The sequence below is a fragment of the Streptomyces sp. NPDC054975 genome (genome assembly GCF_053609105.1).
Window position 1 is genome coordinate 1 of the sequence record NZ_JBSGWV010000031.1, and the last position, 55,524, is coordinate 55,524.

The 55,524-nt window shown below is 71.2% G+C and carries 53 protein-coding genes, 5 tRNA genes, 1 other RNA gene and 1 pseudogene (1 of these 60 only partly in view); 23 read left to right on the forward strand and 37 right to left on the reverse strand.

Features of this window, described 5'->3' with window-relative positions; genetic code table 11:
• Together ACWF79_RS24080 and ACWF79_RS24085 are read left to right on the forward strand one after the other, a co-directional pair.
• Nucleotides 1-186: pseudogene (locus ACWF79_RS24080) on the forward strand (MFS transporter); the annotation flags it as partial.
• A gap of 42 nt (nucleotides 187-228) precedes the next feature.
• Nucleotides 229-996, forward strand: a complete 768-nt coding sequence (locus tag ACWF79_RS24085) for a TetR/AcrR family transcriptional regulator (protein WP_453730268.1) — start codon at nucleotides 229-231, stop codon at nucleotides 994-996.
• Nucleotides 997-1,083: 87 nt separating this feature from the next.
• On the opposite strand, the gene ACWF79_RS24090 is transcribed toward ACWF79_RS24085, so the two are convergent.
• The gene (locus ACWF79_RS24090; protein ID WP_453730211.1) at nucleotides 1,084-2,703 is read right to left on the reverse strand and encodes an MDR family MFS transporter; all 1,620 of its coding nucleotides are present in this window, start codon (nucleotides 2,701-2,703) and stop codon (nucleotides 1,084-1,086) included.
• Between the two features lie 108 nt (nucleotides 2,704-2,811).
• Nucleotides 2,812-3,255, reverse strand: coding sequence for a MarR family winged helix-turn-helix transcriptional regulator (locus ACWF79_RS24095; protein ID WP_453730212.1), 444 nt, complete (start codon nucleotides 3,253-3,255; stop codon nucleotides 2,812-2,814).
• A gap of 263 nt (nucleotides 3,256-3,518) precedes the next feature.
• Between ACWF79_RS24095 and ACWF79_RS24100 the strand changes: the two genes are divergently transcribed.
• The gene (locus ACWF79_RS24100) at nucleotides 3,519-3,749 is read left to right on the forward strand and encodes a hypothetical protein (protein WP_453730213.1); all 231 of its coding nucleotides are present in this window, start codon (nucleotides 3,519-3,521) and stop codon (nucleotides 3,747-3,749) included.
• 253 nt (nucleotides 3,750-4,002) lie between these two features.
• On the opposite strand, the gene ACWF79_RS24105 is transcribed toward ACWF79_RS24100, so the two are convergent.
• The 10 genes from ACWF79_RS24105 to ACWF79_RS24150 form a co-directional block, all read right to left on the reverse strand.
• Nucleotides 4,003-4,716 carry a class I SAM-dependent methyltransferase gene (locus tag ACWF79_RS24105; protein ID WP_453730214.1) on the reverse strand — a complete coding sequence of 238 codons (714 nt, stop codon included), beginning with the start codon at nucleotides 4,714-4,716 and terminating at the stop codon, nucleotides 4,003-4,005.
• An 81-nt stretch (nucleotides 4,717-4,797) separates the two neighbouring features.
• Nucleotides 4,798-5,556, reverse strand: coding sequence for a hypothetical protein (locus ACWF79_RS24110; RefSeq protein WP_453730215.1), 759 nt, complete (start codon nucleotides 5,554-5,556; stop codon nucleotides 4,798-4,800).
• A gap of 51 nt (nucleotides 5,557-5,607) precedes the next feature.
• Nucleotides 5,608-6,522, reverse strand: a complete 915-nt coding sequence (locus tag ACWF79_RS24115; protein WP_453730216.1) for an RNA polymerase sigma factor SigF — start codon at nucleotides 6,520-6,522, stop codon at nucleotides 5,608-5,610.
• 245 nt (nucleotides 6,523-6,767) lie between these two features.
• Nucleotides 6,768-7,694: an RNA polymerase sigma factor SigF gene (locus ACWF79_RS24120; protein ID WP_453730217.1), complete on the reverse strand. Its 927-nt coding sequence runs from the start codon at nucleotides 7,692-7,694 to the stop codon at nucleotides 6,768-6,770.
• A gap of 186 nt (nucleotides 7,695-7,880) precedes the next feature.
• Nucleotides 7,881-8,174, reverse strand: a complete 294-nt coding sequence (locus tag ACWF79_RS24125) for a Dabb family protein (protein WP_453730218.1) — start codon at nucleotides 8,172-8,174, stop codon at nucleotides 7,881-7,883.
• A gap of 23 nt (nucleotides 8,175-8,197) precedes the next feature.
• Nucleotides 8,198-8,362, reverse strand: coding sequence for a hypothetical protein (locus ACWF79_RS24130; RefSeq protein ID WP_355110869.1), 165 nt, complete (start codon nucleotides 8,360-8,362; stop codon nucleotides 8,198-8,200).
• A gap of 441 nt (nucleotides 8,363-8,803) precedes the next feature.
• Nucleotides 8,804-8,888, reverse strand: a tRNA-Ser gene (locus ACWF79_RS24135).
• A gap of 68 nt (nucleotides 8,889-8,956) precedes the next feature.
• Nucleotides 8,957-9,385 (reverse strand): tRNA adenosine(34) deaminase TadA, encoded by a 429-nt coding sequence (gene tadA, locus ACWF79_RS24140; protein WP_453730269.1) that lies wholly within the window; start codon nucleotides 9,383-9,385, stop codon nucleotides 8,957-8,959.
• 214 nt (nucleotides 9,386-9,599) lie between these two features.
• The gene (locus tag ACWF79_RS24145) at nucleotides 9,600-10,130 is read right to left on the reverse strand and encodes a tRNA adenosine deaminase-associated protein (protein WP_453730219.1); all 531 of its coding nucleotides are present in this window, start codon (nucleotides 10,128-10,130) and stop codon (nucleotides 9,600-9,602) included.
• Between the two features lie 215 nt (nucleotides 10,131-10,345).
• Entirely contained in the window at nucleotides 10,346-10,543 is a 198-nt protein-coding gene (locus ACWF79_RS24150; protein WP_453730220.1) for a hypothetical protein, read from the reverse strand.
• An 84-nt stretch (nucleotides 10,544-10,627) separates the two neighbouring features.
• Between ACWF79_RS24150 and upp the strand changes: the two genes are divergently transcribed.
• On the forward strand, nucleotides 10,628-11,263 hold the full coding sequence (gene upp / locus ACWF79_RS24155; RefSeq protein WP_361435637.1) for a uracil phosphoribosyltransferase: 636 nt from the start codon (nucleotides 10,628-10,630) through the stop codon (nucleotides 11,261-11,263).
• A 7-nt stretch (nucleotides 11,264-11,270) separates the two neighbouring features.
• Here upp and ACWF79_RS24160 read toward each other — a convergent pair whose 3' ends face one another.
• A complete protein-coding gene (locus tag ACWF79_RS24160; RefSeq protein WP_453730221.1) occupies nucleotides 11,271-11,900 on the reverse strand; it encodes a LytR C-terminal domain-containing protein in 630 nt (209 codons plus the stop codon).
• A 109-nt stretch (nucleotides 11,901-12,009) separates the two neighbouring features.
• Nucleotides 12,010-12,306, reverse strand: a complete 297-nt coding sequence (locus ACWF79_RS24165; protein WP_260230859.1) for a type II toxin-antitoxin system VapB family antitoxin — start codon at nucleotides 12,304-12,306, stop codon at nucleotides 12,010-12,012.
• Between the two features lie 98 nt (nucleotides 12,307-12,404).
• Between ACWF79_RS24165 and ACWF79_RS24170 the strand changes: the two genes are divergently transcribed.
• Entirely contained in the window at nucleotides 12,405-13,982 is a 1,578-nt protein-coding gene (locus ACWF79_RS24170) for a helicase HerA-like domain-containing protein (RefSeq protein WP_453730222.1), read from the forward strand.
• Between the two features lie 126 nt (nucleotides 13,983-14,108).
• On the opposite strand, the gene ACWF79_RS24175 is transcribed toward ACWF79_RS24170, so the two are convergent.
• The 5 genes from ACWF79_RS24175 to ACWF79_RS24195 all read right to left on the reverse strand — a co-directional run bounded on the left by ACWF79_RS24175 (nucleotide 14,109) and on the right by ACWF79_RS24195 (nucleotide 20,739).
• Nucleotides 14,109-15,671 (reverse strand): M28 family metallopeptidase, encoded by a 1,563-nt coding sequence (locus ACWF79_RS24175; RefSeq protein WP_453730223.1) that lies wholly within the window; start codon nucleotides 15,669-15,671, stop codon nucleotides 14,109-14,111.
• 116 nt (nucleotides 15,672-15,787) lie between these two features.
• A complete protein-coding gene (locus ACWF79_RS24180) occupies nucleotides 15,788-16,399 on the reverse strand; it encodes an HhH-GPD-type base excision DNA repair protein (protein ID WP_453730224.1) in 612 nt (203 codons plus the stop codon).
• A gap of 54 nt (nucleotides 16,400-16,453) precedes the next feature.
• Nucleotides 16,454-17,599: a hypothetical protein gene (locus ACWF79_RS24185; RefSeq protein WP_453730225.1), complete on the reverse strand. Its 1,146-nt coding sequence runs from the start codon at nucleotides 17,597-17,599 to the stop codon at nucleotides 16,454-16,456.
• A gap of 87 nt (nucleotides 17,600-17,686) precedes the next feature.
• Nucleotides 17,687-18,265 (reverse strand): RBBP9/YdeN family alpha/beta hydrolase, encoded by a 579-nt coding sequence (locus tag ACWF79_RS24190; RefSeq protein WP_453730226.1) that lies wholly within the window; start codon nucleotides 18,263-18,265, stop codon nucleotides 17,687-17,689.
• A gap of 203 nt (nucleotides 18,266-18,468) precedes the next feature.
• Nucleotides 18,469-20,739 (reverse strand): ATP-binding cassette domain-containing protein, encoded by a 2,271-nt coding sequence (locus ACWF79_RS24195; protein WP_453730227.1) that lies wholly within the window; start codon nucleotides 20,737-20,739, stop codon nucleotides 18,469-18,471.
• A 110-nt stretch (nucleotides 20,740-20,849) separates the two neighbouring features.
• Between ACWF79_RS24195 and ACWF79_RS24200 the strand changes: the two genes are divergently transcribed.
• Nucleotides 20,850-21,683 carry a TetR/AcrR family transcriptional regulator C-terminal domain-containing protein gene (locus ACWF79_RS24200; RefSeq protein ID WP_453730228.1) on the forward strand — a complete coding sequence of 278 codons (834 nt, stop codon included), beginning with the start codon at nucleotides 20,850-20,852 and terminating at the stop codon, nucleotides 21,681-21,683.
• Between the two features lie 96 nt (nucleotides 21,684-21,779).
• Here the strand turns inward: ACWF79_RS24200 and ACWF79_RS24205 are convergent, their stop codons facing one another.
• Nucleotides 21,780-22,424, reverse strand: coding sequence for a TetR/AcrR family transcriptional regulator (locus ACWF79_RS24205; protein WP_453730229.1), 645 nt, complete (start codon nucleotides 22,422-22,424; stop codon nucleotides 21,780-21,782).
• A 192-nt stretch (nucleotides 22,425-22,616) separates the two neighbouring features.
• Between ACWF79_RS24205 and ACWF79_RS24210 the strand changes: the two genes are divergently transcribed.
• From ACWF79_RS24210 to wrbA, 3 genes are all read left to right on the forward strand, one after another.
• Complete coding sequence (locus ACWF79_RS24210) at nucleotides 22,617-23,825, forward strand: NAD(P)/FAD-dependent oxidoreductase (RefSeq protein WP_453730230.1); 1,209 nt, start codon at nucleotides 22,617-22,619, stop codon at nucleotides 23,823-23,825.
• A gap of 528 nt (nucleotides 23,826-24,353) precedes the next feature.
• Nucleotides 24,354-25,241, forward strand: a complete 888-nt coding sequence (locus tag ACWF79_RS24215; protein WP_453730270.1) for an RNA polymerase sigma-70 factor — start codon at nucleotides 24,354-24,356, stop codon at nucleotides 25,239-25,241.
• A gap of 91 nt (nucleotides 25,242-25,332) precedes the next feature.
• On the forward strand, nucleotides 25,333-25,941 hold the full coding sequence (wrbA, locus tag ACWF79_RS24220; RefSeq protein WP_453730231.1) for an NAD(P)H:quinone oxidoreductase: 609 nt from the start codon (nucleotides 25,333-25,335) through the stop codon (nucleotides 25,939-25,941).
• Between the two features lie 90 nt (nucleotides 25,942-26,031).
• On the opposite strand, the gene ACWF79_RS24225 is transcribed toward wrbA, so the two are convergent.
• The 4 genes from ACWF79_RS24225 to ACWF79_RS24240 form a co-directional block, all read right to left on the reverse strand.
• Nucleotides 26,032-27,240: an RNA polymerase sigma factor gene (locus ACWF79_RS24225; protein ID WP_453730232.1), complete on the reverse strand. Its 1,209-nt coding sequence runs from the start codon at nucleotides 27,238-27,240 to the stop codon at nucleotides 26,032-26,034.
• A gap of 40 nt (nucleotides 27,241-27,280) precedes the next feature.
• A complete protein-coding gene (locus ACWF79_RS24230) occupies nucleotides 27,281-27,700 on the reverse strand; it encodes a YciI family protein (protein WP_453730233.1) in 420 nt (139 codons plus the stop codon).
• A 159-nt stretch (nucleotides 27,701-27,859) separates the two neighbouring features.
• Entirely contained in the window at nucleotides 27,860-29,074 is a 1,215-nt protein-coding gene (locus ACWF79_RS24235; RefSeq protein ID WP_453730234.1) for a winged helix DNA-binding domain-containing protein, read from the reverse strand.
• Nucleotides 29,075-29,491: 417 nt separating this feature from the next.
• Nucleotides 29,492-30,538: a DUF5937 family protein gene (locus ACWF79_RS24240; RefSeq protein WP_453730271.1), complete on the reverse strand. Its 1,047-nt coding sequence runs from the start codon at nucleotides 30,536-30,538 to the stop codon at nucleotides 29,492-29,494.
• 93 nt (nucleotides 30,539-30,631) lie between these two features.
• Between ACWF79_RS24240 and ACWF79_RS24245 the strand changes: the two genes are divergently transcribed.
• Entirely contained in the window at nucleotides 30,632-31,840 is a 1,209-nt protein-coding gene (locus ACWF79_RS24245; RefSeq protein WP_453730235.1) for an MFS transporter, read from the forward strand.
• 11 nt (nucleotides 31,841-31,851) lie between these two features.
• On the opposite strand, the gene ACWF79_RS24250 is transcribed toward ACWF79_RS24245, so the two are convergent.
• Genes ACWF79_RS24250 through ACWF79_RS24260 form a run of 3 tightly spaced genes read right to left on the reverse strand, consistent with a single transcriptional unit; the run spans nucleotide 31,852 to nucleotide 35,237 of the window.
• Nucleotides 31,852-34,134: an FtsX-like permease family protein gene (locus ACWF79_RS24250; RefSeq protein ID WP_453730236.1), complete on the reverse strand. Its 2,283-nt coding sequence runs from the start codon at nucleotides 34,132-34,134 to the stop codon at nucleotides 31,852-31,854.
• Nucleotides 34,131-34,790, reverse strand: a complete 660-nt coding sequence (locus ACWF79_RS24255) for an ABC transporter ATP-binding protein (RefSeq protein ID WP_453730237.1) — start codon at nucleotides 34,788-34,790, stop codon at nucleotides 34,131-34,133. Before ACWF79_RS24255 ends, ACWF79_RS24250 begins: the two co-directional genes overlap by 4 nt.
• Before the next feature lie 33 nt (nucleotides 34,791-34,823).
• On the reverse strand, nucleotides 34,824-35,237 hold the full coding sequence (locus ACWF79_RS24260; RefSeq protein ID WP_453730238.1) for a hypothetical protein: 414 nt from the start codon (nucleotides 35,235-35,237) through the stop codon (nucleotides 34,824-34,826).
• Between the two features lie 388 nt (nucleotides 35,238-35,625).
• Between ACWF79_RS24260 and ACWF79_RS24265 the strand changes: the two genes are divergently transcribed.
• Complete coding sequence (locus ACWF79_RS24265) at nucleotides 35,626-36,186, forward strand: hypothetical protein (protein WP_453730239.1); 561 nt, start codon at nucleotides 35,626-35,628, stop codon at nucleotides 36,184-36,186.
• Nucleotides 36,187-36,271: 85 nt separating this feature from the next.
• Here the strand turns inward: ACWF79_RS24265 and ACWF79_RS24270 are convergent.
• Nucleotides 36,272-36,359, reverse strand: a tRNA-Ser gene (locus tag ACWF79_RS24270).
• 97 nt (nucleotides 36,360-36,456) lie between these two features.
• On the opposite strand from ACWF79_RS24270, the gene ffs reads away from it, so the two are divergent.
• The 6 genes from ffs (at nucleotide 36,457) to ACWF79_RS24300 (ending at nucleotide 45,139) form a co-directional block, all read left to right on the forward strand.
• Nucleotides 36,457-36,555, forward strand: an RNA gene (ffs, locus tag ACWF79_RS24275) — signal recognition particle sRNA small type.
• A 56-nt stretch (nucleotides 36,556-36,611) separates the two neighbouring features.
• Complete coding sequence (locus tag ACWF79_RS24280) at nucleotides 36,612-38,756, forward strand: DNA polymerase III subunit gamma and tau (protein ID WP_453730240.1); 2,145 nt, start codon at nucleotides 36,612-36,614, stop codon at nucleotides 38,754-38,756.
• 61 nt (nucleotides 38,757-38,817) lie between these two features.
• A complete protein-coding gene (purD, locus tag ACWF79_RS24285; RefSeq protein ID WP_453730241.1) occupies nucleotides 38,818-40,068 on the forward strand; it encodes a phosphoribosylamine--glycine ligase in 1,251 nt (416 codons plus the stop codon).
• Between the two features lie 217 nt (nucleotides 40,069-40,285).
• Entirely contained in the window at nucleotides 40,286-42,298 is a 2,013-nt protein-coding gene (locus ACWF79_RS24290; protein WP_453730242.1) for a hypothetical protein, read from the forward strand.
• Nucleotides 42,299-42,678: 380 nt separating this feature from the next.
• Complete coding sequence (locus ACWF79_RS24295; protein ID WP_453730243.1) at nucleotides 42,679-44,139, forward strand: N,N-dimethylformamidase beta subunit family domain-containing protein; 1,461 nt, start codon at nucleotides 42,679-42,681, stop codon at nucleotides 44,137-44,139.
• Between the two features lie 88 nt (nucleotides 44,140-44,227).
• On the forward strand, nucleotides 44,228-45,139 hold the full coding sequence (locus ACWF79_RS24300) for a phosphoribosylaminoimidazolesuccinocarboxamide synthase (protein ID WP_453730244.1): 912 nt from the start codon (nucleotides 44,228-44,230) through the stop codon (nucleotides 45,137-45,139).
• Between the two features lie 49 nt (nucleotides 45,140-45,188).
• Here ACWF79_RS24300 and ACWF79_RS24305 read toward each other — a convergent pair.
• The 8 genes from ACWF79_RS24305 to ACWF79_RS24340 all read right to left on the reverse strand — a co-directional run bounded on the left by ACWF79_RS24305 (nucleotide 45,189) and on the right by ACWF79_RS24340 (nucleotide 49,732).
• A tRNA-Gly gene (locus ACWF79_RS24305) sits at nucleotides 45,189-45,264 on the reverse strand.
• A gap of 22 nt (nucleotides 45,265-45,286) precedes the next feature.
• Nucleotides 45,287-45,937, reverse strand: a complete 651-nt coding sequence (locus tag ACWF79_RS24310) for a response regulator (RefSeq protein WP_453730245.1) — start codon at nucleotides 45,935-45,937, stop codon at nucleotides 45,287-45,289.
• Nucleotides 45,934-47,166: a sensor histidine kinase gene (locus tag ACWF79_RS24315; protein WP_453730246.1), complete on the reverse strand. Its 1,233-nt coding sequence runs from the start codon at nucleotides 47,164-47,166 to the stop codon at nucleotides 45,934-45,936. Before ACWF79_RS24315 ends, ACWF79_RS24310 begins: the two co-directional genes overlap by 4 nt.
• A gap of 18 nt (nucleotides 47,167-47,184) precedes the next feature.
• Complete coding sequence (locus ACWF79_RS24320; protein WP_453730247.1) at nucleotides 47,185-47,949, reverse strand: ABC transporter permease; 765 nt, start codon at nucleotides 47,947-47,949, stop codon at nucleotides 47,185-47,187.
• Complete coding sequence (locus ACWF79_RS24325; protein WP_453730248.1) at nucleotides 47,946-48,896, reverse strand: ATP-binding cassette domain-containing protein; 951 nt, start codon at nucleotides 48,894-48,896, stop codon at nucleotides 47,946-47,948. The genes ACWF79_RS24320 and ACWF79_RS24325 overlap by 4 nt, the downstream gene beginning before the upstream one ends.
• 154 nt (nucleotides 48,897-49,050) lie before the next feature.
• Nucleotides 49,051-49,123 (reverse strand) — tRNA-Gly (locus tag ACWF79_RS24330).
• 80 nt (nucleotides 49,124-49,203) lie between these two features.
• Nucleotides 49,204-49,275: transfer RNA gene (locus ACWF79_RS24335), tRNA-Gly, on the reverse strand.
• A gap of 112 nt (nucleotides 49,276-49,387) precedes the next feature.
• Nucleotides 49,388-49,732, reverse strand: coding sequence for a histone-like nucleoid-structuring protein Lsr2 (locus tag ACWF79_RS24340; RefSeq protein WP_453730249.1), 345 nt, complete (start codon nucleotides 49,730-49,732; stop codon nucleotides 49,388-49,390).
• A gap of 333 nt (nucleotides 49,733-50,065) precedes the next feature.
• Here ACWF79_RS24340 and purS point away from each other — a divergent pair, with 333 nt between their 5' ends.
• The 5 genes from purS to ACWF79_RS24365 all read left to right on the forward strand — a co-directional run bounded on the left by purS (nucleotide 50,066) and on the right by ACWF79_RS24365 (nucleotide 54,722).
• Nucleotides 50,066-50,335: a phosphoribosylformylglycinamidine synthase subunit PurS gene (gene purS, locus ACWF79_RS24345; protein ID WP_260230829.1), complete on the forward strand. Its 270-nt coding sequence runs from the start codon at nucleotides 50,066-50,068 to the stop codon at nucleotides 50,333-50,335.
• Entirely contained in the window at nucleotides 50,332-51,012 is a 681-nt protein-coding gene (gene purQ / locus ACWF79_RS24350; RefSeq protein ID WP_453730250.1) for a phosphoribosylformylglycinamidine synthase subunit PurQ, read from the forward strand. The genes purS and purQ overlap by 4 nt, the downstream gene beginning before the upstream one ends.
• Nucleotides 51,012-53,261: a phosphoribosylformylglycinamidine synthase subunit PurL gene (purL, locus tag ACWF79_RS24355; protein WP_453730251.1), complete on the forward strand. Its 2,250-nt coding sequence runs from the start codon at nucleotides 51,012-51,014 to the stop codon at nucleotides 53,259-53,261. The genes purQ and purL overlap by 1 nt, the downstream gene beginning before the upstream one ends.
• Nucleotides 53,262-53,362: 101 nt before the next feature.
• Complete coding sequence (locus ACWF79_RS24360) at nucleotides 53,363-53,869, forward strand: ArsR/SmtB family transcription factor (RefSeq protein WP_453730252.1); 507 nt, start codon at nucleotides 53,363-53,365, stop codon at nucleotides 53,867-53,869.
• Nucleotides 53,870-53,894: 25 nt separating this feature from the next.
• A complete protein-coding gene (locus ACWF79_RS24365; RefSeq protein ID WP_453730253.1) occupies nucleotides 53,895-54,722 on the forward strand; it encodes a M23 family metallopeptidase in 828 nt (275 codons plus the stop codon).
• Here the strand turns inward: ACWF79_RS24365 and ACWF79_RS24370 are convergent.
• Entirely contained in the window at nucleotides 54,710-55,114 is a 405-nt protein-coding gene (locus ACWF79_RS24370) for a nuclear transport factor 2 family protein (protein ID WP_453730254.1), read from the reverse strand. The genes ACWF79_RS24365 and ACWF79_RS24370 overlap by 13 nt on opposite strands.
• Before the next feature lie 77 nt (nucleotides 55,115-55,191).
• Between ACWF79_RS24370 and ACWF79_RS24375 the strand changes: the two genes are divergently transcribed.
• Nucleotides 55,192-55,524 carry the 5' portion of a sterol carrier family protein gene (locus tag ACWF79_RS24375; protein ID WP_453730255.1) on the forward strand. Its footprint extends 456 nt past the window's final position, so the window shows 333 of its 789 coding nt (coding positions 1-333); its start codon is at nucleotides 55,192-55,194; the stop codon falls past the right edge of the window.

The window sequence follows — 55,524 nt, forward strand, 5'->3', positions numbered from 1 at the left end:
GCCGCCGGCAGCGACGCCGAACGCGCGGAGATCTCGGACGCCTTCGCGTCCGGGCTCCAGACCAGCCAGCTGGTCGGCGCCATCGCCGTCTTCGTCGGTGGTGTGGTGGCGGCGGCACTGCTCAAGCGGGCGGAGCGGTCGGAGAAGCGCGCTGCGGGGTCCGGGGAGAAGGCGGCGGCTGAATAGCATGGTGGCGGACCGCTGAACGTGAACACACGGAGGAACGCGATGGTCAAGGCCGCCGACCGGGCCAAGAACCCGGCGCGTTCCAGTGTGTGGCTGGAGCAGCGCACCCCGCGCAAGAACGGAGGCGGCCCGGCCGGCCTCGACCGCGAACGGATCGTGACGTCCTCGATCCGGATGCTGGACGAGGACGGCCTGGCAGGCCTCTCCATGCGCAAGCTGGCGGCCGAACTGGGCGTCACGGCGATGTCCCTGTACTGGTACGTGGACACCAAGGACGACATCCTCGAGTTCGCCATCGACACCGTCTACGGCGAGATCGACCTCGACGCGGTCGACGCGGCCGGGGCCTGGCAGAACAGGGTCCGCGTCCTCGCCCTGGACTACCGGCGCATGCTGGTGCGCCACCCGTGGATGTCACCGTGCGCGGGCCAGTACCTGAACATCGGCCCGCACGCGATCGCCGTCGGCTCCAAGATCCAGGAGGCCGTCCGGGACACGGGCCTGTCGCTGAACCGGCAGCCGAGCGCGATGTCGGCGATCTTCCAGTTCGTGTACGGGTACGGGACGATCGAGGCCCAGTTCGAGCGCCGGGCGGCCGAGGCCGGCATGTCGCAGGACGACTTCTACGGAGAGTCGATCAAGGCCTTCCGCGACGACCCGCAGTTCGTCGAGGCGCTCGAACCGATTGCGGAGATCCTCGACGAACGGGCCTCGCACGGCAGCGTCAGCGAGATCTGGGATCGCGACTTCGACTACGCCCTGGATGTGCTCGTCGCGGGCATCGAGGCGATGGTGGCGCGGGAGACGTAGCAATGACGGAGCGGCGGGCCGTCCCCTGCCCGCCGCTCCGTACCCACCCCGGCCGCGCCTCCGCTCGAAGCGCGGCCGGGAGTCTTTTCAGCTCTCCTTGGTGGTGCTGGTGCTGGTGCTGTTGCTGTTGCTGCCGGTGCTGTTGCTCTTCAGGGCGACCTCCTTGATGAAGAGCGTCACCACGAAGGCGAGCAGCGCGAACGGCGCCGAGTAGAGGAAGACGTCCGCGACACCGTGTCCGTACGCGCCCTCCATGACCGTACGGATCGGGGCCGGCAGCTTGTCCATGTCCGGGATCGAGCCGGAGCCCGCCCCGCCGCCCTGGCCCATCGCCGCAGCGGCCTTCCGACCGAGCGCGGCCATGCCGTCCTGGACGTAGTGCGTGACCCGGTTGCCGAGCACCGCGCCGAGCGCCGAGACACCGATCGCACCGCCGAGGGAGCGGAAGAAGGTGACGACGGAGGAGGCGACACCGAGGTCGGCGGGGGCCACCTGGTTCTGCGTGCAGAGCACCAGGTTCTGCATCATCATCCCGAGGCCGAGACCCATGACGGCCATGAAGAGCGCGATGTGCCAGTAGGCCGTGTCGTAGCGGATCGTGCCGAGGAGGCCGAGGCCACCGGTGGTCAGGGCACCGCCGCTGACCAGCCAGGCCTTCCACCGGCCGGTCTTGGTGATGATCATGCCGGAGACGGTCGAGGAGACGAACAGACCGGCGATCATCGGGATGGTGAGGACGCCGGACATCGTCGGCGACTCGTTCCGGGCCAGCTGGAAGAACTGGCTGAAGAAGACCGTCCCGGCGAACATCGCGACACCCACGAAGAGCGAGGCGAGCGAGGCGAGGGTGATGGTGCGGTTGCGGAAGAGACGGAGCGGGATGATCGGCTCGCTCGCCTTGCTCTCGATGAGGAGGAAGAGCGCGCCGAGGATGACGGAACCGCCGACCATGACGGCCGTCTGCCAGGACATCCAGTCGTACTTGTCACCCGCGAAGGTCACCCAGATGAGGAGGAGCGACACGGCAGCGCTGATCATGAACGCGCCCGCCCAGTCGACCTTGACCTTGCGCTTCACGACCGGGAGCTTCAGGGTCCGCTGGAGGACGATGAGCGCGAGCAGCGCGAACGGCACGCCGACGTAGAAGCACCAGCGCCAGCCGAGCCAGTCGGTGTCGGTGATGACGCCGCCGATCAGCGGGCCGCCCACGGTGGCGACGGCGAAGGTCGCGCCGAGGTAGCCGCTGTACCGGCCGCGCTCACGCGGGGCGATCATCGCGGCCAGGATGATCTGGGAGAGGGCGGTCAGACCGCCCACGCCGATGCCCTGGACGACACGGCAGGCGATGAGCATGCCGGTGTTCTGGGAGAGACCGGCGACGACCGAGCCTGCGACGTAGATGATCAGGGCTATCTGGACCAGCAGCTTCTTGGAGAAGAGGTCCGCGAGCTTGCCCCAGAGGGGGGTGGTCGCGGTCATCGAGAGAAGCGCGGCGGTGACGACCCAGGTGTACGCGGACTGGCCGCCGCCGAGGTCCTTGATGATCTCCGGCAGGGCGTTGGAGACGATCGTCGAGGACAGGATGGCGACGAACATGCCGAGCAGCAGTCCGGAGAGCGCCTCCATGATCTGACGGTGCGACATGGGCGCACCGTCGGTGGGGTGGCCGCCCGCCTGTTTCGACGGGGCGGGGGTGGTCGTGGCCATGAACGTCCTTTGCTTTACGCGGGGGTGCTTGGCGGGCGGTTCGTTTCGCGGGCGGTCTTTTACGCGGAGGTTGCGAGGCGGGTTGCGAGGCGGGGCCTGCGTGCGTCGCTACGCGTGGTGGGCCCGGCAGTCGCCGAAGGAGTCGCGGAGACGGGCCAGGAGGTTGGTGAGGAGTTCGACGTCGTCGTCGGACCAGTCCGCGAGGTTGCGGGTGAGCATCACCGTCAGCCTGCGGTCGAGTTCGTCCAGCTTCGCCCTGCCCTCGGCGGTGAGGTGCAGGATGCGGGAGCGCTTGTCGGCGGGGTCGGGAAGCCGTTCGACCCAGCCGCGCTCGACGGTGTGGGAGACGTGGCGGCTGCTGACGGACATGTCGACGGCCATGAGCTCGGACATCCGGCTCATCCGCATGTCCCCGTTCCGCTTGAGCAGGGCGAGGACGATGGCTGACCCGCTCGGGCAGTCGGCCGGGAGTGACCGGGCCATGCCGCGTTTGACCGCGCCGATGGCGCTGACCTGACGGGCGAGGTTCTCGTACCGGTTCGGCTTGTCCACCACACGACCTCATCGACGTCACACATCTTGTTGCTTAGGGCAACCATAGAGATGGATGGTTGCTCCAGGCAAACTAAATCGGTCAAACCGCGCTAAAGAATCGGCAAAGGTGAAGGTTGAGGGCTGGGGGCTGGGGGCTGGGGCTGGGGTGCGGAGACCGGCGGGGGGATCGGTGGCCGATCCGTGCTGGATCGGTGCCGGAAGCGGTCGCGGTGCGGCCGGGGCTTGGGCGGTTCACCCGGGGTTCGCTAGGGTCCAGGCTCATGGCACACAACCCCCAAGCACCGTACGGCCAGGGCTCCGGCCCCGAGGGCAACTACGACCCCGCCGGCAGCACCCAGATGTTCCGCGCCTTCGTCGACGAGGGCGCCCCGCAGGGCGGCGGCCGTCAGGCGCAGGCTCCCCAGTCCTCCGGGCCCCGCGTGGGCCTCATCGTCGGCGTGATCGCCGCGATCGCCGTCCTGGGGGCCGTGGCCTGGCTGGCCCTGGGCTGACGGGCTTCGCGGGACGGGGCCCTCGTGGGCTTCTGGTTTCCAGGGCGGTCGCGGCACAGGGCCTCGTGGGCTTCTGGCTCGACCGCCCTCGTTCCGAGTGTGGCGACCGGAGGGCGGCCGGGGCCGATGCCAACCGGCGCCCGCCTGCGCCCCGCGCCCGCGCCTGCGCCCCGCGCCCCGCGCCCGCGAACGCAACTGCCCGAAGTCGCGCCCACGCGCGGGTAAGTCCGAAATGTCAGCCGGTCATGCGGAGTTACCCCTGGTTCGGGGCAGTTGCGTTCACTCGCAGGAGAGTTGAGGCGCCCCCGGACCCCCCAGGGCGCTGGGCGAGGAACGTGGCGAAGGTCCTGGTGGCGCCTTCGGCGGGGGCCTCTGTCAGCCGTGCGGTCACCAGCAGCCGGGCAGCGTCGAGGACTTCGGCGAGTTGGTCGGGCGGTAGAAGGTACGACGTGTACGACACCGGAAGGCCGCCGTAGGCCTCTGTCGGCCGGAAGTGCTCCCCCGCCCCCACATGGCCGGCGAGCATCAGATGGCCTCCGGGCGCGAGCGCGCGGCGGAACTCACCGAACACGACCGGCAGCGCCGCCGGGTGCGTGTGGTGGGTGGAGTAGTAGGCCAGAATGCCGCCGAGCGATCCGTCCCGGACCGGCAGAGCGGTCATCGAGCCGACGGTGAAGCGCAGGTACGGATACGCCTGACGGGCCTGCCCGACCATCGCCGACGACAGATCGAGCCCGAACACGTCCGTCACTCCCCGCTCGGCCAGGTAGGCCGTCACCTTTCCGGGCCCGCACCCCACGTCCGCGACGGGTCCGAGCCCAGCCGTCCCCACGACCTCGGCGAAGGCGTCCAACATCCCGCGCGACAGCGCATCCAGCTGAGCCGGGGAGGGGACGAGGTCGACATAGGCGGCGGCCACGGTGTCGTACGACTCCCGGACGGCGGCGAGGTGGGAGAGATCGGGCACGCCGAGGACTCTAGACCGGTGGCAGGGCGGTGGGGCGTGCGACGACGGAGCGCCCACGAGGCGTCGGCGTCGGACCGAGGGTCATTCGTTCCACGTCGCCGTGACCTTCTGCGTGTCGACGCGCATGCCGAGCGGCACCCGCCAGGAGTCCACGCAGACGGTGTACGTGTGCGTCCGCGCCGTCCCCGGGGCGATGGGCGTCGGCAGCGGTTGGGCCGATTCGATCGTCGCCCAGTCGACCCCCAGCGCGCCGATGATGTGCGTCGCGAAGGTGACCGTGCCCGACGTGGCCGCCGTGCCGCCCGTGTTGCGGAAGGTGACCGTGACGCGCTCGCACCAGCGCTTGTCCGCGTCCGTGAGCACCGGGGCCGAGAGCGTCAGCGTCGCGGGGGTTGCCGGAGGGGCAGGGGTCGTGGGTGGGGGTGGTGTGGTCGTGCCCGGGGGTGGAGCGGTTGCCGTGCGGGGCGGGGTCGTGGCTGGGGGCGGGTCTGGTGGCGTGCGGCCGGGTGCACTCGTACCCGTACCGCCGTCGGTACCGCTACCCGTACCGCTGCCCGAGTCGCTCCCCGTACCGGCGCCGCCCGGCGGTGCCGGTGTCGTGCCGGGTGGTCGTGGTGACGGCGACGACGTGCTCGACGTCGTGCCGCTCGCGGACGGGGACGGGCCCGTGCCGTCCAGCGGGACCAGCGTGACCGATCCCGACGGCGCGACCGCGTCCTTGGGGGGCGCGCCCGCGCCGACCGCCGCGTAGCCCTCGTCGTCGCCGGTGCCGCACGCGGTCAGCGCTCCGCCGAGGCAGAGCGCGACCACTGTCAGAAGGGGGCCCTGTCGTCGCCGCATGGAGACCAGTGTTGCTGACGTAGCGTCAGTTGGGAACGGGAGTTGTGGATTTCAGTCCGCGATCAGGCCCTGTCGCAGCTGCGCCAGCGTCCGCGTCAGGAGGCGCGAGACGTGCATCTGGGAGATGCCGACCTCTTCGCCGATCTGCGACTGGGTCATGTTGGCGAAGAAGCGGAGCATGATGATCTGCCGCTCGCGGGGCGGGAGTTTGGCGAGAAGGGGCTTGAGGGACTCGCGGTATTCGACGCCCTCCAGAGCCGTGTCCTCGTAGCCGAGCCGGTCGGCGAGGGAGCCTTCGCCGCCGTCGTCCTCAGGGGAGGGGGAGTCGAGCGAGGAGGCGGTGTACGCGTTGCCGACGGCGAGGCCGTCGACGACGTCCTCCTCCGACACCCCGAGCACGGCGGCGAGTTCGGGGACGGTCGGGGAGCGGTCGAGCTTCTGGGCCAGTTCGTCGCTGGCCTTCGTGAGGGCGAGGCGGAGCTCCTGGAGGCGGCGCGGGACGCGCACCGACCACGAGGTGTCACGGAAGAAGCGCTTGATCTCGCCGACGACGGTCGGCATCGCGAACGTCGGGAATTCCACGCCCCGTTCGCAGTCGAAGCGGTCGATCGCCTTGATCAGGCCGATGGTGCCGACCTGGACGATGTCCTCCATCGGCTCGTTTCGGGAGCGGAAGCGGGCCGCCGCGTACCGCACGAGCGGCAGGTTCAGCTCGATGAGGGTGTCGCGGACGTACGTCCGCTCGGGGCTGTCCGCGGCGGCGCCTTCGTCGTCCAGGGCGCGCAGCCGCAGGAAGAGGGAGCGGGAGAGCGTGCGGGTGTCGATGGCTTCCGGCGTGACGACGATCGGCGCGGGGGCCTCGACGGTCTCGGCCGACGGCTGGACGGGCATCGACACGGGCATCGATACCGGCGTCGCCGCGGGCGTGAGCGTGAGCACCTTCGAGCTGCCCTGTTCTGCGGACATGCCACCCCCTTGAGGTCGCGGACGGTCGCGGCGGCCACGACCATCGGAGGAACGCAGCCTCCACCTGAATACCGGAGGCGGGGCTGCGGCAAACGCGGTTCCAGCAGAATGTCACATGTCGGCAACACGCTGTAGTGACTTGTCGACATGGCGTGGGTGAATATCCGCAGGAAACAAGGGGTGTACGGCATTTGGGGCGGCGGAAATCCCGTCAGGACTGCTCCGAACCGGTCTACCCGTTTCAGCTACGCCTCGATCCTGTTTGCGGATCTCAATCGGGCGAAGCTGCGGGCGAGGAGCCTTGACACATGCATCTGGGAGACGCCGAGTTCCTGGCTGATCTGGGACTGCGTCAGGTTGCTGTAGTAGCGGAGCATCAGGATCCGCTGCTCGCGCTCGGGCAGCTGTACGAGCAGGTGCCGTACGAGATCGCGGTGTTCGACCCCGGCGAGCGCCGGGTCCTCGTAGCCGAGCCGGTCGAGGAGTCCGGGCAGTCCGTCGCCTTCCTGGGCCGCCTCCAGGGAGGTGGCGTGGTACGAGCGTCCGGCCTCGATGCAGGCCAGTACCTCGTCCTCGCCGATCTTCAGGCGTTCGGCGATCTCGGCGGTGGTGGGGGAGCGGCCGTGGGCCGTGGTGAGGTCCTCGGTGGCGCCGTTGACCTGGACCCAGAGCTCGTGGAGCCGGCGGGGCACGTGCACGGTGCGAACGTTGTCGCGGAAGTACCGCTTGATCTCGCCGACGACGGTGGGCATCGCGAAGGTCGGGAACTGCACGCCCCGGTCGGGGTCGAAGCGGTCGATGGCGTTGATGAGGCCGATGGTGCCGACCTGGACGACGTCCTCCATCGGCTCGTTGCGGGAGCGGAAGCGGGCCGCCGCGTACCGCACGAGGGGGAGGTTGGCCTCGATCAGCGCCCCGCGTACGCGGTCGTGTTCGGGGGTGCCCGGCTCAAGCTCCTTGAGCTGTCCGAAGAGCACTTGCGTCAACGCGCGGGTGTCGGCGCCCCGGGTGCTCTGGGGTCGGGTGCTCTGGGGCCGGTGGGGCTGGGGCTGGTGGGGCTGGGGCTGGTGGGACTGAGGCCTGTGGTTCTCCGGCCGAGGGCGCGCGGCGTCCGGACCGCCGGCCTCGTTCTGGGGCGGGACTTGAGGCGCTGTACTGGCCGGCACGTTCACGCCACCCCTTTTGCTGGTCAACTACGGTCAACTCATCCGTCAAAAGCGGTCATAGCATCACAAGACATGTCCACTGTGTGCAAGCACCGCATAGCAACGTGTTGACGGCGTCGCGACGGACGCGGACACCAGGAAGGCCCCCCGCCATGACGGCGGGGGGCCTTCCGGAAAGTGAACGGGCGCGCTCTAGAACGCGTAGTCCGCGATCACCCACGTGGCGATCTCACGCCACAGGGCGACGCCCGCCTGGTGGGCGGGGTGCTCCAGATAGCGCTGGAGCGCATCGGCGTCCTCGACGGCCGAGTTGATGGCGAAGTCGTACGCGATCGGGCGCGCACTGACGTTCCAGCCGCACTCCCAGAACGCCAGCTCCGGGATCTCCTTCTCCAGCCCGTCGAACGCCGCGGCGGCGGCCAGGGCACGAGGGTCGTCCTTCGCGACGCCCTCGTTGAGCTTGAACAGGACCAGATGGCGGATCACAGCAGGACTCCTCGTCGGTGGTTCTAGTTGACGAGTTCGGTCATGAACTCGCCGACGCCCTGTGCGGCGGACGATATGCCCTCGAACCCTACCTGGACGAGATCGGCGGCCCTGTCGGGGGAATTGATGATCGTGTACAGCACGAAGACCACCACCGCGTACAGCGCGACCTTCTTCGCTTGCGCCATCTGCCGCGCCCTCCCCTGTCTGTGCCCCTGCGTGGACGCGTGAGTCTAACCGAGCCACTTCAGCCACTTCACCGGGTCTTTATGGACCAAGGGCCCGGAGATCGGGGCCTTTTGCCGCCCCCCGGAAGGGTGACGGCAGAGCAGTATGGATGTCGAGCCCGGCGGATCTGGCAGGAATCCGACGGGCCGAGGAGCCGGCCCTCACTGCGGGGTCCGCGCCGCGAGCTTCCCCCTGACTGCGGCGCTGGACTTGCAGGACCGGTTCTCATCGGGGGGAGCGGCTTGTCCCCCCGATGCCGCTCCCCCCGTCCAGCGAAGAAGGCCCCGGCCGCCCGCACACGCGTGACCGGGGCCTTCCGCCGTCCGTGCGCGCCCGGCGTACGGACGGAGTACGGATACGCCGAAGGGCCCGGTGCGATGCACCGGGCCCTTCGATCGAAGCGGTAGCGGAGGGATTTGAACCCTCGGTGACTTGCGCCACACTCGCTTTCGAGGCGAGCTCCTTCGGCCGCTCGGACACGCTACCGAGAGAGAGCTTAGCCCAAACATGCCGCTGCGATGAAATCCGTATCGATCCCCAGGTCGACGGGGCGGTCAGCGGGTCCGGAAGAACGCCGTGAGCTGCGCCGAGCACTCCTCACCGAGGACGCCCTGGACCACCTCGGGACGGTGGTTGAGCCGCCGGTCCCGTACGAGGTCCCAGAGCGAACCGGCCGCGCCCGCCTTCTCGTCGAGCGCGCCGAACACCAACCGCTCGACCCTGGACTGCACGAGCGCGCCGGCGCACATCACGCAGGGCTCCAGGGTCACGACGAGCGTGCAGCCGGTCAGCCGCCACTCCCCGGTCGCCGCCGCGGCCCGGCGCAGGGCCAGGACCTCGGCGTGGGCGGTCGGGTCGCCGGTCGCCTCGCGCTCGTTGTGCCCGACGGCCAGGACCGCGCCGTCCGCGGACAGCACGACCGCGCCGACCGGTACGTCACCGGCCAGCGCGGCCAGGTCGGCCTCGGCGAGCGCGCGCCGCATGGGCACCCGCCAGGGATCCCGTACGGGATCGGCGGCGGGTGCGGGGTCGGGCACGGATGCGGGATCGGGTACGGGCACGGGTTCGGAGTCGGTCACCAGGTCGGTCACGGAGTCGGGGACGGGGTCGGTCATGAGGTCGGGACCGCAGTCGTCACGAGGTCGGGCCCGCAGTCCGGCACGGAGTCGGGGACGAGGTCGGGTACTGCTTCGGTCACTAGCGGACGGTCTCCAGAACCTCCGCGGCGCCCAGGGTGTCCGCGATCTCCGCCAGCGCGTCGCTCGCGAGCTCCTGCAGCTGGCTCTCGGACATGCCGAGGTCCGCGAGGATCAGCCGGTCGCCGACGGGCGCGGCGGGGACGGTGTCGGCGGACGCGACCGCCTCGTCCTCCTCGTCGTCCCGGTCGAGCGGCTCGCCGTCCTCGGTGCCGTCGAGGTTCAGGTCTTCCAGGGTGTCGGCGTCGTCCAGGTCGTCCCCGAGGATCTCCTTGGTGAGGATCTCCCCGTACGAGGAGCGGGCGGCGGCCGCCCCGTCCGACACGTAGATGCGAGGGTCGTCCTCGCCCTCGATCCGGAGGACGCCGAACCAGGCGTCCTCCTGTTCGATGAAGAGGATCACCACGTCGTCGTCGACCGAGGCCTCGCGGGCCAGGTCGATGAGATCCGACAGGGTCTCCACGTCGTCGAGCTCTGTGTCGCTCGCTTCCCACCCGTCTTCGGTGCGCGCGAGCAGTGCGGCGAAGTACACCGTGACTCTCCCACTGATCAGAGGTGTGACGATCCGGCGGCGCGCTCCTGATGCCCCGCCCAATCGGCATCGTGGCAGAAACAGCGGCTTCAGGAGAGGTCTTCGGCTCTTGCGTCGTGCATCAGTCTGATCGACACGCCGACGGGCGGCGTACGAACCCGGCGCACGGCCCCGGCGCACAGGCGGCGCACACGGGGTGCCGGGCGCCGCCGCCGTCACCAGCGGAAGGTCCGCATCCGCATGGCCTGGCGCATCCGGGCCGCCCGCGCGCGCCGGGGCTGTACGCGGTCGCGCAGCGCCTTCGCCTCGTGCAGCTCGCGCAGGAACTGGGCGCGGCGCCTGCGGCGCTCCGCGTCCGTCTCGGGCGGCGTGTCACCGCCTCCTATGTTCGCCGGGTCTTCCGGGTCGGGCATGGGCCACCACCCCACGACTGGGTCCTTGCCCCCACCTTCCCTCCAGGGCGTGGGTTGATGCCAGTGCGGGCTACTGTTGGGGTCATGCGTCTCCACGTCGTCGATCACCCGCTGGTCGCCCACAAGCTCACCACTCTGCGCGACAAGCGCACGGACTCCCCGACCTTCCGCCGGCTCGCCGACGAGCTGGTCACCCTGCTCGCCTACGAGGCCACCAGGGACGTGCGCACCGAGCAGGTCGACATCGAGACCCCCGTCACGCCGACGACCGGCGTGAAGCTGTCGTACCCGCGGCCGCTGGTGGTCCCGATCCTCCGCGCCGGTCTCGGCATGCTCGACGGCATGGTGCGGCTGCTCCCGACCGCCGAGGTCGGTTTCCTCGGCATGATCCGCAACGAGGAGACGCTGGAGGCGTCGACCTACGCGACGCGGATGCCGGAGGACCTCTCGGGCCGCCAGGTGTACGTCCTGGACCCGATGCTGGCGACCGGCGGCACGCTCGTCGCGGCGATCCGGGAGCTGATCAAGCGCGGTGCGGACGACGTCACCGCCGTCGTGCTGCTCGCCGCCCCGGAGGGCGTCGAGATCATGGAGCGCGAGCTGGCGGGCACGCCGGTGACCGTCGTGACGGCCTCGGTCGACGAGCGCCTCAACGAGCACGGCTACATCGTGCCGGGGCTCGGTGACGCGGGCGACCGCATGTACGGCACGGCCGACTAGTCGCTGGTCAGCACTTCGCGGCGGGCGTGGGCCTGGGCTTGTTCAGAGCGACCAGGGCCGCGTCCGCCGTCGCTTTGGGGTCCAGGTTCTTGAACGCCGTACCGATGATCAGGTCCAGGTCCGCCGTCGCGCGGCCGTCGGTCTTCGTCGCGGCGCCCTTGAGCTGCGTCCCGAGGACGGAGAACGCGCCCTTGGTGGCCCCGGGGGCGCCGAGCAGGATCGCCGCGCCGGGGACCTTCTTGTCGTACGCGGCGGGGGCGTTGCCGACCTTGCCGATGACGAAGCCGCGCTTCTTGAGCTCGTCGGCGGTGGACTTGGCCAGGCCGCTGCGCGGGGTCGCGTTGTAGACGTTCACGGTGATCTGCGCGGGTTTGGGCAGCGCGGCGACGGGCGCGGCCGTCGGCTTGGGGGCCGGTTTGCAGTCGCCGCCCCGGCCGGCGGTGGTCTTCGTGTCGCCGCTGCCGCCGGAGAACACGTCGACGAGCTGGAACGTGCCCCACCCGGCGGCGCCGAGTACGACCACGGCGGCTCCGGCCGCCATGACGATCCTGCGGCGGCGGGGGCGGCGCATGCGCGGGTAGGTGTCCCCCGTGATGCGGTACTTTCCGCCCATTCCGGGGGGTGTGAGCATGCTCATGGACGCAGCGTAATGCCGCTGCCCAAGGATGCCTACTGGATGATCATGTGATCGCGTCCGGATGGGCGGGAAGTCCCCCGAAAGGGTCAGTGGACGGCCGTCCGGGGGGTCAGTCCATCTCCAGGACGCGGGCGTGCAGCACCTGTCGCTGCTGGAGCGCCGCGCGCACGGCGCGGTGCAGCCCGTCCTCGAGGTAGAGGTCGCCCCGCCACTTCACGACGTGCGCGAAGAGGTCGCCGTAGAAGGTGGAGTCCTCGGCGAGCAGCGTCTCCAGATCCAGCTGGCCCTTGGTGGTGACCAGCTGGTCGAGGCGGACCGGGCGCGGGGCGACGTCCGCCCACTGCCGGGTGCTTTCCCGGCCGTGGTCGGGATATGGCCGGCCTTGTCCGATGCGCTTGAAGATCACACGGAAAGCCTACCGGGCAAGCGGTCCCCGGCGCAGCCACGCGGAGCCGGTGGGATGCTGGGGCAAAACGGGATGATTCGGGAACCAGGGGTCCTGTCATGAGCGTGAGCGAGCAGTCTCCGACCGGCGAGATCGCGGCGGGGTACGCCTTCTCCGGGCCCGCGCTGGAACTGGGCGCCCTGCTGTGGGACGGGGAATGTCACCCGGACGCGCGCATCCGTATCCCCCTTCCGATGCTCAACCGGCACGGTCTCGTGGCGGGCGCGACCGGCACCGGCAAGACGAAGACGCTCCAGCTGATCGCCGAGCAGCTCTCCGCGAACGGCGTGCCGGTCTTCCTCGCCGACATCAAGGGGGACGTCTCGGGGATCTCGGCGCCGGGCGCGGACGGCGAGAAGGTGAGGGAGCGGGCGGGGCAGGTGGGGCAGGAGTGGGCGGCGACCGGCTTCCCGTGCGAGTTCTACGGGCTCGGGGGCGTGGGTCCGGGCATTCCCGTACGGGCCACGGTGACGAGCTTCGGGCCGGTGCTGCTGTCGAAGGTGCTCCAGCTCAACCAGACGCAGGAGCAGTCGCTCGGGCTGATCTTCCACTACGCGGACCAGAAGGGTCTGGAGCTGGTGGACCTGAAGGATCTGCGGGCGGTGGTGGCCTTTCTCGTGTCGGACGTGGGGAAGCCGGAGCTGAAGGGGATCGGCGGGCTCTCGACGGTGACGGCCGGGGTGATTCTGCGGTCGATCACGGCGTTCGAACAGGCGGGCGCGGGCGGCTTCTTCGGGGAGCCGGAGTTCGACACGGCCGAGTTCCTGCGGACGGCGGCGGACGGGCGGGGGATGGTCTCCGTGCTGGAGCTGGCGGCGGTGCAGGACAAGCCGCAGCTCTTCTCGACCTTCCTGATGTGGATGCTGGCGGATCTGTACGGGGACCTGCCGGAGGTCGGGGACCTGGAGAAACCGAAGCTGGTGTTCTTCTTCGACGAGGCGCATCTGCTGTTCAACGGGGCGTCGAAGGCGTTCCTGGAGTCGATCACGCAGACGGTGAGGCTGATCCGCTCGAAGGGGGTCGGCGTCTTCTTCGTGACGCAGACCCCGAAGGACGTGCCGGGGGACGTGCTCGCGCAGCTGGGCAACCGGGTGCAGCACGCGCTGCGGGCGTTCACCCCGGACGACGCGAAGGCGCTGAAGGCGACGGTACGGACGTTCCCGAACTCCTCCTACGACCTGGAGGAGGTCCTGACCGGCCTCGGTACGGGCGAGGCGGTGATCACCGTTCTGAGCGAGACGGGTGCGCCGACGCCGGTGGCGGCGACGCGGCTGCGGGCGCCGGAGTCGCTGATGGGGCCGGTCGACGCGGGCGCGCTGGAGGCGGCGGTGAAGGGGTCGCCGCTCTGGGGGCGGTACGCGGAGGCGGTGGACCGGGAGTCGGCGTACGAGAAGCTGACGGCGGAGCAGCGGGCGGCGGAGGCGGCGGCGCTGCGGGCGGCGGAGGAGGCGGAGGCGGAGAAGGCGACGCGTGCCGCCGCGGACAAGGCGCCGCGTGCCGCCAAGAAGGAGGACCGGTCGCTCGCGGAGCAGGTGGTGGGGAGCGGGATGTTCAAGTCGCTGGCGCGGTCGATCGGGACGCAGGTGGGGCGGGAGATCTCGCGGTCGCTCTTCGGCACGGCGCGGCGCAGGCGGTAGAGCGGAGTAAACGGTAGGAGCGGCGCAGGCGGCAGGCGCGGCGCAAGAGGGGGACGGCACGGACACGCGAAGGCCCGCCCCCTGGTGAGGAGCGGGCCTTCTACCTGTGCGCCTTCGGAGGAGTTGTTACTCCGTGACCTCGTGGTCGTGACCGTCGTGCAGGCCGCCGCCGCTACCGGCGTCGCCCTCCGTGGGGACGGTGGTGACCGGTCGCTTGAGGGAGCTGATGTCGTGGGCGTAGGTGCCCAGGGCGTTGGCGATGACGTCGATGTTGGCGTCGAAGGCCGTCATGTTGATGTTCGACAGGTCGTCGCCGGCCTCGTGGTAGTTCACGTCGTACGCGACCCCGGCCTCGCCGCCGAACTTCGCCGCCTGCGCGGCCGTCTTGATGCCCTCGGCGCCCGTGAACGTGCCGCCGGAGGGGATGCCGATCTCGATGAACGGGCCGTAGTCCGAGCGACCCGTGAAGTCGGTGCCCTCGTGCGGGAGGCCGCGCTTGTCCATGAAGTCGGTGATGTCCCGCTCCAGTTGTGCCGAGCCCGCCGGGCCGGCGCCCGCGCCGACGTTGTCGGAGTTGTCGCCGTCGTAGACGAACAGGCCGTAGTTGGGCGAGGCGATCATGTCGAAGTTGAGGTAGAGCTTGACTTCCTTCTTGTCCAGCTCGCTCATGTTCGCCACGTAGTGCTCGGAGCCGAGCAGCCCGTTCTCCTCCGCCGACCACCAGGCGAAGCGGACCTTGTTGCGGACCTTGGCCTTCGACTCGGCGAGCTCCAGGGCGGCCTGGAGCAGGCCCGCGGAGCCGGAGCCGTTGTCGTTGATGCCGGGTCCGGCGGTCACCGAGTCGAGGTGCGCGCCGAGCATCACGGTGTTGGCGGCGTTGCCGCCCTTCGTCTCCGCGATGACGTTGTTGGTGGAACGGTTCTCCTGGAGCTGGCGGATCTCGAAGGAGAGGTTCACCGGGCCCTTGGCCAGGTCGGCGGCGAGCTTCTCGCCCTCGGCCTGCGTGATGCCGCCGGTCGGGATCTTGGCGGAGGCCATGTCGCCGAGGGTGCCGGAGAGGACGCCCGCGGTGTTGTTGTAGATGATCGCGCCCGCGGCGCCGGCCGCCGCCGCGTTCTGCTGCTTGACGGCGAAGGAGCAGGCGCCGCGCTTGATCAGCGCGACCTTGCCGGTGAAGGCGCCCGCGGCGAAGTCGCCCGGCTCACAGCCGTGCGTGCCGTCCGCGTCGAGGGGAGCGGCCACGAGGTCGGCCTTGATGCCGCCGACCGGGGTCGACTTCGTGTACGTCATGGCCGAGATGTCGAGGTCGCGCGGTGCCGGGGAGAGTACGGACACCTTCTCGGCCAGCGTCTGGGTGTAGATGAAGCTGAACTTCTGGTACGAGACGTTGTAGCCGGCCTTCTTCAGCTGCTGGTACACGTACGCCGCCGAGGCGTCGTGGCCGAGCGTGCCGGCCGCGCGGTTGCCGCCGGCCGAGTCGGCTATGGCCTGGAACTTCTCCAGGTGCCGGTAGGCGCCCTGCGCGGAGGTCTCGCGGACCAGCTTCTTCGCCAGCTGCGCGGCGTCACGCGCGGGCTTGGCCGCGGGGTCGGCCGTGGCGGTGGCGGGAGAGGCGGAGGCCAGCAGGAGCGGGGTGGCGAGTGCGGCGGCGGCCAGGGTGGCCGCGGCTCTGCGAGAGGATGCGTTCACAGAGGTCCTTCCCGGTGCGAACGAGGTTGAAGGGGAAGTTAGCGATCTCCGGTGCGTCCTGTGAACAGCTTCAGCACAATTCATGTCGGATTTAGCAGGATTGACATCCGGAACGATCAATTCCCGGAAGATTTATGGTCCTTCGTCGCTTTGGCGGCCTTCGCCGCGCGCTTGGTCTCCTGCTTGAAGGCCCGCACCTTCGCCAGCGACTCCGGCCCCGTGATGTCGGCGGCCGAACGGTACGAACCCTCGTCGCCGTACGCGCCCGCCGCCTCCCGCCAGCCCTCGGGCCGTACGCCGTACTGCTTGCCGAGCAGCGCCAGGAAGATCTGCGCCTTCTGCGCCCCGAACCCGGGCAGCGCCTTCAGCCGGGACAGCAGCTCCTTGCCGGTCGCCGCGTCCGCCCAGACGGCCTCGGCGTCACCGCCGTACTCGTCGACGAGGAACTGGCACAGCTGCTGGATCCGCTTGGCCATCGACCCCGGGTAGCGGTGCACGGCCGGCTTCGCGGAGAGCAGCTCGCCGAACGCCTCGGGGTCGTACGCGGCGATCTGCCCCGCGTCGAGATCGTCCGTGCCGAGGCGCTGCGCGATCGTGTACGGCCCGGAGAACGCCCACTCCATGGGCACCTGCTGGTCGAGCAGCATCCCGACGAGCGCGGCGAGCGGGGAACGGCCGAGGAGTTCGTCGGCTTCGGCCAGCTGGGCGAGGTGGATCTCGGTGGTCATGCTCCGATGATCTCCCCCGGCCCGGTGCGCCGCACGGCCGGTCACCCGTTACGGTCACGGATTGCGGTCGGCTGCGCGGGAGAGCGTCCAGACGTAGTACCAGGCGTTCTCGCGGAGGGTACGCGGGCTGTTGTCGGCACCCGCCTGGAACGCGCCCCACAGGCCGCCGGCCGCCCCGCCGACGACGGCGGTGAGCGCCGACTGAAGGGCCGGGCCGTAGACGGCGACGAGGCTCGCGGTGACCGTGCCGACGACCGCACCGGTCACGGCGACGGCACGCTTGCGGCGGACCTGGTTCATCTGGGACTGCATGCCCCGGACCCCGTCCTGGATACGGAGGCCGATCTTCATCAGCTCCAGCTGGCGCTCGTCGGCGTCGAGCGCGCTGTCGATACCGGCCGTCTCCATGCGCAGCAGGTCCCGAAAGGCACGATAGGAGTCGAACTCCCCGACGGTGATCTCGCTGAAGGTGTCCAGGGAGACGCCTTCGAGGAAGGGCAGTTCCAGTTCCTCGACGACCGGGACGACGAGCCGGCTGACCGAGGCGGGGGTGTGGCTCTGCGCGACGACCCTGCGCCCTCTGGCCGCGAAGTTGAGGAGGCTCGGCACGTGGGAGTGGGTGACGGGGTCGGAGTGCCCCTCGTAGACGGGGTCGATCGGGTCACCCACGTATCCGTAGCGGGTGGTGTGGCCGGACACCGAGTACGTGGGCAGGTACCAGGCGCAGCCCGTGCGCAGCAGCGGTTCGGTCTGGAGCAGCCAGCGGCCCAGCTGGTCCGGGTCCGGGCAGTGCATCCAGAGGTCTTCCGTCGTGTCCGACCCGGTGGGCAGGACGAGGGAGCGCTCCTCCTCCTCGGTCTGGGGAATGTACGAGGACCTCTGGGAGAGCTGCCTGACGTGGTGGCGGTCGCCCGCGCCGTTGTGGGACAGCAGGAGGGTGTCCGAGACGAGGACGGCCCGCTTGGTCAGGTCGGAGAAGTCGTCGGCCCCGACGCCGATGCCGACGTGGAAACGGGAGGCGGCGAACCGCTTCTCGTCGACGAGCCTGCGCCGGCGCCGGTGGAAGAGGTGCTTCCCGTACGCCGCGGCGACCAGTCGGGGATCCTTGCGGGTCTCGGCGGACAGGCCTCGGAAGAAGCTCCGCATCTGCCCGGCGACGACGGCGTTCTCGACCGCCGCCGCCCTGCTCAGCCACCTCATGGCCCGTCAGCCTAGGCAGCCGCGGGGGAGGACGCGGTGCTTCCGTGATCCGTTCCCCCGGCCGGGTGACGCACGTTCCGGCCGGCCCTACGGGGGTGCCAGGCGCGTCGCCGGGTTCTCGCACCATGCGAGGACGGACGGCCACTCCCCGTACCCCGCGTCCGGGGTGAAGTGCGCTCCGCCCGGGACGACGTCCATGTCGAGGCCGAGCGGGATCCCGTAGGGGACGTCGGCACCCTCGGGGCAGTACGGGTCCCCGGTGGCGTACACGAGCCGGGTGGGCGCCTTGAGTCGTACGGAGCCGGGGTCCAGTCCCTCCGTGAACGCGGCGATCTCCGGGATCGACGCCGTCACGTGGGGCGACGGCGGGGCGACGAGCAGGACGCGGTCGGCCGGCAGATCGTCCGGGGTGCGGGCCGCCGCGTGCAGCCAGAGGACCACGGACAGGCTGTGGGCGACGACGACGAACTCGCCGCCGTCGGCGGGGCGGTGCAGGTTCTCCCGTAGGGCATCCAGCCAGTCGTCCAGTACGGGCGCGTCCGTCTCGGGGAGCTGGGGGTAGCGGACCTCGTGCCCGCGTTCACCGAGCTGCCCGGCCAGCCAGTGGTGCCAGTGGCCGGGCGGCCGGTGGTTCTGGAAGCCGTGGAGGAGGAGAAAGGTCGCCATGGGGGTGATGGTGCGGGGTGGGGGAGGGGCGGGTCCAGGGCGTTTCGCAGGACGGACGGCCGCCGCCGTTCGCGATACGGACGGCCTGCGGCCCCTCGCCTTGGCCCGCGCGCCGGCCCTCGCCCCCGGCCCGCGGCCTGGCCCTCGCCCCCGGCCCCGCGCCCTCGGAAGAAGCCCGGCCCTCGCCCCCGGCCCCCCCCGGCTCACGCCCCCACGTACTCCCGCAGGTGCCGTGCCGTCAGCGTGTCGCCCTTCTCCACCAGTTCGGACGGGGTGCCCTCGAAGACGATCCGGCCGCCGTCGTGGCCCGCGCCCGGGCCGAGGTCGATGAGCCAGTCGGCGTGCGCCATGACCGCCTGGTGGTGCTCGATGACGACGACCGTGTTGCCGGCCTCGACCAGGCGGTCCAGGAGGGCGAGGAGCTGGTCGACGTCGGCCAGGTGGAGGCCCGTCGTCGGCTCGTCCAGGACGTAGACCGCGCCCTTCTCGGCCATGTGGATCGCCAGCTTCAGGCGCTGGCGCTCGCCGCCCGAGAGGGTGTTGAGGGGCTGGCCGAGCCGGAGGTAGCCGAGGCCGACGTCCTTCAGGCGGCCGAGGATCGTGCGTGCCTGGCCCTTGGCCGTGAAGAAGTCGTACGCCTCCTCGATCGACATCGACAGGACCTCGTGGATGTTCTTGCCGTCGAGCGTGTAGGAGAGGACTTCCGCGGTGAACCGCTTCCCCTCGCACTCCTCGCAGACCGAGGCGACGCCCGCCATCATCGCCAGGTCGGTGTAGACGAGCCCGAGGCCGTTGCACTTCGGGCAGGCGCCTTCCGAGTTGGCGCTGAAGAGTGCCGCCTTGACGCCGTTGGCCTTGGCGAAGGCGGTACGGATCGGGTTCAGCACACCCGTGTACGTCGCCGGGTTGGAGCGGCGCGAGCCGCGGATCGGGGACTGGTCGGCGACGACGACCCCCTCGCGGCCCGGCAGGTTGCCGTGGATCAGGGACGACTTGCCCGAGCCGGCGACGCCCGTGACGACGGTCAGTACGCCGGTCGGGATCTCCACGCTCACGTTCTGGAGGTTGTGCTGCGTGGCGTCCGTGATGGAGAGCGCGCCGGTCCGGGGCCGTACCTCCGAGCGGAGCTTCGCCCGGTGGGAGAGGTGCTCGCCGGTCAGGGTCCCGGAGGTACGCAGGCCGGGCACGTCGCCGGAGTAGCAGATCTCGCCGCCGTTCGTACCGGCGCGCGGGCCGAGGTCGACGACGTGGTCGGCGATCTCGATGACCTCCGGCTTGTGCTCGACGACGAGGACGGTGTTGCCCTTGTCGCGCAGCCGCAGCAGCAGGTCGTTCATGCGGCGGATGTCGTGCGGGTGCAGTCCGATGGTCGGCTCGTCGAAGACGTACGTGACGTCGGTGAGCGAGGAGCCGAGGTGGCGGACCATCTTCACGCGCTGTGCCTCGCCGCCGGAGAGCGTGCCGGAGGACCGGTCCAGGCTCAGGTAGCCGAGTCCGATCTCGACGAGGGAGTCGAGGAGTTCGCGCAGGCCGGCCAGGAGCGGAGCGACGGACGGGTCCTCGATCCGCCGTACGAAGCCGGCGAGGTCGCTGATCTGCATGGCCGAGCACTCGGCGATGTTGACCCCGTCGATACGGGAGGTCAGCGCGGCCTGCGTGAGGCGGGTGCCCGCGCACTCGGGGCAGGTGCGGAAGACGACGGCGCGGTCCACGAAGGCACGGATGTGGGGCTGCATGGCGTCGCGGTCCTTCACGAGGACGGTCCGCTGGAGCTTCGCCACGAGGCCCTCGTAGGTGAAGTTGGTGTTGCCGATCCTCACCTTGCAGGACGGCTTGTGGAGGAGGTCCTCCCACTCCTGCTCGGTGAAGTCGGCCAGCTTCTTGTCGGGGTCGTAGAACCCGGAGTCGGCCAGGATCTGCCACGTCCAGGAGCCGACGGGGTAGCCCGGCGCGGTGATGGCGCCCTCGTTGAGGGACTTCGTGCGGTCGACGAGTTCGTCGACGTCGACGTCGGAGACCTCGCCGGCGCCCTCGCAGCGCGGGCACATGCCCTCGGGCAGGTTGAAGCTGAACGCGCTGGAGCTGCCGACGTGCGGGGTGCCGAGGCGGCTGAAGACGATGCGGAGCATCGTGTACGCGTCGGTCGCCGTGCCCACCGTGGAGCGGGAGTTGGCGCCCATCCGCTCCTGGTCGACGACGATCGCGGCGCTGAGGTTGTGCAGGCCGTCGACGTCCGGACGGGCCTGGACCGGCATGAAGGACTGGAGGAAGGCGCTGTAGGTCTCGTTGATCAGGCGCTGCGACTCGGCGGCGATGGTGCCGAAGACGAGCGAGGACTTTCCGGAGCCGGAGACGCCGGTGAAGACGGTGAGGCGGCGCTTGGGGAGGTCGACGTCGACGTTCCGCAGATTGTTCTCGCGGGCTCCGCGGACCTGGATGACGTGGTGGCTGTCCGCTGCGGCGGGGGTGGTCATGGGGTTACGCCCTCCGATGGTGTTGCCCGTCGTCCGTATACCCCGACCACGTTACTCTATACAGCGTACAAAGTAATGGGGATCGGGTCTGACCTGCGAGAATGGGTGCCATGGCGGCGAAGGAGCGGAGTAGCGGGGCGGGTGATCCGGCGCGGACGCTGGAGCTGTTGTGGCGGGACACCGGCAGTGCCGTGGGTCAGGGCGCGCCGCGTGGCCCTCGGCGCGGTCCTCGCCAGGGGCTGACCGTCGACGCCGTCGTGGAGGCGGCCGTCGCCCTCGCCGACGAGGGCGGGCTCGACGCGCTGACCATGCGCGCGGTGGCGCAGTGCCTCGGGGTCACCCCGATGACGCTCTACACCTACGTCCCCGCCAAGGCGGAGCTGCTCGACCTGATGCTGGATCTCGTCTTCCTGCGGATGGAGCGGGTCCCGTTCGCGCCCGACGCGCCGTGGCGGGAACGGGTGACGGCGGTCGCCGACGCGAACCGCGCGCTCTACCTCGGTCACCCCTGGCTGATGGAGCTGCGGGTCCACCGGCCGCCGCTGGGGCCGGGCGTGATGGCGAAGTACGAGCACGAGCTGGGCGCCTTCGAGGGCTTGGGCCTCGACGACGTGGCGATGGACTCGGCGCTGACGCACCTCCTGGGCTTCGTCCAGTCCGCCGCCCGTACGGAGCTGGACGCGCGGGCGGTGGACCGCGAGAGCGCGATGTCCGACCACGAGTGGTGGGACGCCCACGCGCCCCTGCTCGAGCGGATGCTCGACGCGGAGCGGTACCCGCTGGCGTCGCGCGTGGGGGAGGCGGCGGCGGTGGCGTACCAGGGCATGTACAACCCCGAGTACGCCTACGGGTTCGGCCTGGGGCGCGTACTGGACGGCTTGGCGGCGCTCATCGCGGGGGGAGCTACGGGTGGCCGGGGCATCCAGGGGTCGTACGGGCCCTGATGGTCGTACGGGGCCTGGTGGTCGTACGGGGCCATGATGCCCGTACGGGGCCTGGTGGTCGTACGGGGCCTGGTGGTCGTACGGGCCCTGCGGGCCCTACGGGTTCTCGGGGTTCCCCAGGTTGAGGAGGGTGTCGATCCCGGCCTTGAGTTCGTCGGCGGTGAGTCCCCGCTCGGCGGTCAGGTGGTTCATCAGGGTCGGGGTGAACGGCGCGAGCAGCATGTGGGCGAGGAGCGCGCTGTCGGCGCCTGGCTTGAGCCGGCCGAGCAGCAGGGTCACGTGGGTGTGCATGGCGAGGTACGCGCCGCTGGAGTAGGCCGCGCTGGGGGCGGCGGCCTGGGCGGCGAGCAGGAGCTCGCGCTGTTCGATGACCCGGTCGACGAGCGCGTCGAGGAAGGCGTGCAGCCGCTCGTCCGCGGGCGCGCCGGGGCCGAGGGGCGGAGGGCCGCCCATGTACGCCTCCTGGAACTGCACCTCCCGGTCGTCGAGGAGCGCCCACAGGAGCTGGGAGACGTCGCCGAAGCGGCGGTAGACGGTGCCGACACCGATGCCGCTGGCGTGGGCGACCTGGTTCATGGTGACGCCCGCGGGGCCTGCCTCGGCGACGATCCGGGCGGCGGCGTCGAGGATCTTCCGCCGGTTCCGTGCGGCGTCGGCGCGCTCGGCGCGCTCGGGCGCGGCTTGTCCGGCGGTGGGCAGCAATGTGACGTCGGCCGCCCCGGAGTCCTTCGCGCTGATCATGTCCTGCCTGCCCTTCGTTCCCATCCCCCTCGGTCCGTCCCTGCTCACGAGCATAACGGAGCACTATCCGGTTACCGGATCGGTGCACGGCGTCACGTGATCTGGCTCACGTATGTCACAACCGTCGGTCGTCCGGTGTCTGGAGGGCGAACGAGGCTTTCGAGGCTCACCGCGCGCGACGAGGGAGACATCATGACGGAGAACACGACGGTGATGGTGATCGGTGGCGGGTACGCCGGAGTCATGGCGGCCAACCGGCTGTCGGGGCGCGAGGGCGTGACCGTGACGCTGATCAACCCGAGGTCGTCGTTCGTGGACCGGATCCGGCTGCACCAGTACGTGGGCGGATCGCACGACGGAGTCGTGGAGTACGGCAAGGTGCTGGCGGCCGGTGTCCGGCTGGTGGTGGACACCGTGGCGCAGATCGACGTGGCCGGGCGGAGCCTGGCGCTGGCGTCCGGGGACACCGTCGCCTACGACTACCTGGTGTACGCGGTGGGCAGCGGAAGCGCCGAGGCGCGGGTGCCGGGGGCGGCGGAGTTCACCTACCCGCTCGGCGGGTGGGAGGAGGCGGAGCGCCTGCGGGACGCCCTCGCGGCCGCTCCCGCGTCGGCCCCGCTCACCGTGGTGGGCGGCGGGGCGACCGGGATCGAGACGGCCGCCGAACTGGCGGAGGTGGGCCGGAAGGTGACCCTCGTCTGCGGCGACGTCCTCGGCCCTTCCCTGCACCCGCGTGGGCGGCGCGCGGTCGCCAAGCGGCTGACCCGGCTCGGGGTGACGGTCGTCGAAGGCCCCGGCGCGAAGGTGGCGGAGGTGACCGGTGACGCGGTGCGGCTGGCGGACGGGCGCGAGGTGGCGAGCGCGGTGACCGTCTGGACCGCCGGGTTCACCGTGCCGGACCTGGCCGCGCGCAGCGGCCTCAGCACCGACTCCCTGGGGCGGCTGCTCACGGACGAGACGCTCACCAGCGTGGACGACGAGCGCGTGGTGGCGGCGGGGGACGCGGCGGCGCCGTCGGGCCTGCCGTACCGGATGAGCTGCCAGGCCGCGGTCCAGCTCGGCCCGCAGGCCGCCGGGACGGTCCTGAGCCGGATCGCGGGCGAGCGGCCGGCGGAGGCGGAGGTGGGGTTCGTCGCCCAGTGCGTCAGCCTCGGCCGCCGCGCGGGCGTCTTCCAGCTCACCGACCGGGACGACACGGCCAAGAAGCACTACGTCGGCGGCCGCGCGGGCGCGCTGATCAAGGAGCTCATCTGCAAGGGCATCCCCTGGCAGCTGGGCCAGGAGGCCCGTAAGCCGGGCGCGCGCCAGTGGTGGAGCAAGGACGCCAAGCGCGGGCAGCTGGTGGCGACCGAGAGCGCCAGGCGCGGTGAAGTGCCCGCGATGGCGGACCAGGCCGCCTAACTTGGGCCACGGGCACGAATGTTGATCATCGGCCGTTGGCCGGCAAGAAGGAACCGAGCCGTCGACGCACGTGTGAACGCCCCCGGCCGACGGGGCCGGGGGCGCGGACGAGGAGCGGGCATGAGCGAGCACAACGACCGGGCGACGACCCGGCCGACCGACCAGGATCCTGGCGGCGCGGGGGACGTGACGCCGGACGGGGCGCGGACGCCTGCGGCCGACCGGGATCCGGACCTGACGCGGGACCAGGTGCTGGACCAGGCACCGGACCTGGCGGCGGACCCGGCGAGGGGCCACGCGACGGACTCGGCGCCGGCGCAGCCCTCCGCGCCGGACCTGGCGAGGGACCTGGCGGGCGAGACGCAGCCCTCCGCGCCGGACCTCGCGAGGGACCTGGCGGGCGAGACGCAGCCCTCCGCGCCGGACCTGGCGAGGGACCTGGCGGGCGAGACGCAGCCCTCCGCGCCGGACCTGGCGAGGGCCACGGCGCCGGCGCAGCCCCCCGCGACCGACGACTCGTCGTCCGACCTGGCGCCGGACGCGGCGACGGAGAGTTTCGTCGCCCATCGCAACCTGCTCTTCACCGTCGCGTACGAGATGCTCGGCTCGGCCGCCGACGCCGAGGACGTTCTCCAGGAGACCTGGATGCGGTGGGTCGAGGTCGACCTGGCGGAGGTGCGGGACCAGCGCGCGTACCTCGTCAGGATCACCACACGCCAGGCGCTCAACCGCCTGCGCACGATGTCGCGCCGGAAGGAGTCGTACGTCGGCCCCTGGCTGCCCGAGCCGCTGCTCACCGCGCCCGACGTGGCGCAGGACGCCGAGCTCGCCGAGAGCGTGTCGATGGCGCTGATGCTCGTCCTGGAGACGCTGTCGCCGACGGAACGCGCCGTCTTCGTGCTGCGTGAGGTCTTCGACGTCGGCTACGACGAGATCGCGGCCGCCGTCGACAAGACCCCGGCGGCCGTACGCCAGATCGCGCACCGCGCGCGCCGGCACGTCGACGCGCGGCGGCCCCGCGCGGTGGTGTCGGCGAGTGAGACCCGGGCGGCCCTGGAGTCGTTCCAGCGCGCGCTCGCCACCGGGGACCTGCAGAGCCTGCTGGACGTCCTCGCGCCCGAGGTGGTTCTGCTGAGCGACGGCGGCGGCATCAAGCAGGCGGCGCGGCGCCCGGTCGTCGGCGCCGACAAGGTGGCCCGCTTCATCATCAGCGGCACGGTGAGGCACGCGAGCGCGTTGGCCGTCGGCCTCACGGTGGTCAACGGCAGCCCGGGACTCGTCATCACCCTGGGCGGCGAGATCGACGGGGTCATGGGGGTGCGCCTCGACGGCGACCGGATCACGGGCCTGTACTACGTCCGTAACCCGGAGAAGCTGACCCACGTCGAGTCGGAGACGACACTCACCCTGCGATGACTTCGGGCGGGCCCCCCTTGCAAGTGGATGACTATCCGTTTAACCTCGACCTGGTTGAACCGGAATTGAATCCGCTTAAGGGGAGCTCGTCATGTCCGTGAACGTCGCTGTCATCTACTACTCCTCCACCGGAACCGTGCACCAGCTCGCCCAGGCCGTGGCCGAAGGTGCCGAGAAGGCCGGTGCCGAGGTACGCCTGCGGCGCGTGACCGAGCTCGCCCCGGAGGCCGCCATCGACGGCAACCCCGCCTGGCGCGCCCACGTGGACGCCACCGGGGACGTCGAGATCGCCACGCTGGACGACCTGGAGTGGGCCGACGCCTACGCGCTCGGTTCGCCGACCCGGTACGGCAACGTGGCCGCCCAGCTGAAGCAGTTCATCGACACGACGGGCGGCCTGTGGCAGCGCGGCGTCTTCTGGGACAAGCCCGCCACCGCCTTCACCAGCGCCCACAACGTGCACGGCGGCAACGAGTCGACCCTGCTCGCCCTCTACAACACCTTCCACCACTGGGGCTCGGTCATCGTCTCCCCCGGCTTCACCGACGGCGCGGTCTACGCGGCGGGCGGCAACCCCTACGGCACCTCGCACGCCGCCGGCAACGGCGCCCCGGAGGAGAACGTCCTCCAGGCCGCCCGCTACCAGGGCGAACGCCTCACCAAGATCGCCAAGCGCCTGAAGGGCCTCGCGACGGCCTGACCGTCGCCGACCCAGGCCTCGCGAATGACCATCCCCGACCCAGGCCTGGCTACGGCCAGATGGTCACCGACCCAGGCCTCCCGCCTCGGGTCACGGGGCCAGGCGGGCGGCCTTTATGCGGAGGTAGTGGCGTTCCGGGAGGCTGAGGGTGAGGCGGGCCGCCTCGTAGTAGGCCTCGCGGGCCGCCGCCCGGTCGCCGGTGCGTTCCAGGAGGTGGGCGCGGACCGCGGCGAGGCGATGGTGGTCCTTCAGTCGGGGTTCCACGGCGGCGAGTTCGGTGAGGCCCGCCGCCGGGCCGTGGACCATCGCGACGGCGACCACGCGGCCCAGTTCGGCCATCGGGTGGGGCCAGTCGGCGACCAGGACGTCGTACAGGGCGAGGATCTGCGGCCAGTCCGTGTCCTCGACCCGGTGGGCCTCGTCGTGCAGCGCCGCGATCGCCGCCTGGAGCTGGTACGGACCCGGCGGGCCCTCCGTCAGGGCCTCCTCCACCAGCGCCGTGCCCTCCTCGATCGCGGCCCGGTCCCAGAGCGTCCGGTCCTGTTCGTCGAGCGGGATCAGTTCGCCGTGCGGCCCCGTGCGGGCCGCGCTGCGGGCCTCCGTGAGCAGCATCAGCGCCAGCAGACCGGTCACCCGGGCCTCCCTCGGGAGCAGCCTGCGTACGGCGCGGGTCAGCCGGATCGCCTCCCGGGCCAGGTCGGCGCGGTGCAGCGCGGGGCCGGAGGTCGCGGTATACCCCTCGTTGAAGATCAGGTACAGCACGTGGAGGACGGCGGAGAGCCGGGCGTCCCGGTCGTCAGGGCCCGGCGTCCGGAACCGGTGGTCCCGTAGCTTCGCCTTCGCGCGGCTGACGCGCTGGGCGATCGTCGCCTCCGGTACGAGATGGGCGCGGGCGATCTCGGCCGTGGTCAGGCCGCCGACCGCGCGCAGCGTCAGCGCGACCCGGGCGGCGGGCGCGAGCGACGGGTCGCAGCAGAGGAACAGCAGCGTCAGCGTGTCGTCGTCGGACGGCGCCGCCCGCGCCTCGCGCGGTTCGAGGCGCGCGGCCGTCTCCTCCCGCCGGGCCCGCGCCTCGTCCGCCCGCAACTGGTCCGCCAGCCGCCGCGAGGCCACCCGGATGAGCCAGCCGCGCGGATTGTCGGGCGTACCGGACTCCGGCCACTGCCGGGCGGCGGCCACCAAGGCCTCCTGTACGGCGTCCTCGGCGGCGTCGAAGTGCCCGTACCGGCGTACGAGCGCGCCGAGGACCTGCGGCGCGTGCCGGCGCAACAGGTCCTCGACGCTCTCGTCGTCGTTCAACGGCTCACTCGCCTCACTCGGCTCAGGCGCTCTACTCGGCTCACTCGCTGAACAGCTCGGACTCGGACCGCTCGTCGATCTGGCGGATCACCACCGGGTACTCCGGCGCCCCCGCGGGCTGCGGGCAGCGGGCGACGCGCGCCGCGATCTCGGTGACCCGTTCCATGCTCGCGCAGTCGAGCACCCAGTAGCCGGCGAGCAGCTCCTTCGTCTCGCTGTACGGCCCGTCGGTGATCACCGGCTGCCCGTCCTTGTCGACGCTCACGTGCCGGGTCCGCTTGGGCTCGACGAGCCCCTGCGCGTCGACCAGCTCGCCCGACTCGGCGAGGTCGTTGTTGATGGACCCCATGTGCTCGAACATCGCCTGCAGGTCCTTCTCGCTCCAGGCGGGTCCGGTGCCCTTGCCGGACATGGTGTCGTAGTCGGCCTGGGATCCCTGCACCATGACGAGGTACTTCATGACGATCTCCTTCGATGTCTGTGCCTCGGGCTTGTTGCTGCCTTTCACAGGGGACGTCGGAGCGGGTTTCCGATTCTCGACACCTCGCCGGGGTCCCGTACGAATTTCTCCGGGATTCCACCCGGGGGAACCAGGAGAGGCGTGCGGGGCCCCGGCGGCTCACCCTTCCGAGATTGAGACCGAGACCGAGAGCTCCCGCTCCAGCGGCGTACGGAAACGTGGCGTGACCCGTACGGGCCCCACCCAGCCGCGCAGCCGCGCCGCCTCCGCCTCGACGGCCGCCCGGGCCTCCGATCCGCCCTCGTCGCTCAGGTACCGGATCGCGATCTCCCCGTCCGGGCGCTGGGCCCAGCCGCCGACGACGCGGCCGTTCCACCACACCGTCGGGCCGATGTTGCCGCTGCGGTCGAAGAGCGCGGCCTTGTGCGCGGGGTCGGTGTACCAGTCGCGGTACTGCCACCCCATCGCCGTCGGGTCGAGCGCCGGCAGCAGCGCCGCCCACGGCTCAGGGTCGGCCAGTACGGGATCGAGGTCGTCCGGCAGGACATGACCCGTGCCCTCCGCCAGCTCCACCGGCACCGCGCCGATCGCCGCGAGCGCCTTCTGTACGTCGGTGACCTTCCACCCGGTCCACCACTTCAGGTCGGCCTCGGTCGCCGGACCACAGGCCGCCAGCCACTGTCGTACGAGATCGGCGTGGGCGAACTCGTCCGAGGGGTCGGGCTGTTGGGGCGTCGGAGCCCAGCGGAAGCGGCTGGAGGTCCAGGCGCCCTGCGGGCGGCCGCGTGCGATCCGCCCCTCCATGCCGAGGACGCGAAGCAGCCGGCTGGAGAGCGGCTGCGGCCCTTCCTGCCGGGTGCCGACCCCGTACAGGTACTGCGTGCGCAGCCGCGGTACGGCCTCGCCCAGCTCGGACCCGGTGGCCTCGCCCCGTACCGCCAGCTCGGCCAGGACCTGCCGCTCGGTCTCGGCGAGCCACTCCGCGTCGTACGCGCTGCCCTTGGTCAGGTCCCTGAGCAGCATGGCGCGCTCGCGCGTGGCGACGTCGCGGGTGGTGGAGGCGTGCACGGTCGGGACGAGGGCCGTCGGGAAGACGAAGAGCGTGTGCCGCATGCCGTGCATCCGGGTCAGCGTCCGGTCCTCGTACAGCGCCCGTTCGAGCTCCGCCACCGGCCCCGCGACGCCCTGCTCCCCGCCCAGCCGGGCCCCGACGGCGAGGAACACGCTCGCCGGGTCGGTCGCGTGCAGCGCCACGAGCGCCTCGGCCACCTCCTCGGCCCCCGCCGCCCGCGCCGCCCCGGCCAGCCGATGCCGTACGCCCAGCCGGGCCCTGCGTTCGTCCGCCTCGATGCGGCGGTGCGTCGTGTTCCCCATAGGACAAGCATGGATGAGGGCCCCGGGGGAGGGCTGGAGGACATGAAATCGACGACGGGGGGACCTGTGGCGGACGGGGGAGGTGACCTGCGGGAGCCGGCCTGCGGCGGACGGGGGAGGTGACCTGCGGGAGCCGGCCTGCGGCGGACCGGGGAGGTGACCTGCCGCGGACCTGCGGCGAACCACCGGCGGACCTCCGGCGGACCGGGGAGGTGACCTGCCGCGGACCTGCGGCGAACCACCGGCGGACCTCCGGCGGACCGGGGAGGTGACCTGCCGCGGACCTCCGGCGGACCGGGGAGGTGACCTGCCGCGGACCTCCGGCGGACCGCCGTTGGTCCTCCGTTGGTCCTCCGTTGGACCTCCGGTGGCCCTGCGGCGAAGGACGGGACGGGCAGGCCGAGTCGCCGCCACGCCTCAGACGCTCTCCCCCGCCGGCGCGAGCAGGGCGTCCGCGACCGAGGTGCGGGCGTAGAGGACCGAGCGGCCGGCGCGGTGTGCGGTGACGAGGCCGGCGTTGCGCAGCGCGGTGAGGTGCTGGGAGACACCGGCGGCGGACAGGCCGCAGTGGGCGGCGAGTTGGGTGGTCGAGGTCGGGATGTCGAGTTCGGCGAGGAGCAGGGTGCGCGAGCGCCCGATGACGGCGGCGACCGCCTCGGTGGCGGAGCTGGTACGCGGCTCCCAGAGGGAGCCGATGCCCCGGGCCGGATAGGCGAGTTGGGGCGGGTCGGGGGCCACGGCGCGGGTCAGGACGCGGGGCCAGGCGAAGGCCGAGGGGACGAGCAGCAGCCCGGAGCCGACCTCGTCCCTGGTCAGCGCGCAGTGTCGCCGGACCAGGCGCAGGGTGCCGTCGTCCCACCGTACGGTCTCGTGCAGTTCGCTGAGGACGCGCGCGGAGCCGTGCTCGGCGACCTGCCGGGCGCGGTGGAAGACGTCGGCTTCGAGGAGTCGGCGGATCCGGGCCCAGTAAGGGGCGAGGGCGATCTCCCAGTAGGTCTCGATCTCGTCGGTGACCTTCTCCAGGGCCGCTTCGGGCGCCTCGCGCAGCAGCCGTAGCCGGCCGTGGGCGCGGTCGGGGGAACGGTCGACGGAACGGTCTGCGGAGCGACGCACATCGTCGGCCGGTTCCTTCATGGCGAGGATCTCGACGTCCTGGAGCACCTGCTCGGGCGGGGTGGCGCGGATGGCGGCGAGCTCGGCGGCGAGGGTGGGGAAGGGGGTGGTGGGGGTCGGGTTGAGGAAGTCGGCGAGGAAACCGTGGCCGGGGATCAGCTCGGCCAGCCAGCCGCTGTCGAGCCCGGCACCGCTGAGCCGGGGCCGTACCTGTGCGGCCCAACGCCGGTGCAGCGGTGGGTCGGTGGCTTCGCGGAGCAGCCGGAAACTGGTGACGACCTCCCACATGGGGGAGACGGCGAACCTCGTCTGGGCGAGGTCGGCGGCGGAGAAACTGAGCCCGGCTTCCACAATTCCCACCTGACTGCCGTAGAAGTACGGTCATTGGATTCGGCCTGAGCTTAATCAATGGTTCACGGAAGGGGCGGGGTCCAGTCTCCTCGCATGTTCTCCTCCTTCCGCGGCCTCCCGCCCACCGTCTGGACCCTCTTCGCCGGGACGATCGTCAACCGCCTCGGTTACCTGGTCACGCCGTTCCTCGTCTTCTTCCTCGCGGCGCGGGGGGTCACGGGGACCGACACCTCGTACGTCCTCGGTGCCCTCGGCGCGGGCAATCTGCTCGGCCCGGCGCTCGGCGGCGTCCTCGCCGACCGCATCGGCCGCCGTCCGACGATGCTGATCGGCCTGCTCGGCGCGGCGGCGGCGCACGGGGCGCTGTTCGTGGCTCCGGGCGTGTGGACGATGGCGGCGGCCGCGCTGCTGATCAGCGCGACGGGCGCGATGGTCGGCCCGGCGGCGTACGCGCTGATGGCCGACGCGGTCGACGCGGAGCGCACCCAGCGGGCGTACGCGCTGTTCGGCTGGGGCGTGAACATCGGTACGGCGGTGGCGGGCGTGCTCGGCGGGTTCCTGGCGGCGCAGGGGTACTGGCTGCTGTTCGCGGTGGACGCCGGGACGATGCTGATCTACGCGACGATCGTGGCGACGAGGCTGACGGAGCCGCGGTCGCCGAAGGAACCGTCGTCGCTGTCGGCGGCGGGTCGCTCGGATGACGGCATCGGCTACGGAGTGGTGTTCCGGGACCGCCTGGCCCTGGTGCTGCTGCCCCTCCTCGGGATCCAGCTCTTCGTCTACTCCCTCACGGAGGTGGCGCTGCCCCTCGCCATCCACGACAGCGGCCTGTCCCCGGCGGTGTACGGCGCGATGGCGGCGGTCAACGCGATCATGGTGGTCGCGCTCCAGCCGTTCGTCACGTCCCGGCTTGCCAAGCTGCCCCAACTGGGCGTCCAGTGCGCGGGCAGCGTGCTGATCGCGGTGGGCGTGGCGCTGACGGGCCTGGCGGACGGGGTGGTCGGCTTCACGGTCTCGGTGGTCGTCTGGTCCCTGGGCGAGGTGTGCGTCGCGGGCATCGCGGCCGCGATCGTCGCGAACCTGGCCCCGCCCCACGCCCGCGGCCGCTACCAGGGCGCCTTCGGCTGGACCTGGGGCCTGGCCCGCTTCGGCGCCCTGACCCTGGGCGTCACCCTGTACACAGGCTTCGGCCCGACGCTCCTGTGGGCGACGGCCCTGACAGGCGGCGTCCTGGCGGCGGCGGGCACGTGGGCCCTGCGGGCCAGGGTGGAACGCCGCATGTCCCACGCACTGGCGGCGTGAGCCGAGGCCCCCTAATCCCGCCGGATGTGCTCGGGGTCGACGTGCCGGCGCACGAGAGGCAGCGCGGAGACCCCGGCGGCGAGCAGCACGCCGAGACAACAGGCGAGCAGCACGGGCAACCCACTCCAGTCCCAGTGCACGGCCCCGCCCCCGGTGATCAGATAACTCGACTCGGCAAGCCACCCGGTGACCACGGCGGCCCCCAACCCCACTGCCAGCGGCACGACCACCTGCACACACTGCACGACCCGCAAGGTCCCCGCCCGAGCCCCAAGCAACACCAGCGCGGCCACCTGCCCCCGCCGCTCCATGGCCCGATCGGCCACGGACACGACGAACGCGGCCACACTGATCACCAGCCCAAGAACCATCCCGGCCCCGAGAAGGCTCCGAATAACGGTCAACTGCGCGAGCGACTCGACGACGATACCGACGGGTTCCACCTCAGCGGTGGGAGCGATGGTGCCGATGCCGTCGAGGACGGTACGGATGGTCTGGGGGTCGGCGTCGCTCAGGAGATTGAGCGACGCGTCGGGCGGCAGTTCGTCGACGCGAACATGCGACGGAGGGATGAGTACATCGGTCGAGGAGAACGCGGAGGGTTGATAAGCACGGATGGTCAGATGCTCGTGTGGGACGGTGAGGCTGATCTTCCGATTCTTCAGAACGAACGGGAAGGCGCGACCGGGCACGGCGTCCTCGCTCGCGGAGCTGCCAAGGTCATGGATGCGGAGCACCTTCCCGTCGACGCAGCCGCGTGATTCGGCTACAAACGTGGCGAGTTGGGCGCAGGTGGCGATGACGCCGTCGATGCTGGGCTTCATAGGACCGTCGTCCAGGGGCCTCCAGGACGAGATCGTGATGACCTGTGATCGTGCGCCCTCGACGCGGGTAATCCTGGCGTACTGCTCGCGGGTGAGCTCACCCACAGCTACGCGGTACTCCTGGACCGGCGCGGTCCGTCGGCTGACCTGGTCGAGTTCGACAAGGATGCCCTGGGTCAGCGAAGTGGCGAAGATCAGCAGGACCAGACCGGTCACGACGCGGAGTGAGGCGCCCGGCTCGACCTCTGCGCGGCGCATCGCGAGAGCCAGAGGGAGTGACCGCGCCGTCCCGGCGAGCTTGCGGGCGAGCCACATGGTGATCGGCGGAAGCCCCAAGACCAATCCGGCGCCAGTCAGCAGGACGGCCCCAGGGACGAGGAGGGTGTTGGCGGATCCTCCGGACGGATCCTTCCCCAGGACGCTGAGCGCGCAGTAGCCGGTGATGACGCCGAGCCCAGGGAGAAGCAGGAGCATCCCGTACATTTTCGGCGGCTTGGCCTCGGCGGTACGACGGACGTTGAGCGGAGTCCGCGCGGCTGTCCGAGCACTGTGTCGACCGACGAGCCAGGCGAGAGCGGGACAAAGGATCAGGCAGGCGAAAAGCGTCGTGGCTTCGGGGCGCCCATCCGCCGGGTACCAATGGAGGCCAGGCAGACCGATTCGCGCCATCACCTCGTTGAAGGCGAGGTATCCGCCGACACCGAGCAGCGCCCCGAGGAAGGCCGCGGCTACGGTCTCGCCGGCATTGACTCGCAGGGTGTCCTTGACACTCAGCCCCACGAGTCGAAGTGCGGCGAGCCTGCGGGCACGGGACTCGGCGGACAACCTGGCGCACACCGAGAGAAAGACGGCGAGGGGCAGCAGGACCACGCAGGCGAGGGTGAACCGCAGGATGTCGAGAGTGGATGCTTCGACGACCTCAGAGTTGGCGTAGCGAGAACCGAAGTAGTCCACTCGCCGGGAGCTCTCCTCCGGGATCTGAGCACGGGTGCTGCCGATGTAGGCGTACAGATCGTCCGGTCCGGCAAGGCCGTCAGGCCGGATCGTGCCGGTCACCTTGCCAGGCAACAGCCCGGCCACACCAGGCGACTCCACCATGACTTCCCGCAAGCGCGGCGAGACGATCACTTCTCCGGCGGCGGGCAACCTGTCGATGCCCGGGGGAACCGGAGCCGGGCCGGAAGCCGGGCGGGCGATGAACAGGCGGCGGAGCGGTTGCGACCCGAAGGCGTCCTCACGGCTGAGCGCGACGACGTCGGGGGTTGAGGGGCCGTCCTTCAGCTCGTAATTGATCTGGGGCTCGCGGGCGGCGCTCCGGGCGTCGTGGGCGGCGAGGATGGTCGGAATCGTGAGGACGGCAGCTAGGCAGGCGACGCCGAGTGAGCAGCCGAACGTCATCAGGATGAACCGTGCCCGGCCTCTGCGTCCGCCACGCCACAGCAAGCGCATGCCGAGCAGGAATGGATTCACTTCAGGTTCCCGTCGGTCATCGTGTAGCGACTGTCGGCGTGCTCGGCCACGGTCGCGTCGTGCGTGACGATGACCACGGCGGTGCCTTGATCCCGCGCCAACCGTAGGAACTCCTCAAGTACGGCGGAGGCGTTGACACTGTCGAGCGCACCGGTCGGCTCGTCCGCGAAAACAATGTCCGGCCGGTGCACGAGGGCTCGGGCTACGGCCACTCGCTGACTCTGCCCGCCGGACAACTGTGAGGTTCTGCGCTGGAGCAACTCGTTCATTCCGAGGCGCCCGAGCACGTCGCCGGCTGCCGCATGCGCGGACGCTTTGCGCTGGCCGGCAAGGCGCAGGGGTAGGGCGGCGTTCTCCTCGACAGTGAGTTCAGGTAGCAACTCTCCGTACTGAAACACGAAGCCGAAGCGTTCACGGCGCAGAGTGCTCAGCTCGTCGTCCGTGAGTGACGACAGCGCCGCTCCTTCGAAGGTCACGGTGCCCCGCGTTGGCGCCAGCACCCCGGCCAGGCAATACAGCAGCGACGATTTTCCTGAGCCGCTGCTTCCCATGACGGCGGCCACTTCTCCGCGCCGCAGAGTGAAGTCGGCTTCGCTGATGGCTTGGTGCGTTCCATAGAGGAGACCCACGCCCTCGGCGCGGAGAATGGCATTCATCGTGGTGTGACCCCCTGACGGTCCGGGCTTCGGCTACTTTCGGCGGAACGACTTGGGGATCGTGCAGTTGTCAGGTCGCAGGGTGCCCCGGTCGCGGCATACGCGGATCTCCGCGTCCTTCGTGTACTGGGCGGCACCGTCGTAGACGACCTTGTTCAGAGGCACGGTCTTCTTCTGTACGCCCTTGAAGCGGTTCCAGCTGTAGCCCTCGACCTTGGCCTCCACGTAGACGTTGTGACCGTCGTTCGGATCGAGGTCCTTGAGCCGTCCCCTGAAGTTGAAGCCCCCGTGGTTCTCTCCCTTTGGCCACCACCGGTACTCCGGAACCTGGAGCTCCGCGCCGAGGGTCAACATTTGACCGAGGCTCTTCCACGAATCCGCCACCGCCGCCCCCGCCCCGCCCAGGAACAACCCCGCCGCCACCGCGACCGTCGCCAACTTGCGCACGTTTCCTCCAGCTTGAGAGCACCCCCAGTGGGTGTAGCGGAGAGTGTTCCAGTGATTACGGAACGGATGCGCGGGCGGAACGTCACTGCCTGCTCGGACCCCTCGAACCGGTGACATCACCACATCAGTACGCCGAAGGCCCCGACCGGTTCTCCCAGGTCGGGGCCTTCCGTGATCAGCGCCGTGCGCGCAGTCCTCGGTGTCAGGCGACCAGCTCCGGTGACCTACGAGGGGACCCTGCCGTTCGCCCCGGTGGCGATCCGCGACGTCACGTTCACGTACGGCCTGGACGTCGTCCTCGAGGGCCACGACCTGCGTTTCGCCCCGTAGGGGTGATCACCGGTGTGGCTGCGTGAACCGGCGCGGCGGCCTCGCCAAGGTGGCGCGCATGCGCCTTCCCTTGTACCGCCGTGCCCTGCTTCCCTTCGTGGCCGCCGTCGCCCTGCTGGCCGCCGCCGGCTCCGTCGCCTCCGCCGCGGCGGAGGCGTGCGGGTCGATCATCACCGCCCCGCTCAACCGGCCCGTCGCCGCCGACGACGCCTGCCCCAGCACGGACCCCGTGGTCTGCCGGATCAGGGTCATGCCTATGGACGAGAAGGTCGAGGCCCAGCGGACCCGGATGCGGTACCACGGCCTCCTGGAGGACATGCGCCGTACGGAGGCCAACATGCGCGAAGCCGGTGCCTCCGAGGAGGAGATCGCCCGCGAACTGGTCGACATGCGCAACCAGGCCAAGGAGATCACCCGCGCCGGCATGAGCCCCGAGGAGGTCCGGATCCTGGAGGAGCGCAACATCGCCAAGTACGGCAATCCCCTCGGCCCGACGGCGGACCAGCTCCACGCCAAGTACGGCTCCTGGGAGAAGGTCACCGACGCCTCGATGCGTACGAGCTACGCCGTCGACCGCGAACTGAGCCTCGAGTACCGCCCCTGTTCCGTACGAGTCTGAGAAACATCGCCGTACAGACCCGAGAGACGTCGAAGGGCCCTACCGCGAACGGTGGGGCCCTTCGACATCGTGCCCGGTGAGGCACTGGCGGAGGATACGAGATTCGAACTCGTGAGGGGTTGCCCCCAACACGCTTTCCAAGCGTGCGCCCTAGGCCACTAGGCGAATCCTCCGCCGCAAACAATACAAGACGCTGAGGGGTGCTCGCGAACGTGATCCAGAAGAGGTTCGGGAGGGGCGCTCGGGGGGTCTCGGATCGGGTACCCTTGGCGGAGCCCCTCACGTGGCGCTATCTGACTGAACTCCCCCAGGGCCGGAAGGCAGCAAGGGTAGGTCGGCTCTGGCGGGTGCGTGGGGGGCGCTTGCGTTCCCGGGGATCTCTCGTCGTGCCCGGGTTGTCGGTGGGCGCCTATAACCTCGTATACGTGTCGTCTCTCGCGCTGTACCGCCGCTACCGCCCCGAGTCCTTCGCCGAGGTCATCGGGCAGGAGCATGTCACCGACCCGTTGCAGCAGGCCCTGCGGAACAACCGGGTCAATCACGCGTACCTGTTCAGCGGGCCCCGTGGCTGTGGCAAGACGACCAGCGCCCGGATCCTCGCGCGGTGTCTCAACTGCGAGCAGGGGCCTACGCCGACCCCTTGCGGGGAGTGCCAGTCCTGCCGTGACCTGGCGCGGAACGGGCCGGGGTCCATCGACGTCATCGAGATCGACGCCGCTTCCCACGGTGGTGTGGACGACGCCCGTGACCTGCGGGAGAAGGCCTTCTTCGGGCCCGCTTCCAGCCGGTACAAGATCTACATCATCGACGAGGCCCACATGGTCACCTCGGCGGGCTTCAACGCCCTGCTGAAGGTGGTCGAGGAGCCGCCGGAGCACCTCAAGTTCATCTTCGCCACCACCGAGCCCGAGAAGGTCATCGGGACGATTCGGTCGCGGACCCATCACTACCCCTTCCGGCTCGTGCCGCCCGGCACCCTGCGGGAGTACCTGGGTGAGGTCTGCGGGCGCGAGGGCATCCCCGTCGAGGACGGCGTGCTGCCGCTCGTCGTGCGCGCCGGCGCCGGTTCCGTGCGTGACTCGATGTCCGTGATGGACCAGCTGCTCGCCGGAGCGGCCGCCGACGGTGTGACATACGCCATGGCGACGTCTCTGCTCGGATATACGGACGGGTCGCTGCTCGACTCCGTTGTGGATGCCTTCGCCGCCGGTGACGGGGCCGCCGCCTTCGAGGTCGTCGATCGTGTGGTCGAGGGCGGCAACGACCCTCGGCGGTTCGTCGCCGACCTGCTGGAGCGGCTGCGCGACCTCGTGATCCTCGCCGCGGTGCCCGACGCCGCCGAGAAGGGGCTCATCGACGCCCCGGTGGACGTCGTGGAGCGCATGCAGGCGCAGGCGTCCGTCTTCGGGGCGGCCGAGCTCAGCCGCGCGGCCGACCTCGTCAACACGGGGCTGACGGAGATGCGCGGCGCCACCTCGCCCCGCCTCCAGCTGGAGCTGATCTGCGCGCGCGTGCTGCTGCCCGCCGCCTTCGACGACGAGCGGTCGCTCCAGGCCCGGATCGACCGGCTCGAGCGCGGCGCCGCCAACGCGCCCGCCCCCGCCCCCGTCTTCACGGCCGGTTCGCCGGCGCCCGCCATGGGGTACGTCCCCGGCCCCGACGCCCATACGCCGATGGCCCCGCCGCCGCCCTCACAGCCGGTGCAGCAGGCCCCCGCCCCTGCCGTCCAGCAGGCCCCCGCCCCTGCCGTCCAGCAGACCCCGGCCCCCGCCGCCCAGCAGGCCCCCGCGCCCGCGCCCGCACAGCCCGAGAGCGCGCCCCGGCCCGGGGCCTGGCCCGGCGCCGCGACGCCCGGCGCTCCCGCCCCCGGCGCGTGGCCCGGCGCCTCGGCCGCCCCCGCGCCGACGCCCACGCCGGCCGCCCAGGCCCCGGCCCCCGCCGCCTCCGCGCCCGCTCCCTCGGGAGACATGGCCCAGGGCGCCGCCCAGGTGCGGAACATGTGGCCGTCGATCCTCGACGCCGTCAAGAACAGGCGCCGCTTCACGTGGATCCTGCTCAGTCAGAACGCCCAGGTCGCCGGCTTCGACGGCACCACCCTCCAGCTCGGCTTCCTCAACGCCGGCGCGCGTGACAACTTCGCGAGCAGCGGCAGCGAGGACGTTCTGCGCCAGGTCCTGGCCGAGCAGTTCAACGTGCAGTGGAAGATCGAGGCGATCATCGACCCCTCGGGCGGTGTCAACCCACCGCCCGCCGCGACCGGCTTCGGCGGCGGCCGCCCGGCCCCCGCCGCCGCGCCCCAGCAGCAGTGGGCTCCCGCCCCGCAAGCTCCGCAAGCCCCCCAGGCCACGCCCGCCCCGCCGACCCAGAACGCTCCGCAGGCGCCCGCTCCCGTACGGCAGTCCCCGCCCCAGGCACCCGCCCAGCAGCACCACGCCCCGCCGCCCGTCGCGCCCGAGGACGACATGCCCGAGGAGGACGACCCGGACCTGGTCGACTCCGCCCTCTCCGGCCACGACCTGATCGTGCGCGAGCTCGGAGCGACCGTTGTGGAGGAATACACGAACGAGTAGGGGCGTCTCGCTCGGTGGCCCGCACAAGGGACATCCGGCCACGCGGGCTACCCTGGCTGGCGTGAAGGTCCTCGTCATCGGCGGCGGCGCCCGCGAACACGCCCTGTGCCGCTCTCTCTCCCTCGATCCCGACGTCACCGCTCTGCACTGCGCGCCCGGCAACGCCGGAATCGCGGAGGTCGCCGAGCTGCACCCCGTCGACCAGCTGGACGGCGAAGCCGTCGCGCGGCTGGCCACCGACCTCCAGGCCGGCCTGGTCGTCGTCGGCCCGGAGGCCCCGCTCGTCGCGGGCGTCGCCGACGCCGTGCGCGCGGCCGGCATCCCCTGCTTCGGCCCGTCCGAGCAGGCGGCGCAACTGGAGGGCTCCAAGGCGTTCGCCAAGGACGTCATGGCGGGCGCCAATGTGCCCACCGCCCGCAGCTACGTCTGCACGACCGCCGAGGAGATCGACGAGGCGCTCGACGCCTTCGGCGCTCCGTACGTCGTCAAGGACGACGGTCTCGCGGCGGGCAAGGGCGTCGTGGTCACCTCCGACCTGGCGGAAGCCAAGGCGCACGCCCTCGCCTGCGACCGCGTCGTGATCGAGGAGTACCTCGACGGCCCCGAGGTCTCCCTCTTCGCGATCACCGACGGCGTGACCGTCCTCCCGCTCACCCCCGCGCAGGACTTCAAGCGCGCGCTCGACGGCGACGAGGGCCCGAACACCGGCGGCATGGGCGCGTACTCCCCGCTGCCGTGGGCGGACCCCAAGCTGGTCGACGAGGTCATGGACACCGTCCTGCAGCCGACCGTCGACGAGCTGCGCCGCCGGGGCACCCCGTTCCAGGGCCTGCTGTACGCCGGTCTGGCGATCACCAGCCGTGGCGTACGGGTCATCGAGTTCAACGCCCGCTTCGGCGACCCGGAGACCCAGGTCGTCCTCGCCCGGCTGCGGACCCCGCTGGCGAGCGTCCTGCTGAACGCCGCCAACGGCACCCTCGACAACGAGCCGCCGCTGAACTGGCGCGAGGACGCGGCCGTGACCGTCGTCATCGCCTCGCACAACTACCCGGCGACCCCGCGCACGGGCGACCCGATCGAGGGCCTGGACGAGGTCGCGGCACAGGATGGACCGGACGCGTACGTCCTGCACGCCGGGACCAAGCGGGACGGCGACGCGATCGTCAGCGCGGGCGGGCGCGTCCTGTCCGTCACCGCGACCGGAAACGACCTGGCGCAGGCCCGCGAGCGGGCGTACAAGGCGGTCGGCCGCATCCGTCTCGACGGCTCGCACCACCGTACGGACATCGCACGCAAGGCCGCGGGGGAGTGAACCCCTAACCGCCCCGAGCCGTCATCACCTTTACCCAAAGCCATTCCATCGAGTGACGGGTGAGCCATCCGGATGACGCCTGCCGAAGCCCCAACTAGGGTGCGGCGCAGGCGTTCCGGCACTTGGCCCACCGGCATTGCGATGTCAGTGGCGGGTGCCACAGTGGGGGAGTGAGCAACACCGCCACGGGCAGTCCCGACGAGGACAGGAGGGGGTGATGTACGGCGTGTCCGGTACCGGTTCGGTTGTCGGCGAGGAGATGGGTGCGCGCGCCGCGCACGCCCGGGCCCTCGCCGTGCTCCGCGTCCGCGGCAGGGCACTGGGCCTCGCGCTGCTCCCCGCCGCCGCGGCCGTGATCCTTTACGCGGGCGGGGTCACCGGCCATATGACCGGGACCGGCTGGGACAGCGCCCGCTGGGTCGTCACCGCGTTCGCACTGGTGGTCCTGCTCGCGGCGGCGGCCGTGGCCCTGGTGATCGCGCGTTCCCGGCCCGCCGTCACGCCGACGGTCGAGCTCTCCGAGCGCGCCGCCCCCGATCTGTACCGGATGGTGCGGGACCTGGCCGACCGGCTCGGGGTCCCCGCGCCCTCCGCGATAGCCCTGACCCCGGACTGCGACAGCTGGCTGGAGGACCGTACACACCCCTCCCACAGCGCACACGAGTCCGGCCGTACGACAGGACTCCGGCGCTCCGCCGACGCGCCGGTCCTGGTCATAGGCTCGCCCTTCCTGTGGTGGATGCGCGTCGGTGAGCTGCGCGCGGTCCTCGCCCCCGTCGTCGCCGGTACGGCTCCGGCGGCGCAGCCCGACATAGCCGCTGCGCGCCGCTTCGTGCAGGGCCTCGACGCCGCCGTCGCCGCTCCCCGCAGCCCCGGACTCGGCCCGGTCGGCAGGCTGGGCGCGCGGGGGATCGCGTGGGTCGCGCGGGTCCTGCTGCGCCTGTGCCGCGGGCACGCCGCCGAGATGGAGCGGGGTGTGGCCGCGGCCGGTTCGGAGCGCGCACAGGCTGTGGACTACGGCATCCGGATCGTCGCGCAGGAGCAGGTCGGCCTCGCCTACGCGGGCTGGGACCGGCTGCTCACCCGGGTCGCGCTGCCCGCCTGGCGGATGGGCCGCTGGCCGGCCAGCCTCGACGTGGGTGTGGTCGCGGCGCTCACCGAGCTCTCCCGCCGGGACCGCCTGGCCGACGGCTTCACCTCCCGGCTCGGCGAGCGCCCGGCCTGCGACCTGCTCGAAGAGCCCGGCGCCGTGGACGAGGCGGCCTCGCTGCTCGCCGCCCGGCTCTTCCACGGCGGCCCGGCCGAGCCCGGCCCGGACTGGTCCCCGGTCGACTGGAGCCAGTACCCGGAGGAGGTCGTCGACCGAAAGTGGCGCAGCGACGCGGCCCGCCTCCACCAGGTCCTCGACGAACTGGGCGTCCTCCCGACGGGCCCGGCCGCCCACGGCGGCGCCGGCCCGGGGCCGTCCGGCGGCCCGGCCCCCGCGACCACGGCCGGAACCGGTGCCGGACCCGACGAACCGGAACCCGAGGCGACCGTCGACGGCCCGACCCTGACCCGCGTCCTGACCCACCTCTCGGCCGACGGCCGGCCGACCGAGCCTCACCCGGAGCCGCAGCCCCCAGCGCCGGTATCCACCCCCGCCACCCAGGCGGCCGAACCCCCCGCCTCCGACGACCTCGACGCCGATCAGCCTCTCGTCGCGAATCCCGCCTCCGACGACCTCGACGCCGATCAGCCTCTCGTCGCGAATCCCGCCTCCGACGACCTCGACGCCGATCAGCCTCTCGTCGCGAACCCCGCCCCCGACGACCTCGACATCGAGCAGCCCCTCGTCACTAACCCCGCCGCCGATGTCCTCGCCGCCGCGCTCACCGCGCATGTGGCGCGGGAGGAGGCCGCGCGGCCCGTGGCCCCTGTGCCCGCCTGGCACACGGATGCCTTCGGGGCCGACGCGCTGCCGCTCTTCCCGCTGCAGCCGCCCCGGACCGGGCGGGACCTGCTCGCCGACCACGTCACGGCGATGGTCTGCTGCGCCGCCGTGGACACCGCGGGCGCCGCCCCCGGCCTCGACTGGCTCGACGGGCCCGCGCTCCTCGTCGGCGGCGTGCGGAGCACGGACCTGACCGCCCGCGTCCTCGCCCTGGTCGAGGACGGCGACCCCGACCCCCTGCGCGCCTGGCTCGCGGAGACCGGCGTACGCCCCGAGAAGCCCGTCCGCCTCGTCTGAGGCGCGGGAGGCCCCCGGGGGCCCCGAAAAGGGCCGCGAGCGGTCGCGAGCGCCGGTGGCCACCGGGCCCCAGGAGCCGGGGAGGCCCGGGCTCGGTCAGGGTCTCCTGGAGCTTGCCCTCTAGGGCCTCGCGGCAGGTGAGGCCGGAGCCCAGGAGGGCCAGGGAGTCGCCCGTCCCCAGGCGCCCCACCCCCCAAGCCGCCCACCCACACCGGAACCTTGCCTTCCGTTCACGTCAATTCGCGACGAACGGTGACGGAGTGCGTGCGTTATGTGATGTGCTGGAGACCGGCACTGACAGCAGCACATGACTGCGCGACGACAGCTCATGTGCGGACGACGGAAGACGGCACGCGGGGGAGTCGAGGGAGGGGCGCGACATGGGGGCGGATCAGATCAGGCGGTGGGAATCGGGCGCGCTCGCCCACGCCGTCACGGACCCGTTCGGCCAGGGACCTCTGCCCTGGCTGCGCGGCTCGGAGAACTACTTCGACGACACGGGCCAGGTCGTCCCCTGGTACGCCGACGAGACGCTGGCCCGCGGCGGCAGTGGCGGCCCGCGCACCGCCGACGACGTACGGAGCCAGATCAAGGGCTTCGCGTCCAACGGGGCCGTGGCCCCCGGCGAGGCGATCGATTTCCACATCACCGTGGACCCGCCGCAACAGTTCTCGGTCGACATCTACCGGATCGGTCACTACGCGGGCGAGGGCGCCACCAAGATCACCACCAGCCCCCGGCTCCCCGGCATCGTCCAGTCGGCCCCGCTCGCCGCCGACCGTACGGTCTCCTGCCACCACTGGTGGCTGTCCTGGCGGCTGCAGATCCCGGCCCACTGGTCGATCGGCGCGTACGTCGCCGTGCTCACCACCGCCGACGGCTACCGCTCCCACATCCCGTTCACCGTCCGGGACGACCACCCCGCAGACCTCCTCCTCGTCCTCCCGGACATCACCTGGCAGGCGTACAACCTCTACCCGGAGGACGGCCGGACGGGCGCCAGCCTCTACCACGCGTGGGACGAGCAGGGCCGCCTCCTCGGCGAGGAGGACGCGGCGATCACCGTCTCCTTCGACCGCCCCTACGCGGGCGCGGGCCTCCCCCTGCACGTCGGCCACGCCTACGACTTCATCCGCTGGGCCGAGCGGTACGGCTACGACCTCGCCTACGCCGAGACCCGCGACCTGCACGCCGGCCGCGTCGACCCGACCCGCTACCGGGGCCTGGTCTTCCCCGGCCACGACGAGTACTGGTCGGTCCCCATGCGCAGGACCGTCGAACTCGCCCGCGAGCAGGGCACCTCCCTCGTCTTCCTCTCCGCCAACACCATGTACTGGCAGGTGGAGCTGGGGCCCTCCCCGTCCGGGGTCCCCGACCGGCTCCTCACGTGCCGCAAGCGCCGGGGCCCCGGCCGCGCCGCGCTCTGGCGCGAGGTCGACCGCCCGGAGCAGCAGCTGCTCGGGATCCAGTACGCGGGCAGGGTGCCCGAGCCGCACCCCCTGGTCGTACGGAACGCGGACCACTGGCTCTGGGAGGCCACCGGCGCCGGCGACGGGGACGAGATCCCCGGCCTGGTCGCGGGCGAGGCCGACCGCTACTTCCCGCGCACCGCGCTCCCCGAGCACGAGGGCCGCATCCTGCTCGCCCATTCGCCCTACCGGGACAGCGAGGGCGCCCTGCGCCACCAGGAGACCTCGCTCTACCGGGCGCCGTCCGGGGCATGGGTCTTCGCCTCCGGCACCTTCGCCTGGTCGCCCGCCCTGGACCGGCCGGGCCACGTCGACGCCCGGATCCAGCGCGCCACCGCCAATCTCCTCGACAGGATCTGTAAGAGGGACTGACCAGGGGCGTTCGAGGGGCCGCTCGCCGAGCGCCCCACTCCGTGCGAGAGAATCGAACCGTTCCTGGATCAACCTACGCGGAGGAACCGTGTCCGGATTCGTAGAAAAGCCCGAGCCTGCCCAGGTCCCGGGCCTGACCCACCTCCACACGGGCAAGGTGCGTGACCTCTACCAGAACGAGGCCGGCGAGCTCGTGATGGTGGCCAGTGACCGCATGTCCGCGTACGACTGGGTCCTGCCGACCGAGATCCCCGACAAGGGGCGGGTGCTCACCCAGCTCTCCCTGTGGTGGTTCGACCGGCTCGCCGACCTCGCCCCCAACCACGTCATCTCCACCGACGTCCCGGCCGGCGCCCCCGCCGACTGGGAGGGCCGCACCCTCATCTGCAAGTCCCTGGCGATGGTGCCGGTCGAGTGCGTCGCCCGTGGCTATCTGACGGGTTCCGGCCTGGTCGAGTACAAGGAGTCCCGCACGGTCTGCGGCCTCGCACTCCCCGAAGGTCTCAGCGACGGCTCCGAGCTGCCCGCGCCGATCTTCACCCCGGCCACGAAGGCCGCCGTCGGCGACCACGACGAGAACGTGTCGTACGAGGAGGTCGCCCGCCAGGTCGGCGCGGAGACCGCCGCGCTGCTGCGCCAGACGACCCTCGCCGTCTACGGCCGGGCCCGGGACATCGCCCGCGAGCGAGGGATCATCCTCGCGGACACCAAGTTCGAGTTCGGCTTCGCGTCGACCGAGGAGGGCGAGCGGCTGATCCTCGCCGACGAGGTCCTCACGCCGGACTCGTCCCGCTTCTGGCCGGCCGACCAGTGGGAGCCCGGCCGCGCCCAGCCCTCGTACGACAAGCAGTTCGTGCGCGACTGGCTGACCTCCCCGGCCTCCGGCTGGGACCGCACGAGCGAACAGCCGCCGCCGGCGCTCCCGCAGGAGATCGTGGACGCGACCCGCGCCAAGTACATCGAGGCGTACGAGCTGCTGACCGGCCGCTCCTGGCAGTAGAAGCGACACGAAGAAGCCCCCGGTCGGATCGACCGGGGGCTTCTTCGTATGGAGCGGACGACGAGATTCGAACTCGCGACCCTCACCTTGGCAAGGTGATGCTCTACCAACTGAGCCACGTCCGCATGCGCCGTAGCGCGGAGCCAACTATACCCAACCTTTTTCGCGCGCGAGCCGCACCGCCGTATGACGGTTCTCGGCACCGAGCTTCGCGGCGGCCGAGGAGAGGTAGTTCCGCACCGTTCCCTGCGAGAGCGAGGCCCGCTCGGCGATCTCCGCGACCGGTGCGCCGTCGGCCGCGAGATCGAGCACCTCGGCCTCGCGCGCGGTCAGCGGGGAGTCCCCGGCGGCGATCGCGTCGGCGGCCAACTCTGGGTCCACGTAACGGTTTCCGGCGTGCACGGTACGGATGAGCTCCGCCAGCCGCTGGGCGCTGACGGTCTTGGGCACGAAGCCGCGCACGCCGGCCGCGAGGGCCCGCTTGAGGTGGCCGGGCCTGCCGTGGCTGGTCACGATCATGGTGCGGCAGCCGGGCAGTTCGTCCCGCAGGGCTGTGGCGACCCTCACACCGTCGAGGCCCGGCATCTGCAGATCGAGGACGGCGACATCGGGCCGGTGGGCGCGGGCCATGGCAAGCGCCTCGGGTCCGGTGGCGGCCTCGGCGACGACCACGAGATCGTCCTCCAGGGCGAGCAGCGCGGCGAGCGCGCCCCGGATCAGATGCTCGTCGTCGGCGAGCAGCACGCGTACGGGCACCGGCGGGACAGGCGGTACGGACGGGACAGGCGGTACGGTCACAGCCCCTGCCCCCGCCCGGCCGCAGGCACCGGCACCAGCGCCGTCACCTGGAACCTACCGCCGCCGTCCGGCCCCGCCTCCAGGGTGCCGTCCACCGTCGCGAGCCGCTCCCGCAGTCCCGCGAGGCCCGAGCCGCGCCCCATCACCGCCCCTTCCCGTACACCGTCGTTCCGCACCGTCAGCAGCACCGAACCGTCCTTCTCCCGCAGCGAGATCGCGCAACTCCGCGCGTCTCCGTGCCGCAGCACGTTGGTCGTCGTCTCCCGCACCACCCAGCCGAGCACCGACTGGACCTCGACGGGCAGCTGATGGGGCACCGGGTCGATCGCGCAGTCGATGCCGGCGGCCCCGAGCACCCCGCGCGCGCCCTCCAGTTCGACGCGCAGGTCCGCCTCCCGGTAGCCGCGCACCACGTCCTGTACCTCCCGCTGGGACTCGCGCGCGATCCGCTGCACCTCGATCATCTGGTCCACGGCCTCGGGCCGTTCTCGCCGCGCGAGCTGCACGGCGAGTTCGCTCTTGAGGGCGATCACCGACAGGTTGCGGCCCATGACGTCGTGCAGGTCGCGGCCGAAGCGGAGCCGTTCCTCGGCGACGGCGAGCCGGGCCTTCAGGTCGCGGGAGCGCTCCAGCTCCCAGACGGCGTTCATCAGCCAGCGGGAGAATCCGCAGGCGGCGACGAGTCCGGCGCCGCCCAGGAGGATGCCGACCGCGTAGCCGAGGGCCTCTCCCGGGTGGCCACCCATCGCCGCGACGGCGGCGCCGGTGGCGAGGGCGGCGGCCGGAGCCACGAGCACCATCCGCCGGGGCCGGCGCACGCACAGCACGAGGCTGCCGAGGCTGAACGTGACCAGTCCGGTGATGACGGCGGAGGCCACCGCGACGTCTTCGAGCACCCCCGTGGCCCGCAGCGCGATCACGATCAGCGCACCGACCGCCGTGAGGACGGTCAACGCGACGGCGAGCCGGACCGGCCGGTCGCGCCGTTCCAGCGCCCAGTCCAGGGCGTGGGAGGCGAGCACGCCGGTCAGCACGGCGTGCACACAGACGAGGAGCGAGAGCGCGAGGCCGAGGGCCGGATCGAGCCTCTGCTCCCCGGCGCGGGTGAGAGGGACGAGGCCGATGGCGGCGACCTCGATCACGGCGAAGAAGTGGAACGTCCACCGGGTGTACAGCTCGACCTTGGCCGCACTGCCGCGCCGGCTCCACCACCCCGTCAGCCTGGACATGCGCCCGGGCCCCCCTTTCTAGCGTCGCGGCTCCCAGCGGAACCACTTCCGGACAGCAAACACGGTGATGACGCCCCAGGCCAGCGTGGTGAGCGCGGCGGTCAGCAGCTCCTTGGTGTCGCCGACGCCGAGCCAGCCGGCCCGGACGAACTCCATGACGCCGGTGAACGGCAGCAGTTGGGTGATGCTCGCGGCCAGGTCGGGAAGGACGTCGCGGGGCACCATCAGCCCCGAGCCCATGGCCGAGATCAGGAAGAACGGCAGGGTGGTGAGGCCCGCGCTCTCGACGTTGCGGGTGAGGGCGGTGGTCGCGGCGGCCAGTCCGGCGAGGAGCAGGATCGCGGCGACCAGGCCGAGCAGGAGCAGGTCGGGCCTGCGCGGCGCGGGTACGTCGAGGGCGAGGGCGCCGCCGACGGTGAGGACGGCGCACTGGAGGAGCGCGATGGCGGCGGAGGGGAGCGCGGCGCCGCCGAGGATCTCCAGGTCGGTGGCCTCTCCGGTACGGAGGCGCTTGAGGACCAGTTCTTCGCGCCGGGCGACGAGGGCGGAGACGAGGCCCATGTAGACGACGAGGACGAGGACCATCCCGGTGCCGCCGATGAGGGTGGTCCCGGCCAGGCCGCCGGGCAGCTCGTCCTGGCTCATCTGCCCGAGCGAGGACCGCAGCACGGAGATCATCAGCAGCGGCATGAGGAGGGCGATGAAGAGGTTGTTCTTGTTGCGCCCGAGGAGGGTGAGTTCGGCCCGTCCGAGCGAGGTCATCCGGCGTGCGGTCGCGTTCATCGGGCGGTCTCCAGGTCCACGTTCAGGTCCAGGGGCTGGTCGCCCTGGGCGTCGGTGCGGGAGGCGATCTCCAGGAAGGCCTCTTCGAGGGTGGCCGAGCGGGCGTCGAGCCCGTCGAGCCGTACGCCGGTCTCGCGGGCCCAGTCGAGGAGCTCGCCGAGCGCGTCCTGCAGCGTGTGCGTACGGATCTCCACGCGCCGGGCGTGCGCGGCGGCCTTGAGCGTGAGCGGGAGCCGGCCGGGCTCCACGCCCTCGGGGAGGGTGAAGCGGATCCGGGCGGGCCGGGCGGCGGTGACCTCGGCGGGGGTGCCGGAGAGCACGATGCGACCCTGGTGCATGATCGCGAGCCGGTCGGCCAGGGTCTCGGCCTCCTCCAGGTAGTGCGTGGTGAGGACCACGGTCGTCCCCTCGTCGCGCAGCGCCCGTACGAGCGTCCAGGTGTCGCGGCGCCCCTCGGCGTCGAGGCCGGTGGTCGGCTCGTCGAGGAAGAGGACCTCGGGGCGGCCGAGGAGCGCGAGGGCGAGGTCGAGGCGCCGCCGCTCGCCGCCGGAGAGCTGCTTGATCCGCACCTTCTCGCGCGAGCCGAGCCCGACGGCCTCAAGGGCCTCGGCGGCCGGACGCGCACCGGTGGTGCAGCCGGCCCACATTCGTACGGTCTCGGCCACGGTCAGGTCGGACGGGAAGCCGCCCTCCTGGAGCATCACTCCGATCCGGGGCCGGACGGCGGCGCGCTCCCGGTACGGGTCGTGGCCGAGGACCCGGACGGTTCCGCCGCTCGGTGCGGCGAGGCCTTCGAGGAGCTCGACGGTGGAGGTCTTGCCCGCCCCGTTGGTGCCGAGCAGGGCGAAGATCTCGCCCCGGGGGACGGTGAAGGAGACTCCGTTGACGGCTTCGAAGCCGCCGGAGTAGCGCCGGCGGAGGCCCTCCGCCACGATCACATCGGTCATGGCTCAAGCCTCGCGGCGGATTCGGCCGGTCGGCAGTGCGCGCTGTCATCACTGCACATGACAAATGTCAGCGGGAGCCGGGCTCGGAGGGCGTCGGACGGAGGCGCGGACACGACGAAGGCCCGGTTCGTGAGAACCGGGCCTTCGTTCAACGAGCGGACGACGAGATTCGAACTCGCGACCCTCACCTTGGCAAGGTGATGCTCTACCAACTGAGCCACGTCCGCATTGCTGCCGCTCAGCTCTCACTGGGCGGTGCGAGCACCACTGTACCTGATGCACCGGAGTGCTTGGTAATGCGATGCAGAGCGGGTGACAGGAATTGCACACTGCGCCTTCCCCCTGGAAGGGGGATGTTCTACTACTGAACTACACCCGCACGCTGCGTGAGGTTCGGCCCTGCGGCCTCGCCCCTCGGCGTGATCCAGACTCTAGCCGATCAACGGGGGTGCCGTGCAACTCGGTGGTCGGCGGCAGGTCGGCCGCCCGGCTCAACTGGCCTCGCGGAAGGCCTCGTAGACCCGCTTCGGGATGCGGCCGCGGGCGGGCACGTCCATCTTGTTGGACTGGGCCCAGGCGCGGACGGCCGCCGGGTCGGGGGCGAGGGCGGTGTGCTTGTACGAAGCCACGGAAGCGGGCGCGCCGGCCGTGGCGGCCTTGCCCGTCAGCTTCCGGCCGGCCGCGAGGTAGGGGGCGAGCGCCTTGCGCAGTTTCTTTGCATTGGCGGGATTCAGGTCGATCTCGTACATCTTCCCGTCCAGGCCGAACGCAACCGTTTCCGCCGCTTCTCCGCCGTCGATGTCGTCGAAGAGAGTGACCACTACTCGCTGAGCCACGGATATCGGTCCTTTCCTGCGGCGTGCCGTGATCGTCATGGTGCGTGAAGCACCTCTGACGTGCGGCGACGCCGACTTTACGGCTGCCCCGGGCCAATGCTGCTTTCCTCTGTATTCCTTTGTACAGCGGTAGGCGTCGCATTGTGAAGCCCAGCCAATTGCATCAGCGTGTCTCCCCGCAATGGGCCGCGCAATATTTCACTTGAATTTTCCGTGGGGATCTTCGGAGATCTCCGGGAGGCTTTGTAGGGTCCTCCAGTCCTCTACCCGCGTAGAATTTGGAGGCAGGTACGCTGAGGGAACCGCCCACGCAACACACCACCGGGAGTGCCAGTGGCACGCGTCGTAGTCGACGTCATGCTCAAGCCGGAGATTCTCGACCCCCAGGGCCAGGCCGTGCAGCGTGCACTGCCCCGCCTCGGATTCGAGGGAATCGCCGACGTCCGCCAGGGAAAGCGCTTCGAGCTGGAGGTGGAGGGACCGGTCGACGAGGCCGCCCTCGCCCGCATCCATGAGATGGCCGAAACCTTCCTCGCCAACACCGTGATCGAGGACTTCACCGTCAAGGTCGAGTCCACGGAGACCGCCGGGGCTTCGTCGTGACTGCACGCATCGGCGTCGTCACGTTCCCCGGAACGCTCGACGACCAGGACGCGCTCCGCGCCGTCCGCGTGGCGGGCGCGGAGCCCGTCCCGCTCTGGCACCGCGACAAGGACCTCAAGCAGGTCGACGCCGTGGTCCTGGCCGGTGGCTTCTCCTACGGCGACTACCTGCGGGCCGGAGCCATCTCCCGCTTCTCGCCGGTCATGGAGCCGCTCATCGAGCAGGCCAAGGCGGGCATGCCCGTCCTCGGCATCTGCAACGGCTTCCAGATCCTCACCGAGGCCCACCTGCTGCCGGGCGCGATGCTGAGGAACAACCACCTGCACTTCATCTGCCGCGACCAGAAGCTGCGGGTGGAGAACGCGGAGACCGCCTGGACGTCCGACTACGAGCAGGGCCAGGAGATCCAGGTCCCGCTCAAGAACATGGACGGCCGGTACGTCGCCGACGAGCGCGTGCTCGACGAGCTGGAGGCCGAGGGGCGGGTGGCCTTCCGCTACCTGGACGTGAACCCCAACGGCTCGCTCCGTGACATCGCGGGCATCACCAACGCCGCGGGCAACGTGGTCGGCCTCATGCCGCACCCCGAGCACGCCGTCGAGCCGCTGATCGGTACGGGCCGTACCGACGGCCTCGGTTTCTTCACCTCGATCCTCAAGAAGCTGGTCAACGCCTGATGACTCTGGACACGGTCAAGCACGCGGCCGAGACGCCGGACAGCGAGCAGCCCTGGAAGGAGCTCGGCCTCAAGGAGGACGAGTACGCGCGCATCCGCGAGATCCTCGGCCGCCGTCCCACGGGCGCCGAGCTCGCGATGTACTCCGTCATGTGGTCCGAGCACTGCTCGTACAAGAGCAGCAAGGTCCACCTGAAGCAGTTCGGTGAGAAGACCCCCGAGAACGACGCCATGCTCGTCGGCATCGGTGAGAACGCGGGCGTCGTCGACGTCGGCCAGGGGTACGCGGTCACCTTCAAGGTCGAGTCGCACAACCACCCCTCATACATCGAGCCCTACCAGGGCGCGGCCACCGGCGTCGGCGGCATCGTCCGCGACATCCTCGCCATGGGCGCCCGCCCGGTCGCGGTGGTCGACCCGCTGCGCTTCGGCGCGGCCGACCACCCCGACACCAAGCGTGTGCTCCCGGGCGTCGTCGCGGGCATCGGCGGCTACGGCAACTGCCTGGGCCTGCCGAACATCGGCGGCGAGGTCGTCTTCGACGAGTGCTACCAGGGCAACCCGCTGGTCAACGCCGGCTGCATCGGCGTGATGAAGCACGAGGACATCCACCTCGCCAAGGCCTCGGGCCCCGGCAACAAGGTGATCCTCTACGGCGCCCGCACCGGCGGCGACGGCATCGGCGGCGTCTCGGTCCTCGCGTCGGAGACCTTCGACGACACGAAGCCCACCAAGCGCCCCGCGGTCCAGGTCGGCGACCCGTTCCAGGAGAAGCTCCTCATCGAGTGCACCCTGGAGATCTTCAAGGAGAAGCTGGTCGCGGGCATCCAGGACCTGGGTGGCGCCGGACTCTCCTGCGCGACCTCGGAGCTGGCGTCCGCCGGTTCCGGCGGCATGCGCGTCGAGCTCGACCGGGTCCACCTGCGCGACGCGACGCTCTCGCCCGAGGAGATCCTCATGAGCGAGTCGCAGGAGCGCATGTGCGCGATCGTCGAGCCCCAGCACGTCGACCGCTTCCTGGAGATCTGCGAGAAGTGGGACGTCATCGCGGTCGTCATCGGTGAGGTGACGGACGGCGAGCGCCTGGAGATCTTCTGGCACGGCGAGCAGATCGTCGACGTCCCGCCGCGCACGGTCGCCCACGAGGGCCCGGTCTACCACCGGCCGTACGCCCGCCCGGAGTGGCAGGACGCGCTCCAGGCCGACGACGCCGGCAAGCTGCCCCGGCCGCAGAACGGCGAGGAGCTGAAGGACCAGGTCCTGAAGCTGGTCTCCTCCCCGAACCAGGCGTCGAAGTCCTGGATCACGGACCAGTACGACCGGTTCGTGCAGGGCAACACGGTCCTGGCGCAGCCCGAGGACGCGGGCATGGTCCGCATCGACGAGGAGACCAACCTCGGCGTGGCCATGGCGACCGACGGCAACGGCCGGTACGCGAAGCTCGACCCGTACACGGGTGCGCAGCTCGCGCTCGCGGAGGCGTACCGCAACGTCGCCGCCTCCGGTGCCAAGCCGCTGGCGATCTCGGACTGCCTGAACTTCGGTTCGCCCGAGGACCCGGCCGTGATGTGGCAGTTCGCCGAGGCCACCCGTGGTCTCGCGGACGGCTGCCTGCAGCTGGGCACCCCGGTGACCGGCGGCAACGTCTCGCTGTACAACCAGACCGGTGAGGTCGCCATCCACCCGACGCCGGTCGTGGCCGTGCTCGGTGTGATCGACGACGTCAACCGCCGTACGCCGATCGCCTTCGCGGAAGAGGGCCAGCTCCTCTACCTGCTGGGCGACACGCGTGAGGAGTTCGGCGGCTCGGCCTGGTCCGAGGTGATCCACCAGCACCTCGGCGGTCTGCCGCCGGCCGTGGACCTGGACCGGGAGAAGCTGCTCGGCGAGATCCTGATCTCGGCCTCCCGCGACGGCATGATCGACGCGGCGCACGACCTGTCCGACGGCGGCCTGGTCCAGGCGGTCGTGGAGTCCTGCCTGCGCGGCGGCACGGGCGCGCGCCTGGTCGTCCCGGACGGCCTGGACGCCTTCACGTTCCTCTTCAGCGAGTCGGCCGGCCGTGCGGTCGTCGCCGTCCCGCGCAGCGAGGAGCTCCGCTTCACCGACATGTGCGGCGCGCGGGGTCTCCCGGCGACGCGGATCGGTGTCGTGGACGGCGAGGAGATCGATGTGCAGGGCGAGTTCAGCATCGCGTTGAGCGAGCTGCGCACGGCGCACGAGGCGACGATCCCGGGCCTGCTGGCCTGACGCACAGCACGAGGGAAGCCCCCGTCCGGACCTTCGGGTCAGGGCGGGGGCTTTCTCGTACCCGCTTGCGCGAGATTACGTAATTACGTAATCTCGACGGCATGGAGCTGGAAGAGCGGGTGGCCGAGCTGGAACGGCGTATGGCCGCCCTGGAAGGCGCGGAGCGCCCCGCGCCCGAGATCACCGACGGCACGTTCTGGGCCCTGGAAGGGCTCAAGGCGGACATCGCCGGGTCGGGCGCGCAGGGCGAGGACGGCGCGGTGCTGTTCACGGGATCGGTCCGGCTGCCGACCGAGGAACGGTACGAGTGGCAGTTCGGTGCCTTCACCGAGCGGCTGCTCGACGAGGACTGGGCCGAGACCGCCGAGTCCCTCGCCGCGCTCGGCCATCCCGTACGGCTCCGGCTGCTGCGGGAGATCCTCGGCGGCCGACGCACGGCCGCCGAACTGACCGAGTCGGAGGAGATCGGCACGACCGGCCAGATCTACCACCACCTGCGCCAACTGACCGGTGCCGGCTGGCTCCACACCACGGGACGGGGCCGCTACGAGGTGCCGGGGGCCCGGGTCGTCCCGCTCCTGGTGGTCCTCACCGCCGCCCGTCCGTAACCACGATCGTCCAGGGGGAACGTTCATGTCCGCACGCAAGCTCGCGATGGTCCTCCACCGCACGCTGTGGCTGGTCTTCGTCGTGCAGGCCGTCGCCTCGGTCTTCGTCGACCTGCCCTATCCGTACTGGGCCGGCTGGCTCCCGGCGGTCGCCGCCGGCGCGCTCGGGCTCACGCTGGCCAGGACCGCCCGCCGGGCGATCGCGGCCACCCCGCGGGCCACGGTCGAGGTCGACCCGCCCGTCACCGGCCGCTGGTCGGCGCTGAACAGCCCGGCGGACCGGACTCCCAGCCACGGCACCCACCAGTACGGCCAGACGTACGCGATCGACGTCACCGCGGAGGACGAGGCCCGGCCCCGGCCGGCCTTCGCGTGGCTCTGGCCGGTCGTCCGCCGCCCCCGGGACTTCCCGGCCTTCGGCGCGCCGCTGCTCGCCGTCGCCGACGCGACCGTCGTGCACGCCGAGGACGGACAGCGCGACCACCTGAGCCGCAACTCCCTTCCCGCCGTCCTCTATCTGATGCTCGTCGAAGCGACGGTCCGCGCCCTGGCCGGGCCCCGCCGCGTCACCGGCAACCACCTCGTCCTCGACTTCGGCGACGGTACGTACGCGATGTACGCGCACCTGCGGCGCGGCTCGCTGGCGGTCCGCGCGGGCGACCGGGTCACGGCCGGCCAGGAACTCGCCCGCTGCGGCAACTCGGGCAACTCCACCGAGCCGCACGTGCACTTCCAGCTGATGGACGGCCCGGATCTGGAGACGGCCAGGGGCATCCCGTTCACCTGGCGCGGTGTCGGCGTGCCGAAGAACGGGGAGTCGTTCGAGGCGGAACGGCCCGCCTACGCGGCCTGATCCCAGAAGGCGTCCGCCTCGTCGATGTCCTCGACACATTCGTCCCCGTCGCTGATCTTGCCGCCGACGAGGGTGAAGAAGATCCCGCCGTGCATCTCGATGCCCCGGTCACCGCGGTCGCCGTACCACTTGTGCGTCGCCATGACGTGCCCACGGCCGTCCGGGTACACGCCCTCCAGTTCGACCCGGAAGGTGCCGTGGGTGAGCTCGAACAATTGCCCGAAATGGGCGAGGATGTTGTCCGGGCCTTTGAAGTGGCCGGACATCCGGCTGCTGCCCGGTGAGTGGTGGGCGCAGTCCGAGGTCATCATCGACCGCACGGTGTCCATGTCCCCCGTGGTGAACGCTTCGTAGCTGCGGCGTACCACGGCGGCGTCAGGGTGCTCAGCCATCGCTGATCGGCCCCTCTCCTACGCGTAGGTGTGCGGGAAGCCCTCCCTTCCTTCAGTCTCCGACTACCCTCGCCCCCATGCCACCGGCCAAGAAGCGCACCCGCAGTTACGACTCCGCGAAGACCAGGGCCGCCGTGCTCGCCCAGTTCAGGAACGTGCGGGAGGGGGTGCTCGCGCTGTCGCCGGAGCAGCTCGACGGGCCGACCCGGCTGGGGGAGTGGACCGTACGGGAGTTGGTCGCGCACGTGACGCTGGCGGTCGGCGCGGTCGCCCGCGCGCTCGGCGAGCCCGAGCCGGCCAAGCAGGACGTCGCCCTGCTGGACTGGCCGTCGGCGACGGCCACGGCCGCCGCGCGGATCGACGAGGACACCCGGGCGATCGACACGGCCGACCTGGCCGGCCTGTACGAG

Bases quoted from the DNA above. Each gene is read 5' to 3' on its own strand.
- ACWF79_RS24085 (WP_453730268.1), top strand. From the start codon at position 229: ATGGTCAAGGCCGCCGACCGGGCCAAGAACCCGGCGCGTTCCAGTGTG.
- ACWF79_RS24090 (WP_453730211.1), bottom strand. From the start codon at position 2,703: ATGGCCACGACCACCCCCGCCCCGTCGAAACAGGCGGGCGGCCACCCC.
- ACWF79_RS24100 (WP_453730213.1), top strand. From the start codon at position 3,519: ATGGCACACAACCCCCAAGCACCGTACGGCCAGGGCTCCGGCCCCGAG.
- ACWF79_RS24110 (WP_453730215.1), bottom strand. From the start codon at position 5,556: ATGCGGCGACGACAGGGCCCCCTTCTGACAGTGGTCGCGCTCTGCCTC.
- ACWF79_RS24115 (WP_453730216.1), bottom strand. From the start codon at position 6,522: ATGTCCGCAGAACAGGGCAGCTCGAAGGTGCTCACGCTCACGCCCGCG.
- ACWF79_RS24130 (WP_355110869.1), bottom strand. From the start codon at position 8,362: ATGGCGCAAGCGAAGAAGGTCGCGCTGTACGCGGTGGTGGTCTTCGTG.
- tadA (WP_453730269.1), bottom strand. From the start codon at position 9,385: ATGCGGCGCGCGCTCGCCGAGGCCGACCTGGCCGCGCTGGCCGGTGAC.
- ACWF79_RS24150 (WP_453730220.1), bottom strand. From the start codon at position 10,543: ATGCCCGACCCGGAAGACCCGGCGAACATAGGAGGCGGTGACACGCCG.
- upp (WP_361435637.1), top strand. From the start codon at position 10,628: ATGCGTCTCCACGTCGTCGATCACCCGCTGGTCGCCCACAAGCTCACC.
- ACWF79_RS24160 (WP_453730221.1), bottom strand. From the start codon at position 11,900: ATGAGCATGCTCACACCCCCCGGAATGGGCGGAAAGTACCGCATCACG.
- ACWF79_RS24170 (WP_453730222.1), top strand. From the start codon at position 12,405: ATGAGCGTGAGCGAGCAGTCTCCGACCGGCGAGATCGCGGCGGGGTAC.
- ACWF79_RS24180 (WP_453730224.1), bottom strand. From the start codon at position 16,399: ATGACCACCGAGATCCACCTCGCCCAGCTGGCCGAAGCCGACGAACTC.
- ACWF79_RS24185 (WP_453730225.1), bottom strand. From the start codon at position 17,599: ATGAGGTGGCTGAGCAGGGCGGCGGCGGTCGAGAACGCCGTCGTCGCC.
- ACWF79_RS24190 (WP_453730226.1), bottom strand. From the start codon at position 18,265: ATGGCGACCTTTCTCCTCCTCCACGGCTTCCAGAACCACCGGCCGCCC.
- ACWF79_RS24195 (WP_453730227.1), bottom strand. From the start codon at position 20,739: ATGACCACCCCCGCCGCAGCGGACAGCCACCACGTCATCCAGGTCCGC.
- ACWF79_RS24200 (WP_453730228.1), top strand. From the start codon at position 20,850: ATGGCGGCGAAGGAGCGGAGTAGCGGGGCGGGTGATCCGGCGCGGACG.
- ACWF79_RS24205 (WP_453730229.1), bottom strand. From the start codon at position 22,424: ATGATCAGCGCGAAGGACTCCGGGGCGGCCGACGTCACATTGCTGCCC.
- ACWF79_RS24210 (WP_453730230.1), top strand. From the start codon at position 22,617: ATGACGGAGAACACGACGGTGATGGTGATCGGTGGCGGGTACGCCGGA.
- wrbA (WP_453730231.1), top strand. From the start codon at position 25,333: ATGTCCGTGAACGTCGCTGTCATCTACTACTCCTCCACCGGAACCGTG.
- ACWF79_RS24230 (WP_453730233.1), bottom strand. From the start codon at position 27,700: ATGAAGTACCTCGTCATGGTGCAGGGATCCCAGGCCGACTACGACACC.
- ACWF79_RS24235 (WP_453730234.1), bottom strand. From the start codon at position 29,074: ATGGGGAACACGACGCACCGCCGCATCGAGGCGGACGAACGCAGGGCC.
- ACWF79_RS24245 (WP_453730235.1), top strand. From the start codon at position 30,632: ATGTTCTCCTCCTTCCGCGGCCTCCCGCCCACCGTCTGGACCCTCTTC.
- ACWF79_RS24255 (WP_453730237.1), bottom strand. From the start codon at position 34,790: ATGAATGCCATTCTCCGCGCCGAGGGCGTGGGTCTCCTCTATGGAACG.
- ACWF79_RS24265 (WP_453730239.1), top strand. From the start codon at position 35,626: ATGCGCCTTCCCTTGTACCGCCGTGCCCTGCTTCCCTTCGTGGCCGCC.
- ACWF79_RS24290 (WP_453730242.1), top strand. From the start codon at position 40,286: ATGTACGGCGTGTCCGGTACCGGTTCGGTTGTCGGCGAGGAGATGGGT.
- ACWF79_RS24295 (WP_453730243.1), top strand. From the start codon at position 42,679: ATGGGGGCGGATCAGATCAGGCGGTGGGAATCGGGCGCGCTCGCCCAC.
- ACWF79_RS24315 (WP_453730246.1), bottom strand. From the start codon at position 47,166: ATGTCCAGGCTGACGGGGTGGTGGAGCCGGCGCGGCAGTGCGGCCAAG.
- ACWF79_RS24320 (WP_453730247.1), bottom strand. From the start codon at position 47,949: ATGAACGCGACCGCACGCCGGATGACCTCGCTCGGACGGGCCGAACTC.
- ACWF79_RS24325 (WP_453730248.1), bottom strand. From the start codon at position 48,896: ATGACCGATGTGATCGTGGCGGAGGGCCTCCGCCGGCGCTACTCCGGC.
- purL (WP_453730251.1), top strand. From the start codon at position 51,012: ATGACTCTGGACACGGTCAAGCACGCGGCCGAGACGCCGGACAGCGAG.
- ACWF79_RS24360 (WP_453730252.1), top strand. From the start codon at position 53,363: ATGGAGCTGGAAGAGCGGGTGGCCGAGCTGGAACGGCGTATGGCCGCC.
- ACWF79_RS24365 (WP_453730253.1), top strand. From the start codon at position 53,895: ATGTCCGCACGCAAGCTCGCGATGGTCCTCCACCGCACGCTGTGGCTG.
- ACWF79_RS24370 (WP_453730254.1), bottom strand. From the start codon at position 55,114: ATGGCTGAGCACCCTGACGCCGCCGTGGTACGCCGCAGCTACGAAGCG.